This is a genomic window from Bradyrhizobium sp. (assembly GCF_016219575.1).
In the GTDB taxonomy this organism is placed as follows: domain Bacteria; phylum Pseudomonadota; class Alphaproteobacteria; order Rhizobiales; family Xanthobacteraceae; genus Bradyrhizobium.
In genome coordinates this window covers 1-56,491 of record NZ_JACRMG010000039.1, presented here as the reverse complement: position 1 = coordinate 56,491, position 56,491 = coordinate 1, and the positions used below count along the sequence as shown (strand labels likewise).

At 65.6% G+C, this 56,491-nt stretch carries 51 protein-coding genes (1 of these 51 cut by a window edge); 15 read left to right on the top strand and 36 right to left on the bottom strand.

The features are described 5' to 3' along the window. Together HZB49_RS28350 and HZB49_RS28345 are read left to right on the top strand one after the other, a co-directional pair. Positions 1-677, top strand: the 3' portion of a protein-coding gene (locus HZB49_RS28350; protein WP_291617444.1) for a DUF2336 domain-containing protein. The gene continues 406 nt to the left of window position 1, outside the view; 677 of the gene's 1,083 nt are visible here — the last part of the coding sequence; the start codon falls outside the window, past its left edge; it ends in the stop codon at positions 675-677. Positions 678-765: 88 nt separating this feature from the next. Further along, a complete protein-coding gene (locus HZB49_RS28345) occupies positions 766-1,605 on the top strand; it encodes a phytanoyl-CoA dioxygenase family protein (protein ID WP_291617443.1) in 840 nt (279 codons plus the stop codon). Positions 1,606-1,724: 119 nt separating this feature from the next. Here the strand turns inward: HZB49_RS28345 and HZB49_RS28340 are convergent, their stop codons facing one another. The 16 genes from HZB49_RS28340 to murJ form a co-directional block, all read right to left on the bottom strand. Further along, positions 1,725-2,441, bottom strand: a complete 717-nt coding sequence (locus tag HZB49_RS28340) for a tRNA (guanine(46)-N(7))-methyltransferase TrmB (protein WP_291617442.1) — start codon at positions 2,439-2,441, stop codon at positions 1,725-1,727. Then, positions 2,438-3,571, bottom strand: a complete 1,134-nt coding sequence (locus tag HZB49_RS28335) for a M20 family metallopeptidase (RefSeq protein WP_291617441.1) — start codon at positions 3,569-3,571, stop codon at positions 2,438-2,440. The genes HZB49_RS28340 and HZB49_RS28335 overlap by 4 nt, the downstream gene beginning before the upstream one ends. 167 nt (positions 3,572-3,738) lie before the next feature. Then, on the bottom strand, positions 3,739-4,164 hold the full coding sequence (locus HZB49_RS28330) for a helix-turn-helix transcriptional regulator (RefSeq protein ID WP_291617440.1): 426 nt from the start codon (positions 4,162-4,164) through the stop codon (positions 3,739-3,741). Between the two features lie 213 nt (positions 4,165-4,377). Next, the gene (gene lnt, locus HZB49_RS28325; RefSeq protein ID WP_291617439.1) at positions 4,378-5,991 is read right to left on the bottom strand and encodes an apolipoprotein N-acyltransferase; all 1,614 of its coding nucleotides are present in this window, start codon (positions 5,989-5,991) and stop codon (positions 4,378-4,380) included. Then, positions 5,988-7,109 (bottom strand): hemolysin family protein, encoded by a 1,122-nt coding sequence (locus HZB49_RS28320; RefSeq protein WP_291617438.1) that lies wholly within the window; start codon positions 7,107-7,109, stop codon positions 5,988-5,990. The genes lnt and HZB49_RS28320 overlap by 4 nt, the downstream gene beginning before the upstream one ends. A gap of 6 nt (positions 7,110-7,115) precedes the next feature. Then, entirely contained in the window at positions 7,116-7,619 is a 504-nt protein-coding gene (gene ybeY, locus HZB49_RS28315) for an rRNA maturation RNase YbeY (protein WP_291617437.1), read from the bottom strand. 65 nt (positions 7,620-7,684) lie between these two features. After that, entirely contained in the window at positions 7,685-8,740 is a 1,056-nt protein-coding gene (locus HZB49_RS28310; RefSeq protein WP_291617436.1) for a PhoH family protein, read from the bottom strand. Between the two features lie 4 nt (positions 8,741-8,744). Beyond that, entirely contained in the window at positions 8,745-10,142 is a 1,398-nt protein-coding gene (miaB, locus tag HZB49_RS28305) for a tRNA (N6-isopentenyl adenosine(37)-C2)-methylthiotransferase MiaB (RefSeq protein ID WP_291617435.1), read from the bottom strand. A gap of 54 nt (positions 10,143-10,196) precedes the next feature. Further along, complete coding sequence (locus HZB49_RS28300) at positions 10,197-10,895, bottom strand: HAD family hydrolase (protein WP_291617434.1); 699 nt, start codon at positions 10,893-10,895, stop codon at positions 10,197-10,199. Positions 10,896-10,914: 19 nt separating this feature from the next. After that, a complete protein-coding gene (locus HZB49_RS28295; RefSeq protein ID WP_291617433.1) occupies positions 10,915-11,376 on the bottom strand; it encodes a Fur family transcriptional regulator in 462 nt (153 codons plus the stop codon). 47 nt (positions 11,377-11,423) lie between these two features. Beyond that, positions 11,424-11,912 (bottom strand): ribosomal protein S18-alanine N-acetyltransferase, encoded by a 489-nt coding sequence (gene rimI, locus HZB49_RS28290; RefSeq protein ID WP_291617432.1) that lies wholly within the window; start codon positions 11,910-11,912, stop codon positions 11,424-11,426. Further along, positions 11,909-12,607 (bottom strand): tRNA (adenosine(37)-N6)-threonylcarbamoyltransferase complex dimerization subunit type 1 TsaB, encoded by a 699-nt coding sequence (gene tsaB, locus HZB49_RS28285; protein WP_291617431.1) that lies wholly within the window; start codon positions 12,605-12,607, stop codon positions 11,909-11,911. The genes rimI and tsaB overlap by 4 nt, the downstream gene beginning before the upstream one ends. Before the next feature lie 91 nt (positions 12,608-12,698). Continuing rightward, entirely contained in the window at positions 12,699-13,268 is a 570-nt protein-coding gene (locus HZB49_RS28280; protein WP_291617430.1) for a NifU family protein, read from the bottom strand. A gap of 186 nt (positions 13,269-13,454) precedes the next feature. Further along, on the bottom strand, positions 13,455-13,949 hold the full coding sequence (locus tag HZB49_RS28275) for a universal stress protein (protein WP_291617429.1): 495 nt from the start codon (positions 13,947-13,949) through the stop codon (positions 13,455-13,457). 93 nt (positions 13,950-14,042) lie between these two features. Continuing rightward, a complete protein-coding gene (trpS, locus tag HZB49_RS28270; protein ID WP_291617428.1) occupies positions 14,043-15,095 on the bottom strand; it encodes a tryptophan--tRNA ligase in 1,053 nt (350 codons plus the stop codon). A gap of 47 nt (positions 15,096-15,142) precedes the next feature. After that, positions 15,143-16,684 carry a murein biosynthesis integral membrane protein MurJ gene (gene murJ / locus HZB49_RS28265; protein WP_291617427.1) on the bottom strand — a complete coding sequence of 514 codons (1,542 nt, stop codon included), beginning with the start codon at positions 16,682-16,684 and terminating at the stop codon, positions 15,143-15,145. A gap of 118 nt (positions 16,685-16,802) precedes the next feature. Between murJ and HZB49_RS28260 the strand changes: the two genes are divergently transcribed. Continuing rightward, positions 16,803-17,804 (top strand): adenosine kinase, encoded by a 1,002-nt coding sequence (locus HZB49_RS28260; RefSeq protein WP_291617426.1) that lies wholly within the window; start codon positions 16,803-16,805, stop codon positions 17,802-17,804. A 179-nt stretch (positions 17,805-17,983) separates the two neighbouring features. On the opposite strand, the gene HZB49_RS28255 is transcribed toward HZB49_RS28260, so the two are convergent. Continuing rightward, positions 17,984-19,678: an AMP-binding protein gene (locus HZB49_RS28255; protein WP_291617425.1), complete on the bottom strand. Its 1,695-nt coding sequence runs from the start codon at positions 19,676-19,678 to the stop codon at positions 17,984-17,986. A gap of 231 nt (positions 19,679-19,909) precedes the next feature. Further along, positions 19,910-21,100, bottom strand: a complete 1,191-nt coding sequence (locus HZB49_RS28250; RefSeq protein WP_291617424.1) for a serine hydrolase domain-containing protein — start codon at positions 21,098-21,100, stop codon at positions 19,910-19,912. A gap of 359 nt (positions 21,101-21,459) precedes the next feature. Between HZB49_RS28250 and HZB49_RS28245 the strand changes: the two genes are divergently transcribed. From HZB49_RS28245 to HZB49_RS28235, 3 genes are all read left to right on the top strand, one after another. Continuing rightward, a complete protein-coding gene (locus tag HZB49_RS28245) occupies positions 21,460-21,780 on the top strand; it encodes a hypothetical protein (protein ID WP_291617423.1) in 321 nt (106 codons plus the stop codon). 195 nt (positions 21,781-21,975) lie between these two features. Next, positions 21,976-23,469, top strand: a complete 1,494-nt coding sequence (locus HZB49_RS28240) for an NAD-dependent succinate-semialdehyde dehydrogenase (protein ID WP_291617422.1) — start codon at positions 21,976-21,978, stop codon at positions 23,467-23,469. A gap of 351 nt (positions 23,470-23,820) precedes the next feature. Further along, on the top strand, positions 23,821-24,912 hold the full coding sequence (locus HZB49_RS28235; RefSeq protein WP_291617421.1) for an SbmA/BacA-like family transporter: 1,092 nt from the start codon (positions 23,821-23,823) through the stop codon (positions 24,910-24,912). Here HZB49_RS28235 and HZB49_RS28230 read toward each other — a convergent pair. The 4 genes from HZB49_RS28230 to HZB49_RS28215 all read right to left on the bottom strand — a co-directional run bounded on the left by HZB49_RS28230 (position 24,899) and on the right by HZB49_RS28215 (position 28,839). After that, entirely contained in the window at positions 24,899-25,693 is a 795-nt protein-coding gene (locus HZB49_RS28230; protein ID WP_291617420.1) for a crotonase/enoyl-CoA hydratase family protein, read from the bottom strand. The two genes, HZB49_RS28235 and HZB49_RS28230, sit on opposite strands and share 14 nt — an antisense overlap. 44 nt (positions 25,694-25,737) lie before the next feature. Further along, positions 25,738-26,778 carry an alcohol dehydrogenase catalytic domain-containing protein gene (locus tag HZB49_RS28225; RefSeq protein WP_291617419.1) on the bottom strand — a complete coding sequence of 347 codons (1,041 nt, stop codon included), beginning with the start codon at positions 26,776-26,778 and terminating at the stop codon, positions 25,738-25,740. Positions 26,779-26,970: 192 nt separating this feature from the next. Beyond that, on the bottom strand, positions 26,971-27,885 hold the full coding sequence (locus tag HZB49_RS28220; protein ID WP_291617418.1) for a phosphoribosylaminoimidazolesuccinocarboxamide synthase: 915 nt from the start codon (positions 27,883-27,885) through the stop codon (positions 26,971-26,973). Positions 27,886-27,921: 36 nt separating this feature from the next. Continuing rightward, the gene (locus tag HZB49_RS28215) at positions 27,922-28,839 is read right to left on the bottom strand and encodes a pirin family protein (RefSeq protein WP_291617417.1); all 918 of its coding nucleotides are present in this window, start codon (positions 28,837-28,839) and stop codon (positions 27,922-27,924) included. Between the two features lie 140 nt (positions 28,840-28,979). On the opposite strand from HZB49_RS28215, the gene HZB49_RS28210 reads away from it, so the two are divergent. Both HZB49_RS28210 and HZB49_RS28205 read left to right on the top strand, forming a co-directional pair. Further along, on the top strand, positions 28,980-30,035 hold the full coding sequence (locus HZB49_RS28210) for a helix-turn-helix domain-containing protein (protein ID WP_291617416.1): 1,056 nt from the start codon (positions 28,980-28,982) through the stop codon (positions 30,033-30,035). A 140-nt stretch (positions 30,036-30,175) separates the two neighbouring features. Then, entirely contained in the window at positions 30,176-31,603 is a 1,428-nt protein-coding gene (locus tag HZB49_RS28205; protein WP_291617415.1) for a serine hydrolase, read from the top strand. An 11-nt stretch (positions 31,604-31,614) separates the two neighbouring features. Here the strand turns inward: HZB49_RS28205 and HZB49_RS28200 are convergent, their stop codons facing one another. From HZB49_RS28200 to gyrB, 6 genes are all read right to left on the bottom strand, one after another. Then, positions 31,615-32,985 (bottom strand): MmgE/PrpD family protein, encoded by a 1,371-nt coding sequence (locus HZB49_RS28200; protein ID WP_291617414.1) that lies wholly within the window; start codon positions 32,983-32,985, stop codon positions 31,615-31,617. Positions 32,986-33,047: 62 nt separating this feature from the next. Further along, positions 33,048-33,701, bottom strand: a complete 654-nt coding sequence (locus tag HZB49_RS28195; protein ID WP_291617413.1) for a DsbA family protein — start codon at positions 33,699-33,701, stop codon at positions 33,048-33,050. Between the two features lie 78 nt (positions 33,702-33,779). Continuing rightward, positions 33,780-34,253, bottom strand: coding sequence for a DUF2867 domain-containing protein (locus HZB49_RS28190; protein ID WP_291617412.1), 474 nt, complete (start codon positions 34,251-34,253; stop codon positions 33,780-33,782). Beyond that, positions 34,250-35,641: an MATE family efflux transporter gene (locus tag HZB49_RS28185; RefSeq protein ID WP_291617411.1), complete on the bottom strand. Its 1,392-nt coding sequence runs from the start codon at positions 35,639-35,641 to the stop codon at positions 34,250-34,252. The genes HZB49_RS28190 and HZB49_RS28185 overlap by 4 nt, the downstream gene beginning before the upstream one ends. Before the next feature lie 61 nt (positions 35,642-35,702). Beyond that, positions 35,703-37,001, bottom strand: a complete 1,299-nt coding sequence (gene murA, locus HZB49_RS28180) for a UDP-N-acetylglucosamine 1-carboxyvinyltransferase (RefSeq protein WP_291617410.1) — start codon at positions 36,999-37,001, stop codon at positions 35,703-35,705. A 16-nt stretch (positions 37,002-37,017) separates the two neighbouring features. Then, on the bottom strand, positions 37,018-39,459 hold the full coding sequence (gene gyrB / locus HZB49_RS28175) for a DNA topoisomerase (ATP-hydrolyzing) subunit B (RefSeq protein ID WP_291617409.1): 2,442 nt from the start codon (positions 39,457-39,459) through the stop codon (positions 37,018-37,020). Positions 39,460-39,786: 327 nt separating this feature from the next. On the opposite strand from gyrB, the gene HZB49_RS28170 reads away from it, so the two are divergent. Further along, positions 39,787-41,661, top strand: a complete 1,875-nt coding sequence (locus HZB49_RS28170) for an acyltransferase family protein (protein WP_291617408.1) — start codon at positions 39,787-39,789, stop codon at positions 41,659-41,661. On the opposite strand, the gene recF is transcribed toward HZB49_RS28170, so the two are convergent. From recF to rpsT, 5 genes are all read right to left on the bottom strand, one after another. Then, complete coding sequence (gene recF / locus HZB49_RS28165) at positions 41,662-42,801, bottom strand: DNA replication/repair protein RecF (RefSeq protein ID WP_291617407.1); 1,140 nt, start codon at positions 42,799-42,801, stop codon at positions 41,662-41,664. An 83-nt stretch (positions 42,802-42,884) separates the two neighbouring features. Next, positions 42,885-43,250 (bottom strand): DUF559 domain-containing protein, encoded by a 366-nt coding sequence (locus HZB49_RS28160; RefSeq protein WP_291617492.1) that lies wholly within the window; start codon positions 43,248-43,250, stop codon positions 42,885-42,887. A gap of 61 nt (positions 43,251-43,311) precedes the next feature. Continuing rightward, positions 43,312-44,430: a DNA polymerase III subunit beta gene (gene dnaN, locus HZB49_RS28155; protein WP_291617406.1), complete on the bottom strand. Its 1,119-nt coding sequence runs from the start codon at positions 44,428-44,430 to the stop codon at positions 43,312-43,314. A gap of 227 nt (positions 44,431-44,657) precedes the next feature. Beyond that, positions 44,658-46,088, bottom strand: coding sequence for a chromosomal replication initiator protein DnaA (gene dnaA / locus HZB49_RS28150; protein WP_291617405.1), 1,431 nt, complete (start codon positions 46,086-46,088; stop codon positions 44,658-44,660). A gap of 1,203 nt (positions 46,089-47,291) precedes the next feature. Beyond that, the gene (rpsT, locus tag HZB49_RS28145) at positions 47,292-47,558 is read right to left on the bottom strand and encodes a 30S ribosomal protein S20 (RefSeq protein WP_291617404.1); all 267 of its coding nucleotides are present in this window, start codon (positions 47,556-47,558) and stop codon (positions 47,292-47,294) included. Positions 47,559-47,888: 330 nt separating this feature from the next. Between rpsT and HZB49_RS28140 the strand changes: the two genes are divergently transcribed. The 4 genes from HZB49_RS28140 to HZB49_RS28125 all read left to right on the top strand — a co-directional run bounded on the left by HZB49_RS28140 (position 47,889) and on the right by HZB49_RS28125 (position 51,021). Then, positions 47,889-48,206, top strand: coding sequence for a hypothetical protein (locus HZB49_RS28140; protein ID WP_291617403.1), 318 nt, complete (start codon positions 47,889-47,891; stop codon positions 48,204-48,206). Positions 48,207-48,317: 111 nt separating this feature from the next. Beyond that, positions 48,318-48,977 carry a peptide-methionine (S)-S-oxide reductase MsrA gene (msrA, locus tag HZB49_RS28135; RefSeq protein WP_291617402.1) on the top strand — a complete coding sequence of 220 codons (660 nt, stop codon included), beginning with the start codon at positions 48,318-48,320 and terminating at the stop codon, positions 48,975-48,977. 138 nt (positions 48,978-49,115) lie between these two features. Next, the gene (locus HZB49_RS28130) at positions 49,116-49,760 is read left to right on the top strand and encodes a polysaccharide biosynthesis/export family protein (RefSeq protein WP_291617401.1); all 645 of its coding nucleotides are present in this window, start codon (positions 49,116-49,118) and stop codon (positions 49,758-49,760) included. A 247-nt stretch (positions 49,761-50,007) separates the two neighbouring features. Beyond that, positions 50,008-51,021 carry a tripartite tricarboxylate transporter substrate binding protein gene (locus HZB49_RS28125; protein WP_291617400.1) on the top strand — a complete coding sequence of 338 codons (1,014 nt, stop codon included), beginning with the start codon at positions 50,008-50,010 and terminating at the stop codon, positions 51,019-51,021. Positions 51,022-51,171: 150 nt separating this feature from the next. Here the strand turns inward: HZB49_RS28125 and HZB49_RS28120 are convergent, their stop codons facing one another. The 3 genes from HZB49_RS28120 to HZB49_RS28110 all read right to left on the bottom strand — a co-directional run bounded on the left by HZB49_RS28120 (position 51,172) and on the right by HZB49_RS28110 (position 53,114). Continuing rightward, a complete protein-coding gene (locus HZB49_RS28120) occupies positions 51,172-51,846 on the bottom strand; it encodes a dienelactone hydrolase family protein (protein ID WP_291617399.1) in 675 nt (224 codons plus the stop codon). A 114-nt stretch (positions 51,847-51,960) separates the two neighbouring features. Further along, the gene (locus HZB49_RS28115; RefSeq protein ID WP_291617491.1) at positions 51,961-52,251 is read right to left on the bottom strand and encodes a hypothetical protein; all 291 of its coding nucleotides are present in this window, start codon (positions 52,249-52,251) and stop codon (positions 51,961-51,963) included. A gap of 74 nt (positions 52,252-52,325) precedes the next feature. Beyond that, positions 52,326-53,114 (bottom strand): alpha/beta fold hydrolase, encoded by a 789-nt coding sequence (locus HZB49_RS28110; RefSeq protein WP_291617398.1) that lies wholly within the window; start codon positions 53,112-53,114, stop codon positions 52,326-52,328. A gap of 309 nt (positions 53,115-53,423) precedes the next feature. Between HZB49_RS28110 and HZB49_RS28105 the strand changes: the two genes are divergently transcribed. Together HZB49_RS28105 and HZB49_RS28100 are read left to right on the top strand one after the other, a co-directional pair. Further along, the gene (locus HZB49_RS28105; protein ID WP_291617397.1) at positions 53,424-53,915 is read left to right on the top strand and encodes a (2Fe-2S)-binding protein; all 492 of its coding nucleotides are present in this window, start codon (positions 53,424-53,426) and stop codon (positions 53,913-53,915) included. Further along, entirely contained in the window at positions 53,912-56,206 is a 2,295-nt protein-coding gene (locus tag HZB49_RS28100; protein WP_291617396.1) for a molybdopterin cofactor-binding domain-containing protein, read from the top strand. Before HZB49_RS28105 ends, HZB49_RS28100 begins: the two co-directional genes overlap by 4 nt. The last annotated feature ends 285 nt before the right edge of the window (positions 56,207-56,491 follow it).

The following is a 56,491-nucleotide window of genomic DNA, read 5'->3' as shown; positions in this document are numbered from 1 at the left end:
CCGACGTCATCGTGCGCCGCGGCGACCGCGAGGTGGTGCGCCGCGCGGCGGGCAATTCGGGCGCTGCGTTCTCCACAACCGGCTATGCGGCGTTGATCAAGCGCGCCGGCCAGGACGGCGTGCTGACGCTCACCGTCGGCCAGCGCGACGATCTCTCCGACGACAATCTCAAGGAACTGCTCGCCGGTTCGATCGACGCCGTCCGCCGCCGGCTGCTCGAAGCGGCAAAACCCGGCAGGCAGGCCGCGATCCGGCAGGCGATGAGCGACATCTCCGGCCTGATGGTGCCGGTCGAAGGCCACCGCAATTTCGAGCCGGCGCAGCTCGCCATCCTGGCGCTGCACACTTCCGGCAGGCTCAACGAAAGCGCGCTGCTCGAATTCGCGAAGGCACACAAATACGAGGAGTCGATCGCGGCGCTCTCGGCGATGTCGGGCGTGAAGATCGCAACGCTCGACCGGCTGATCTCGGGCGACCGCTACGACCCGATCCTGATCGTGAGCAAGGTGATCGGGCTCGAATGGGCCACCGTGCGCGCGCTGATCCTGCTGCGGCTCGGCCCGAACCGCGTGGCCTCGCCGGCCGATATCGAAGGCGCCCGCGTCAATTTTGCGCGGCTGATGCCGTCCACCGCCGAGCGGGTGGTCACCTTCTGGAAGACGCGCCAGGCGGCGTAGTCCTGCAATCAGGAATTGCTCCCCAAGCCCAAAGTAGCGGGCTATGCTCCCGGCCAAGGCGCGATACAGCGCCGGCAGGGAGAATGCGATGCTGACGGAAGCAGAGGTTGAAGCGCACGCCGGTCGGATCCGCGACGACGGCTACACCGTGATCGAACGCGCCGCGAGCGCAACGCTGGTCGATGGCCTGAAGCGGGCGCTGGACCGGGTCGAGCGCGAGCACGATCTCGGTTACGCCAAAACCTCGTTCGAGGGATTCAAGACCGTTCGTATCAACAACCTCCTCACCTATGACGACATCTTCTGGGAGGTGCCGCTGCATGAGAACGTGCTGCCGGTCGTCGAGCGTGTGCTGGACCGGGAGTGCCTGTTGTCGTCGTTCTGCTCGCTGGTGCTCGGCCCCGGCCAGGAGGCGCAGCCGATCCATGAAGACACGCAGCTGATCCCGTTGCCGCGGCCGCACATCCCGATCACGCTGAATGCGATCTGGGCGCTGTCGGATTTCCGCGACGACAACGGCGCGACGCGCATCATCCCGGGCAGCCACAAATTCGATTCCTCGCCCGAATACGGCAAGGACTACGACGCCGTCACCGCGACCATGCCGGCCGGCAGCGTCATGCTGTTCGACAGCGCGCTGTGGCATGGCGGCGGCGCCAACACGTCGGACGCGCGGCGCTACGCCTTCTCCTGTGCCTATTGCTGGGGCTGGATGCGGCAGCAGGAGAACCTGCAGCTCGGCATTCCCCGCGAAACCGCCGCGCGATTCCCGCGCCGCCTGCAGGAGCTGTGCGGCTACAGCGTCTACAAGGGACAGTTCGGCCACATCGACAACCATGATCCGATCGAGCTGCTCGGCCGCGAGCGCGGCAAACGCATGGTGTGGGAAGCCACCGACGTGAAGAAGGCGCGGACGGCGGGGCAATAATCTATCCGCGTCATGGCCGGGCTTGTCCCGGCCATCCACGCCTTTGTTTCCGCACGGCTGGTAAGACGTGGATGCCCGGGACAAGCCCGGGCATGACGAGTTGATAGAGCCCGCGCCGCTTACACTCTTCTGAATCGCAAATACGCCGCCACGCGTCCCTCGCGCTCGGCCTTCCTGCCGTAGCGCGTCATGGTGTAGCCGTCCCACGGCTGCTGCCAGTCGGTCGCGCGCTCGGCGGTCCAGACGAAATCCGGCGAGCGCAACAGATGCGACAGCGTCCAGGCGCAGTAATCGTCGATGTCGCTGACGAAACGGAATTCACAGCCCGGCTTGATGACCCGCGCCATCGCGGCGACGGTAGCATCCTGCACGAAGCGGCGCTTCCAGTGCCGCCGCTTCGGCCAGGGATCGGGATGGATCAGGTCGATCCGTGCCAGCGAACGCGGCGGAGCCCAGGCCAGCAGCTCGGCCGCATCGCCGGCGAACAGGCGGATGTTGGCGATGTTGTGCGCCTCGATCTGCGCGAGGATCTTTGCCATCCCGTTCACATAGGGCTCGCAGCCGATGAAGCCGATATCGGGAAAGGCCAGCGCCTCCGCGGCCAGATGCTCGCCGCCGCCGAACCCGATCTCGAGCCTGACATCGCCGAGCGGCCGGTCGAAGATCTCGGCAAGCTGCGCCGGCGCGGGCGAGGAAATGTCCAGCGCCAGCCGCGGCAGCAGGCTTTCGATCAGGTCGGCCTGATAGGCGCGCAGCTTGTGGCCCTTGCGCCGGCCGAAGAACGAGCCTTGCCCGTGCGCATGCTCGCGGTCGGGATTGGAGGGGCGCATCATCATCGGAGCGTCTGGAAAAGCCGGTGCAGCAGCCGCGCCCGCGGCTCGATCGAGGAGATGTACATCTGCTCGTAATGGGTATGCGCGCCTTCGCCGTCGACGCCGAGCCCGTCGAGGGTTGCGGTATGGGGCGCGGTGAAATTGCCGTCGGAGCCGCCGCCGGTGGAGATGTCGACCAACTCGAAGCCGAGCTCTGCGGCCAGCCCCTTCGCGTGCTCGAACAACGCCGCGCCCGCATTGCTCTTCTCGTAGGGAGGCCGGTTCAGCTCGCCGGTCACTGTTACGCTGACGCCGTCGGTGCGCGACGTCAGGCCGAGGATTTTCGCCACCAGCTCTTCAGCATCGGCAAGCGTCCGCACCCGCAGGTCGACTTCGGCATAGGCCTCTTCGGCGACGACGTTCGGCCGCGTTCCCCCTTTGACGACGCCGACATTCACCGTAATGCCGCGTGACGAATCGTTCAGCGCGTCCAGTGCATGAATCACATTGGCGAGTTCACGGATGGCGCTGCGGCCGTCCTGCGGCCTGCTGCCGGAATGCGAGGGCACGCCCTTCAGGAACACCTCGAAGCGTCCCACCCCCTTGCGCCCCGTCACCACCCTGCCGCCGTCGCGCGCGGGCTCCGTCACCAGCACGTATTTCGCCCTTCGTCCTTCCGCCTCGATCAGCGCGCGCGAGGTCGGGCTGCCGATCTCCTCGTCGGAAACAAAGAGCTGGGTGATGCCGAGCGGCGAGCGGGCGGGATCGGCGCAGATTTGCCGGAACGCGTGATAGGCGAGGTAGGCGCCGCCCTTCATGTCGTAGATGCCGGGACCATAGGCGCGGTCGCCATCGATCTTGAACGGCAGCCGTTCGATGAAGCCCAGGGGATGCACGGTGTCGTGATGGCTGAGCACGAGAATGCCCGGCGCGTCCTGGCCCCATGCCGAACGCGCCACCAGGTGATCGCCGCAGCCATCGCGCCCGGCGATGCGTTCGACGCTCGCCGGCAGGTCGGCATAGCCTTGGGCTATCAGATCGCCGAGCCTGTCGACCTGTGCCGTCGCTTCCGTCGGCGTCTCGATCTCGACCCAGCGGCGGATGCCGTCGAGGATGTCCAAAGCGTCGAAAGGATTGCTTGTTATCGCTGCCATTGGCCGTCTTCTTTGCGAAGTCAGCCAATGTCATGCGCCAGTGGGCCGACGGGCGTCAATCCTGCCGATCCAGGGCGTTTTCAAGCGAAAGCCTGCCCCGCACTTGATGCGGGGTGGATACCGGTTCGCGTAAAGAAAACGCGCCAAATCAAAAGCCTGGGCGAATTTCAGGGATTCTGGCCGCTTTCCGCGGCTTCCCGGTCCGCGATCTGCTCGACCAGATCGACGATGCTGCGCCGGAGTTTCGAGTCGGGAATCCGCGTGAAGGCGCGCGTCAACGCAAGTCCTTCGGAAGTCGCGAGAAAATCGGCGATATAGGCGGGCGATGCGCTCTCGGCTGAAAACTCGCCATTGATCACGCCGCTCGGGCCGCCATCGAACAGGAAGGACACTGGCACCTGCAGCACTTCGGAAATCTGCTGCAACCGGCTCGCACCGACGCGGTTGGTGCCCTTTTCGTATTTCTGGATCTGCTGGAAGGTAAGGCCGAGAGCCTCGCCTAGCTTTTCCTGACTCATCCCGAGCATGATGCGGCGCATCCGCACGCGGCTGCCGACATATTTGTCAACAGGGTTCGGCGCTTTAGTCGACATTCTCCAACTCTCCTTGGGTTTTTAGCGCCGGAGATGCACCAGGTGCGTCAGGCGCGAAACCGTCACATTCTGCTCGGAGGGAAGGAGGCTTCGAACAATGAACTGACTGGTTGAATTCGGGGCGCACAATGCGAACTGACATGGCGTCCTGTCAACTGTTGGAACTTCGACGCGTTCTAAATTCCTTTCAAAATTCGGATTCTGAAATCGGCTTCAGAAATTTTGCCGCTTCGCGCGCCGGTACACGACGAAAATCAGGGCAATTGCCACCATTATCGCGGCAGGAATGTTCGAGAGCCGCGCATAAATCGTCGGCGCAATCGCAGAGGGCAGGTTGGCATCCAATACACCTTCGATGCCGAGGCCGAGTCGCGCGACGATTCGTCCCACCGGATCGATCACCGCGGAGATTCCGGTATTGGCGGCGCGCACCACCGGCAGGCCTTCCTCGATCGCGCGCAGTCGCGCCTGCTGCAAGTGCTGGTAGGGTCCGGTCGAGATACCGAACCAGCCGTCATTGGTCAGATTGATGATCCAGCCCGCGCGGTCGTCGCCTTCAGCGACTTTCCCGGGGAAAATCGCCTCGTAACAAATCAGCGGCAGCGCCCGCGGCGCATTCGGGACGTCGAGCGGGCGCCGGCGTGTGCCGGCGATGTAGCCGCCCTGCACCTTGGTGAGCTGGCTGAAGCCCAATTTTTCCATCCAATTCTGGAATGGCAGGTATTCGCCAAACGGGACCAGGTGGGTTTTGTCATAAACCGACAGCACGCTGCCGTCGTGGTCGATAACATAGATTGAATTATAGGCTCGGGTGACCGGCACTCCCGCCGGCGCATCGGCAGGCACGCGCACCGCGCCCGTGATCAGCACCGTGCCCTTCGGCAGCAGCTCTGCGATCTGCGCCATCGCGTCGGCTTCGCGGGTGAGGAAGAACGGGAATGCTGATTCGGGCCAGACCAGGATGCTGGCGTCGCGCACGCCGGTCGATTGCGGTCCCGAGGCGCGATCCGACAGCGTCAGGTATTTCTGCATCACCTCGCGCTTGGCGGAATAGTTGAATTTGACGTCCTGCTGCAGGTTGGGCTGCATGATGCGCAGCTTGACGTGCGACACCATCCTGGTCGGCAGCAGCGAAAGCCTGACCGCACCGAAAATCCCCAGCGCCAGCAGCGTCGCAAGCGCAGCCACTGGAACAATCCACGGTCTCCGCCGCGAGTTTGCCTCGATCAGCACCGCGGGGCTTGCGAAGATGGCAACAGCCAGGAACGTCATGCCCCACAGCCCGATCACGGAAGCGAACTGCGCCAGCGCCGGCGGCTCGGACAGCGCATAGCCGTAGGCGTTCCAGGGAAAACCCGTGAGCCAATGGCCGCGCAGCCATTCGCTCACCGTGAGCGCGGCCGCGAGCGCGAGAATCCGCGAGGCGTCGCTGGTCCACAGCAGCCGCGCCAGCGCGAAGCCGAGCGCCGGATAGAGCGCCAGATAGGCCGGCAGTCCCAGCACGGCGAAGGGCGACAGCCACGCGAAGGTCGGCGCATCGACGAAGAAGGCGTAGCCGGTCCAGTACAGGCCGGGCACGAAATAGCCGAAGCCGAAGCAGAAGCCGGACAACGCCGCCGCGGGCACGCCGCGCCATTTGCCGGCCGCAGCTCCATCGATCAGCCAGACCAGAACGGGAAAGGTCAGGAACAGAACGGGCCATGCATTGAACGGTGCCATGGCAAGTGCGGACAAGATGCCTGCGGCGAGCGCGATGCCGGCGCGCTTCCATCCCCAGGCGAGGATGATGGAAAGGGCGGCCGCGCGGAGTTTGTCGCTGGTCGTCACTGCGAAGCGGCTCCGTCGCCGGGGGGCGGCGGCGTTTCGCTGCCGGAGGATTGGGGCTGCTCCTGGGCGGCTTCGCGCCGGCTGCGTTCCTTGCGCGGGGCAGGGCGCTCCTTGCGCTGCGCGATGCGCAGTCGCTTGACGCGGCGCGGATCGGCATCGAGCACCTCGATCTCGAAATTGCCCGGGCCGGAAATCAGTTCGCCGCGCACCGGCAGGCGCCCGACATGGGAGACGAGAAAGCCACCCAGCGTCTCGACATCCTCGCCGGCCTCGCCGGTGACGAATTCCTCGCCGATCACGTTGCGGACGTCGTCGAGGCTGGCGCGCGCATCCGCAATGAAGGAGTTGTCGGGCTGGCGCACGATCGCCGGCGGCTCGTCGCTGTCGTGCTCGTCGTCGATCTCGCCGACCACCTGCTCGACGATATCCTCGATCGACACCAGCCCGTCGGTGCCGCCATATTCGTCGACCACGAGCGCGAGGTGGACGCGCGTGGCCTGCATCTGCGCCAGGAGGTCGATCGCCCGCATCGACGGCGGCACATAGAGCAGCTTTCGCGTGATGTTGGCTTCCGACAGCGGCAGCGCGAGGTCCACCGCGCGCAGGTCGAGCCCGGCGGGAAACGGCTTCTTGCGCCGCGCCTTGCCTGCATCGCTGACGCGCGCCCTGGCCGTCATGAAGGCGAGCAGGTCGCGGATGTGCACGATGCCTTCGGGGTCGTCGAGCGTCTCGTTGTAGACCACCAGCCGCGAATGCGCCGCGCTCTCGAACAGGCTCATCAATTCGCCGAGTGGAATGTCGCGCTTGACGGCGACGATGTCGGCGCGATGCACCATCACGTCGGCGATGCGCCTCTCATGCAAAGAGAGGATGTTGCGCAGCATGGTGCGCTCGATGACGGAGAAGCCGACGTCCCCCGGCGTCGTGGCGTCGAGCACCACTTTCAGGTCGTCGCGCACCGAGCCGGCCTTCCAGCCGAACAGGGTGCGGATCGCGCGCAGCAGCCAGTTGTCGGAGGTCGGTCGCAGCACCTCGCCGTCCTGCACCACGGCCGGCAAATTGCCGGGGTTGCGCAGGCTTTCCTGGGTCTTCTCTGGACTGGATTCGGAATCCGGCATTTCAGTTCACCCGTTCCCGCTTCCCGCATAGGGGTCGGGAATGCCGAGCTGCGACAGGATCTCGCGTTCCAGCGCCTCCATCGCCTCGGCGTCGTCGTCGTTCTCGTGGTCGTAGCCGACCAGGTGCAGGAAGCCGTGCACCGCGAGGTGGCTCAAATGATGATCGAACGGCTTGTCTTCCTCACTGGCTTCCCGCCGCGCCGTCTCATAGGCGATCGCGATGTCGCCGAGCATGCGCGGCATGTCGTCCGGTGCGTCCCCGCTCGGCTGCAACGCGGGGAAGGACAGCACGTTGGTCGGCTTGTCGATGCCGCGCCAGTTGCCGTTGAGCGTGCGGATGCCGCCGTCGTCGGTCAGCATTACCGCCAGCTCGGCATCGCCGGTGTCGGCGTCGGCGATTTCGGCGGCGGCCTCGATGGCGCGATGGATCACGGCTTCCGCGCCGGGCTCCGCCTGCCAGCAATCGGCGGTGACGAGGACTTCGGTCTGGGGAAGGACGGGGCGTGCCATCGTTCTTGGATGTTGGAGACGGCCGGAACCTGTTTGCCTCGGGTTTCCGGCGGCATTTTGTCGGGTCAAGATTTGCCGGTTGCAGGCCGTGCCGGCAATCCCTCATAGGCGGCGACGATCCGCGCCACCAGCTCGTGGCGGATGACGTCCTCGGCCGTGAATTTCACCTGCGCGATGCCTTCGACGCCGTCGAGCAGCCTGCATGCTTCCGCAAGGCCCGAGGCCTGCCCGTTCGGCAGGTCGATCTGAGAAGGATCGCCGGTGACGATCATGCGGCTGTTCTCGCCGAGGCGGGTCAAGAACATCTTCATCTGCATCGTCGTGGTGTTTTGCGCCTCGTCGAGGATGATCACGGCATTGGTCAGCGTGCGGCCGCGCATGAAGGCAAGCGGCGCGATCTCGATCTCGCCGCCTTGCAGCGCGCGCTCGACGATGCGCGCATCCATCAGGTCATAGAGCGCATCGTAGATCGGGCGCAGATAGGGATCGACTTTCTCGCGCAGGTCGCCCGGCAGGAAGCCGAGCCGTTCGCCGGCTTCCACTGCCGGCCGCGTCAGGATGATGCGATCGACCTCCTTGCGCTCGAACAGCTGCGCTGCATAGGCGACTGCGAGCCAGGTCTTGCCGGTGCCGGCGGGGCCGACGCCGAACACCAGCTCATGGCGCTTCAGCGCGCGCATGTAGGAGTCCTGCGCGGCGGTGCGCGCGCGCACCGGGCGCTTGCGCAGATTGATGGTCTCGAACTGCGACTTCGTGGTCTTGGCGTCGTATTCGAACAGCGAGCCCTGCGCGATCACGGCACGGATGGCGCCCTCGACGTCGCCCTGCGCGAGCTCGTGCCCCTGGTTGGCCTGGACATAAAGGGTCTCGAGCACGCGCCGCGCGGCATCGCAGCCGTCGCGCGATCCGGCCAGCGTGATGTGGTTGCCGCGGGAGTCCACGACCACGCCGAGCCGGCGCTCGATCAGCGCCAGGTTCTGGCCGTAGGGGCCGACCAGCGCGGAAACCGCGCGGTTCTCGTCGAAGTCGATGACGACTTGCGTCTCGGGTGGAATTTGCATGTCGCGGTCGAGTTTGCGGCTGGGAGCGAGCGAAGGCGAATCCGATGCGCTTTTTGCCAAGGGCTCAGGCTCCAGTGGTCATCCGGGATTCGGCGGGCTGCGCGGCGTAGGCCGGCGTGGCGAGGTGGCCGAGCAGGCTGTAGCGCTCGAGGCTCTCGACGTGGACGGGGAGGATCTTGCCGATGATGTCGGGCGAGGCCATCACGTGGGCGGGCTGCAGAAAAGCGGTGCGGCCGACGATCTGGCCCTCCTTGCGCGCACCCCGCTCGAACAGCACATCGACGGTCGTGCCAATCGCAGCCAGATTGAAGGCCGATTGCTGACTGTCGATCAAGTGCTGGAGGCGCTGCAATCGCTCTTCCATCTCGGCCTGTGACACCGTCTCCTGCATGTCCGCCGCCGGCGTGCCCGGCCGCGGCGAATATTTGAACGAATAGGCCGCAGCGTAACCGATTTGCGTGACAAGCGCGAGGGTGGCGGCAAAATCCTGTGCGGTTTCCCCGGGAAAGCCGACGATAAAATCCGATGAAAATGCAATGTCTTGGCGCGCGCGCCGGAAACGCTCGATGACATCCAGATATTCGGCGGCGGTATGCCTGCGGTTCATGGCCGCGAGAATGCGGTCGGAACCGGACTGCACCGGCAGGTGCACGAAGGGCATCAGCGCCGGGTTGTCGCGATGCGATTCGATCAGGCTGTCGTCGACGTCGAGCGGATGGCTGGTCGAATAGCGCAGCCGCAGCACGCCCTCGATCCCGGCGAGGTGATCCAGCAGCTTTCCGAGCGGCCAGCTTTTTCCGTCCGGCCCTTCGCCATGATAGGCATTTACGTTCTGCCCGATCAGCGTGATCTCGCGCACGCCGTTGTCGACAAGCCGCTTGACGTCGTCGACGACCTTCGCGATGGGCCGCGACACCTCGGCGCCACGCGTGTAAGGCACCACGCAGAAGGTGCAGAACTTGTCGCAGCCTTCCTGCACGGTAACGAAAGCGGAAATGCCGCGCGCCCGGATCGCATCCGGCTTGGGCGCGGGCAGGAAGCCGAACTTGTCCTCGACCGGAAACTCCGTCTCCAGCGCACGGCCGTCGCGCCTGGCGCGATCGAGCAGCTGCGGCAGATGGTGATAGCTCTGCGGGCCGACGACGATATCGACCACGGGCGCGCGGCGAATGATTTCCTCGCCCTCGGCCTGCGCCACGCAGCCGGCAACCGCAATGTTGACCTGCCGCCCGTCGCGCGCAGCCTCTTCCTTCATCGTGCGCAGCCGGCCGAGCTCGGAATAGACCTTTTCCGACGCCTTCTCGCGGATGTGGCAGGTGTTGAGGATGACGAAGTCGGCGTCCTCGGCGCTCGCGGTCTCGACGAAGCCCTCAGGCGCCAGCGTGTCCACCATGCGTTGCGCATCGTAGACATTCATCTGGCAGCCATAGGACTTTATGTGCAGCTTGCGCGGCGACGTCATGGAACCTGGTCGGGGGTAAACGGCGCCATCCGGGGCGCAGGGCTCAGATATAGCCTAACCGGCTGAAAATCCAGCGTTCAGGCCGGGCTTTTGGGCCACCTTCCCGACCAAATCGGGCAATTCCCGCATGTCTTCGAACACCAGCGCCGCTCCGGCGGCGAGCAGTTTCTCGGCGTGGCCCGGCAGGCAATGGCTGCCGCCGTGGAAACCGAGCACGGTCATGCCGGCCGCAACCGCCCCGGTGACGCCGGGAACGCTGTCCTCGATCACGAGGCATCGCTCCGGCGCCGCGCGCATTTCGTTGGCCGCATACAGGAACAAGTCCGGCGCCGGCTTGCCGCGCTTGACCTGGGTCGCCGAGAAAATGTGCGGCGAAAGCTGCTCGTAGAGCCTGGCGCATTCCAGCCCGTGGCGGATTTTTTCGGGCGTGCCGCTGGAGGCCACGCATTTCGGCAAGCCGATCGCGGCAATAGCCGCCGCGACACCGGCGATCGCCCTGAGGTCGCCGGCATAGAATTTGAGCGTGGCTTCCTTCACCTGCGCCTCGAAATCGTCCGGCAGGCTGCGCCCGATCTCGCGCTCGATCGTTTGCCGCGCCTCGCGGTCGGACACGCCGAGAAATCGCTCAAGCACCTGCGCCTCGGTGATGGGATAGCCGTGCCGCGCCAGCGTCTGCGCATGCGCGCGGCAGGAAATGACCTCGCTGTCGACCAGCACGCCGTCGCAGTCGAAAATGACGAGGTCGAAATTCACGCTCCGAGGAACCGCGCGGTCATTTCTTGTCGTCTTCGAGCGGAACGCAATACAGTTCCAGCCGGTGATCGACCAGCTTGTAGCCGAGCTTGCGGGCGATCTCGGCCTGCAGCTTCTCGATCTCTTCCGAGGTGAATTCGATCACCTTGCCGTCGCGCAGATTGATCAGATGATCGTGATGGCTGTCGCGCATCTGCTCGTAGCGGGCGCGGCCCTCGCGAAAATCGTGCCGCTCGATGATCCCTGCGTCCTCGAACAGCTTGACCGTGCGATACACCGTCGAGATCGAGATCTTGTCGTCGACCGCTACGCAGCGGCGGTACAATTCCTCGACGTCGGGGTGATCTTCCGCTTCCGCGAGCACGCGCGCGATCACACGGCGCTGCTCGGTCATGCGCATGCCGGTGGCGGAGCAGCGCGCCTCGATGCCGGATGCCTTGCCCGAGGGAGAATGCGCGGAGGAGGGTTTCAGTGCGGTCATGGTTTGGCCCTGAACGGAGATGGCGGTGGTTTGCCATCTCTTGCAGCTTACGACAAGTCGCGCCGCATCAGAAGCGCATTCAGCTGTTCCCCGCCGGCTTGCTGGTAATACCTTTCGCGGCGGCCGACCGCGGCAAAGCCCAGGCGTTCGTAAAGCCTTCGCGCCGGCTGGTTATTTTCCTCGACTTCGAGAAATATCTTGCGCGCGCCCCTCCCGGCGAGGTGGCCGAGATGGGTGAGCAGCAAGCTGCGCGAGAAGCCGCGGCCGCGATATCGCTCGTCCACGGCGATCGACAGGATCTCCGCTTCGTCGGCGGCCAGCCGCGACACCGCAAAGCCGATCACCTTGCGGCCCAGTCTCAGGCGATGCACCAGCGTGTTGCGTTCGCGCAGCATAACGTCGAATTCGCCTTCGCCCCAGCCGCGGTGAAATGAAGCGCCGTGCAATTGCGCCAAGCGCGCGGCGTCGCGGGGCGTTGCCGGCTCGACCACGGGCACCCCGCCGCCACTCCACCAGTCCGACAGCCAGCCGATCATGTGGTCTGCGCTTCCGCGGCGCGCGGCAACCGATCGGCCGGCGGCTTGGCGTCCGGCGCGCGCAGATAGAGCGGCCGCGGCGTCGCGACGGAGGGATCGACGGCAGCCGCCAGCCACGCCACCCAGACGATGTCGGGCGCGGCCTGCTGATCGACCTTGACCGGCGGGCTCGCATCCCTGGGCCAGCGCCCGGCAAGAAGATCGGCGGCATTGCCGACCAGATACGGCGCGCCGAAGCGCGAGGCCGCAAGCGCTTCTTCCATCGGCGCCACGCGCGGCGTCACCAGCGATTCGCCGTGGCCGCTGACGGCCTGCAGATAGACATGATCGTGCCGCGCATCGATGGCCGAGATGATCGGGTGCTCGCCATGCTCGCTGACATGCGGCGCGGCAAAAGCGGTTAGCGTGGTGATGCCGACCACGGGTTTGCCGGCGGCGAGCGCAATGCCGCGTGCCGCGGACAGGCCGACGCGCAACCCGGTGAAGCTGCCGGGTCCGGTGGTGGCGGCAATCCGGTCGAGCGCAGAGAATGCGACGCCGGATTGCTTCATCACCCGCGCCACCAGCGGCATTAGCGCCTCTGCGTGGCCGCGTTTCATTGCCAGCGATTCCTGCGCGATCACCTTGTCGCTGTCGGTGTCGAGGACGGCCGCAGCGCAGGCGTCGAGTGCGGTATCGATGGCTAGGATCAGCATGGGAAGAGAGCGAATGGCGAGTAGCGAATGGCGAGTGGAATATCCGAGCAGATCCCTATTCGCCACTCCCTATTCGCCATTCGCCTCCCCATCACATCGGCCGGACTTCGACCACGTCGGGGACGAAGTGGCGGAGCAGGTTCTGGATGCCGTGCTGCAGCGTCGCGGTCGAGGAGGGGCAGCCGGCGCAGGCGCCCTTCATGTTGAGGTAGACGATGCCGTCCTTGAAGCCGCGGAAGGTGATGTCGCCGCCGTCATTGGCGACCGCAGGGCGCACGCGCGTCTCGATCAGGTCCTTGATCTGCGCGACGGTTTCGGCGTCGTCCGCGTCGAAGAATTCGTCGGCTTCGTCGGACTCGTCGTCATTGGCGGCGGAGCCGTCGGCGAGCAGCGGCGCGCCGGACATGTAGTGCTCCATGATCGCGCCCAGGATCGCGGGCTTCAGGTGCTGCCAGTCGCCATCGGCCTTGGTGACGGTGACGAAGTCGGAGCCGAAGAACACGCCGGTGACGCCGGGCACCAGGAACAGGCGCGCGGCCAGCGGCGAGCGGCCGGCGGAATCGCGATTGGCAAATTCCATCGTGCCGGAATCGAGCACGATACGGCCCGGGATGAATTTCAGCGTGGCGGGATTGGGGGTGGCTTCGGTCTGGATGAACATGATTTTCTCCGGCGTCGCCGGTTCAAGGCCGGCGCGTGAGGTCTCCTTAGCAGATGGCGTCGCGCCGCGCACGGTCAAGGGTGTGGACCGGGCATTTCCGCGCTGCGTCAATGATTTAGAGCATGGTTTCGGGCCATCCGGCTTGCGCTGGCGCAAGGCGCCCGGGAACCGGCCCCGGGGGGCGGGTTACGACAGGCCGTCGATTTCGGCGTCCGTCAGGGCGCCCGAGATGATCATCAGGGGAATCGGAAACGAGCCGACCGTCTTGGCCATGGTAGTGATGATCGGGCCCGGACCCTCGGCGCCGGGGTTGGCGGCCAGCACCAGCATGGAGATGTCGTCATCCTTGTCGATGACGTCGAGGATCTGCTCGCCGGGATTGCCCTCGCGGATCACCCGTTCCGGCGTGATGGCGGCCACGCCATTGGCGCGGCCGGAGGCGCGGTCGAGCGCTTCGTTGGCGGCCTCATAGGCCTCCGCGCGCATGACTTCGGCAACCCCCAGCCATTGCTGGTTGGCATCCTCGGTCTCGATCACCCGCAGCATCACCACGCCGCCGCCGACCCGCATCGCCCAGCGCGCGGCATAGTAGACGGCGCGGTCCCATTCCGCGGAGTCGTCGACGATGACAAGGCATTTTGGCTTGTGACCCGATTCGTAAGCGTGTCGCTGACTGGTCATGCATGTCCCGGTGCTGCCAAACCGGCGCATGCTGCCACACTCGCTCCGCCCTTGGGTAGGGGGATGAAGGGTTCCGCCACCAACTAACGCCGTTCAGCGCTGGTGGATGAAGCCGACGATATCCTTGGTCTTGCGCATGGTTTCGTCGGCGATCGCGTGCGCCCGGCCCGCGCCGTCGGCGAGGATCGCATCGACATGGCCGGGATCGGCGACCAGGCGCTTCATCTCGCCGGCGATCGGCGACAATTTTGCGACGCACAGTTCGACCAGCGCGTTCTTGAAGCTGGAGAACTGCCCGCCGCCGAAATCCGTCAGCACCGTCTGCTTGGAGACGCCGGCCAGCGCCGCATAGATGCCGACGAGGTTGTCGGCTTCGGGACGGGGACCGAGACCCTTTTCTTCCGTCGGCAGCGGCTCCGGATCGGTCTTGGCCTTGCGGATCTTCTGCGCGATGAGGTCGGCATCGTCGGTGAGGTTGATGCGCGAATTGTCCGAGGCGTCCGACTTCGACATCTTCTTGGTGCCGTCGCGCAGGCTCATCACCCGCGTTGCCGGGCCCGTGATCAGCGGCTCCGGCTGCGGAAAGAACAATCCGTCATTGAAGCCCTGGCTGCGGATCGAATCGGCGAAGTCGTTGTTGAACTTCTGCGCGATGTCGCGCGAAAGCTCCAGATGCTGCTTCTGGTCCTCGCCGACCGGCACATGGGTGGCGCGGTACAAGAGGATGTCCGCCGCCATCAGCACGGGATAGTCGTAGAGTCCCACGGAAGCGTTCTCGCGGTCCTTGCCGGCCTTCTCCTTGAACTGGGTCATGCGGCTGAGCCAGCCGACGCGGGCGACGCAGTTGAAGATCCAGGCGAGCTCGGCATGGCCCGAGACCTGGCTCTGGTTGAACACGATGTGCTTCTTCGGGTCGATGCCGGCCGCGATGAACGCCGCGGTGACCTCGCGGGTGCTGCGCGCCAGTTCCGCCGGCCCGCCCCAGACTTCGACGCCTTGCGTGATCGCGTGCATGTCGACGACGCAATAGATGCAGTTGTGCGTTTCCTGCAGCTTCACGAAGTTGACGATCGCGCCGAGGTAATTGCCGAGATGCAGATTACCCGTCGGCTGGACGCCTGAAAAAACCCGTTCTGCGAACGCCATGGTTCTGGTTCCCATCTGTATTCGGGGCGTCGTTTGCCACGGGTATTTTAGCCGCGCAAGTCGCGCGGGGAGCCTTTGAGCGCGTTAACCACCTCGCGCCAGCCGGTGACGCCGAAAAGCTGCAGCAAGAGGCCGTAAAGCGTGATGCCGCCCGCGATCAGCACGGCAAGGGCAAGGGCCTGCGCAAGTCCGGCGGCAGGCAGAAACCGCAGCGCGAACCAGATCGACGCCGCCATCGCCAGCGCCGCCACGGCGATGCGCGGCAATCGCCGTCGCGCGGCCGCATCGAGCGCAAATCCAAATCGGGTGGCGCCCTCGCGCAGCAGCGACAACGCGCTGCTCCAGGCTCCCAGCGCAATGCCGGCGGCAATGCCTTCCACGCCGAAGAAATGGCCGAAGAGGAAGGCGGTCGCGAGCGCAAACACGATGCCCTTGAGCACGGAGACCAGCGGCGTCGCCGTGTTGTCTCGCGCGTAGAAGGCCGGCGCCAAGGCTTTGAACAGCACCTGTGCCGGCAAGCCCAGCGCCAGCCATACCAGCGCCCGCGCGGTGGCAGCGGTGTCACTGGCGGCAAACGCGCCATGCTCGAACAACAGCCGCACGATCGGCTCGGCCAGCACGATCAGTCCCAGCGTTGCCGGCAGTGCCAACCCTGCGGCCAGTTCGAGCGCGCGCGATTCCGCATGCGCCACGGCGGCCGTATCGCCGGCCTGCACGGCGCGCGACAATTCGCTCACCAGCACCGTGCCCATGGCGACGCCGACGAGGCCGAGCGGCAGCTCGATCAGGCGGCCCGCGAAATACAGCCACGACACGGCCGCCGGCGAGGACGAGGCGATGATCGCGCCCGCAATCATCAGGAGCTGCGGCCCGCTGCTCGCGATCATGCCGGGGATCGCCCTGGCAAGGAAGCCGCGCATCTCGGCATCGAAGGCCACGCGCAAGGGCGTGGCGGCCTTCTCGCCCTGGCGCAGCATCAGCATCGACAATTGCAGGAGCCCCGCGAGGCCGACGACAGCAGCAAGGATCAGCGCCGCGCGCGCCGCATCCTGCCGCCACGACAGCAGCACGGCGATTGCCGCAATCAGCGCGATGTTGAACAGCAGCGGCGAGAACGCGGTCAGCGCAAAGCGCCCTTGCGCATTCATCACGGCCATCAGCACGGTCACCGGACCGGCAAAGGCGAGATAGGGCAGCATCAGCCGGGCGTCGGCCACCGCCATGGCGAGCGTCTCGCTGCCGGCAAATCCGGGCGCCAGCGCCGCGATGACCAGCGGCATGCCGAGCGCGATCAGCGCGGTGGCCGCGACCAGGGCCGCGCTCACGGTGCCGAGCAGCTTTCCGGCGAACGCGGCTGCAGCCGCCGCGCCTTCCGTCTCGCGCAGCCGCAGCCAGGCCGGCACCAGCGCCGCATTCAGCGCGCCCTCGGTCAGGAGCCGCCGCACCACATTGACGAGCTGGAACGCGACCAGGAAGGCGTCCGCCACGGGACCGGCGCCCAAGAGCGCCGCGACCATGGAATCGCGCAGGAAACCCAGCAGCCGCGAGGCCAGCGTGCCCGAGGAGACCGTGAGGAAGGAGCGGATCATGGCCTGCTTATAACAGCGTCGCTTGCTGGCGCCCCGGCTAACGTGATAGGCCGCAGCACCTTTCCAACGCCGATTTGCGCCTGCGCGTATCGGTGTTTTCCCCGACAGGATCTCTGCAATGGCTGACGCAAAATACGACGTGCTCGGGATCGGTAACGCGATCTTCGACGTGCTGGTGCGTACCGACGAGAAGTTTCTCGCCGACCACGGCATGACCAAGGGCGGCATGGCGCTGATCGACGAGGCCCGCGCAGCCGCGATCTACCGCGACATGGGACCGGCCACGGAAATGTCGGGCGGCTCGGCCGCCAACACCATCGTCGGCATCGCCAATCTCGGCGCGCGCGCCGCCTATGTCGGCAAGGTCAAGGACGACCAGATCGGAAAACTCTACAGCCACGACATCCGCGCCGCCGGCGTCGCCTATGAGACGAAGCCCGCTGCCAACGGCCCCGCCACCGGCTGCTCCTACATCCTGGTGACGCCCGACGGCGAGCGCACCATGAACACCTATCTCGGCGCCGCGCAGGATCTCACCCCCGCCGACATCGATCCCGCGCAGATCGAGGCGGCGCGCATCGTCTATCTCGAGGGCTATCTCTGGGATCCCGCGAGCGCCAAGGAAGCCTTCGTGAAGGCCGCCACCATCGCGCATGGCGCGGGACGGCAGGTCGCGCTGACGCTGTCGGATGCCTTCTGCGTCGACCGCTACCGTGACGAGTTCCTGGAGCTGATGCGCAAGGGCACCGTCGACCTGATCTTCGCCAACGAGTCCGAGCTGCATTCGCTCTACCAGACCTCGGACTTCGACACCGCGCTGAAACAGCTCGGCGCCGACACGAAGCTCGGCGTCGTCACCCGCAGCGAAAAGGGCTGCGTGGTTACCTCGAAAGACGGCGTCGTCGCCGTGCCGGCCTTCCCGATCAAGGAAATGGTCGACACCACCGGCGCCGGCGATCTCTTTGCCGCGGGCTTCCTGTTCGGGCTGGTGCGCAATGCGGGCCTGCACAAGGCCGGCCGCCTCGGTGCGCTCGCCGCCGCCGAGGTGATCCAGCATATCGGCGCCCGGCCGATGGTCTCGCTCAGGGAGCTCGCGGAGCAGCACGGGCTGCCGGTGTAGGTTGCCGCCACGCGCGCCGCTGCACCCCTTGTGGGAGAGGGTGGCGCAATCGAGCGTCAGCGAGATGAAGCCGGGTGAGGGGTATCCGCGGAGACAGACCCCTCATCCGTCGCGCATCTGTCGATGCGCGCCACCTTCTCCCACAAGAGGAGAAGGGAAGGGACACCAGCAGCGTCCGTTCAAGCGGTCTTCGCCGCCTTCAGCCCGAGCCGCGCTTCGACCGCGTCGCGCATCATGAATTTCTGGATCTTGCCGGTCACGGTCATCGGAAACTCGTCGACGAATTCGACATAGCGCGGGATCTTGTTGTGCGCGATCTGCCCCTGGCAGAACGCGCGGATCTCTTCCGCCGTGAGGGTCTCGCCCGGTCGCGTCCTGATCCAGGCGCACAGCTCCTCGCCGTAGCGGTCATCGGCCACGCCGAAGATCTGCACGTCCTGGATCTTCGGGTGGCGATAGAGGAATTCCTCGATCTCGCGCGGATAGAGGTTTTCGCCGCCGCGGATCACCATGTCCTTGATGCGGCCGACGATATTGCAATAGCCCTCGCTGTCGATGACGGCGAGATCGCCGGTGTGCATCCAGCCGGCGGCGTCGAGCACGTCCGCGGTCTTCTCGCGCTCGTCCCAATAGCCCAGCATGATGCTGTAGCCGCGGGTGCAGAGCTCGCCGCGCTCGCCGCGCGGCACGATCTTGCCGTCGAGATCGACGACCTTGACCTCGACATGGGGATGGATGCGCCCGACCGTGGAAACACGGCGCTGCAGCGGATCGTCCACCGCGCTCTGGAAGCTCACCGGGCTCGTCTCGGTCATGCCGTAGGCGATCGTCACCTCGCCCATGTTCATCTCGTTGTTGACGCGCTTCATCACTTCCACCGGGCAGGGCGCCCCCGCCATGATGCCGGTGCGCAGCGATTTCAGGTCGAAGCGCGCAAACTGGGGATGGTCGAGCTCGGCGATGAACATGGTCGGCACGCCGTAGAGCGCCGTGCACTTCTCCTGCTCGATCGTCTGCAGCGTGATCAGGGGATCGAAGCCTTCGCCGGGATAGACCATGGCGGCGCCGAGGGTGACGGCGGCGAGATTGCCCATCACCATGCCGAAGCAGTGATACAGCGGCACCGGGATGCAGATGCGGTCGCGCTCGGTCAGGCGCATCGCGCGCCCTACGAAATAGCCGTTGTTGAGGATGTTGTGGTGGGTCAGCGTCACGCCCTTGGGCGAGCCCGTCGTGCCGCTGGTGAACTGGATGTTGACGGGATCGTCGAACTGCAACGCCTTGCCGAGTGCGGCAAGCTGGTCGCGGTGCCGTGCGCCGCCCATGCCGGCCACTTCGTCGAAGGCAAGCGCGCCGGGACAGAGCGGCCCGCCGATCTGGATCACCGCGCGAAGGTTCGGCAGCTTCGCGGCGCGCAGGTTGCCGGGCTGCGATGCCGCCAGCTCCGGCAGCAGTGTGTTGAGCATTTCCATGTAGTTGCTGGTCTTGAAGGCGGTTGCCGCCACGATCGCCGAGCATCCGACCTTGGCGAGCGCGAATTCAAGCTCGCTCAGGCGATAGGCGGGGTTGATGGTGACGAGGATCAGCCCGGCGCGGGCGGCCGCGAACTGCGTCAGCGTCCATTCCGGGCGGTTGAGCGACCAGATGCCGATCCGCGCCCCGCGCTCCAGCCCGAGCGCGAGGAAGCCGGCGGCGAGCGCATCGACGCGCTCGGCGAACTCTTTCCATGTCCAGCGCACGCCATGACTCGGCGAGACCAGCGCCTCCCGGTCGCCCCAGCGCTGCACCGCCTTGTCCAGGCTATCGCCGATGGTGTCGCCGAGCAGCGGCGCATCGGAGATGCCGCAAACATAACTGTTGGCTGTATCTGGCACGGTCGTTTCTCCCTGCGTCGAGGCGCGGGAAACATTATACCTCATGTTTGATCGGAGTCCCGGCGCCATCTGCTTACCTCGCCCCGCTCGCGGGGAGAGGTCGAAATTCGCGGAAGCGAATTTCGGGTGAGGGGGGAGCATCCGCAAAGCCGGTATCCGAAGTACCGCCGATGCCGCACTGCCCCTCACCCTACCCTCTCCCCGCGAAAGAGTGGGGAGAGGGAAAACGGCTCACGCCGCCTTCTGGCCGCTGCCGGCACCGAGCCCGGCGTAGATGCCGCGCTCGAATCCGGCAAAGGCTTCCAGGCAAATCCTGTCCGCGAACGGCAACAGCTGCATCAGGATCACGCCGGACACGTTGCGCGCCGGATCGATCCAGAAATAGGTGTTGGCCAGCCCCGCCCAGGCAAGGCTTCCGGCGCTGCGGCCTTCCGGCGTCTTGGCGGTGTTGATCAGGAAGCTCAGCCCCCATTTCTTCGACATGCCCGGATAGAGATCGACGTCGTTGGTGTAGATCGGCATCGCCGTCGTCAGCTTGCCGACTTCGAGCGCGCCGATGTTGTTCTGGCTCATCAGCGCCACCGTCTCGGGCTTCAGCACCTGGTTGCCGTTGCCCTTGCCCTTGCCAAGGATCATCTGGGTGAACTTGATGTAGTCGGCGGCCGTGCCATAGAGCCCGCCGCCGCCCATGTGAAATTCGGGATTCTGCTCGAGCTCGAACGGAATCGGTCCCAGCCCTTCCGGGGCGCGTGCATGCATGCCGACCAGCCGCTTGCGCATGGAATCATTGATCTTGAAGGCGGTGTCGTTCATGCCGAGCGGCCCGAGCAGATGGTCGCGCAGATAGGCGTCGAGCTTCTTGCCGCTGGCGGCTTCAATCGCCTTGCCGACGAAATCAATGTTGGTGCCGTAGTCCCAGCGCGTGCCCGGATCGTGCGCGAGCGGCGTTTTCAGTGCGGCGTTCTGGCAGGTGGTGATTCCGGGAGTGCCGGTCTTCTCCAGATATGTCGCCTTGTCGCCGTTCCACAGCTCGTAGGCGAAGCCCGCGGTGTGGGTCATCAACTGGCGCAGCGTGATCGCGCCCTTGGCGGGACGCAGTTTCGGATTGCCCGCGGCGTCGAAACCTTCCAGCACTTGCGGCGCGGCGAGATCGGGCAGCAACTTGCCGATCGGCTCGTCGAGCGAGAGCTTGCCCTGCTCGACCAGCTGCATGCCGGCGGCGGTCGTGATCGCCTTGGTCATCGAGGCGATCCAGAACACGCTGTCGGCGGTCATCGCGTCGTCCTTGCCGAGGTCGCGCTTGCCGAACGCGCCCTGGTAGATGGTCTCGCTTCCGGTGGCCGCCATCGCGACGACCCCGGGGATTTCCCTGGCGTCGCATTTCTGGCGCAACAGCTGGTCGATCTCAGACTTGGTCTGCATGGGGTCGCCTCCGCTGGATTATTGTTTTGGAGAGCCGCGATCCTCTTCCTCCGCCTGTGGTCCGGCAAGCGCGCGGTAAGTCGGGCGCCGCAAGGTCGCGATTTCGTGATCGTGCACGGCGCCGCAGGTCGGCTATGCGGCGCAGCGCGGCGAATCTGCAACACTTCGCCACAATTAGCGGTGGACGGGTTGCAAGATCGGTGACCGCCCGTCTGCGAAGCGTTATCGTTTGCATGGGCTGAAACCGTGCCCGCGTTTGTTGCGTAAAGTATTCAGATTGCAGCGCAAATGGCACCGAGGCGCGACCGCCCGGCGCAGGCGGCTGGCGACGACAAGAAATTTCGTTACAGGGGTAGGCCATGATTTCGAAGTGGAGCGAATGGAAGCGGTATCCGCGGCCCGGCCGCGGCGAGAATATCGAAGCCCCGATCACGCCGGGCATCTACGAAGTCCGCATCGCCGGCTCCGGCGCGCTGCATTCCTTTGACGCGGTCGAGAATGTTGCGGTGGCGCTCGCCATGCTGCAGGTCGGCTCGCGCTCCTGGTTCGGGCGCCGCGACCCCGCCTCGTCCCCCGACCTCGAATACCGCACCTGCGCCACCGCGACGCGCGCCGCCGCCAAGGCCGCCGCCGAGCGCATGATCGGCCGCCGCGAAACCTATATGAGCGGCGCGGCCTGATATGAGCCGTCGTTCCGGGGCTCGCGAAGCGAGAACCCGGAACCTCGAGATTCCGGGTTCGATGCTGCGCATCGCCTCGGAATGACAGCGAAATTCAAGAACGGCTTGAACGGCCGCCTTGTGGCGGCCGATGCGCTGCCGCCCGTTTGCGCCTATACTCGGATCAACCTTCAAGAAAATCCGAGGAGCACGCCCATGACCCCGACCGCCGCCGCCCGCGCCCAGACCTCCGCCCCCTCACTGCGCGACCGGTTGAAGGACCCCTCGCTTCTGAAAGACCGCTGCTACATCGACGGCGCCTGGGTCGGCACGCCGTCGCGGCCGGTCACCAATCCCGTCAACGGCGTCGAGCTCGCCAAGGTGCCGGTCATGAGCACGGCGGAAGCGACGCAGGCCGTGGAAGCCGCCGAACGCGCCTTTCCGGCGTGGGCGAAGCTCACCGCCAAGCAACGCTCAAATATCCTGCGAAAGTGGTTCGAGCTGATCGCCGCCAACCGCGAGGACCTCGCGCTGATCCTCACCTCCGAGCAGGGCAAGCCGCTGGCGGAAGCGCTCGGCGAGGTCGATATCGGCGGCGCCTATGTCGAGTTCTTTGCCGAGGAAGCCCGCCGCGTCTATGGCGAGACCATCCCGACCCAGCGGCCGGACGCGCGCCTGCTCGCGATCAAGCAGCCGATCGGCGTCTGCGGCGCGATCACGCCGTGGAATTTCCCCTGCTCGATGATCACGCGAAAGGTGTCGCCCGCACTCGCCGCCGGCTGCACCGTGGTGCTGAAGCCCGCCAACGAGACGCCGCTGACGGCGCTGGCGCTGGTCGCGCTGGCCGAAAAGGCCGGCGTGCCCAAGGGCGTGTTCAACATCCTCACCGGCAATTCTTCCGCCATCGGCAAGGTCCTGTGCGAGCATCCCGCCGTGCGCTTCGTCGGCTTCACCGGCTCCACCGAAGTGGGAAAGATCCTCTATCAGCAGGCCTCCGTCGGCGTGAAGAAGCTCGGGCTCGAACTAGGCGGCAACGCGCCGTTCGTGGTGTTCGACGATGCCGACATCGATGCCGCTGTCGAAGGCGCCATCGTCTCGAAGTACCGAAACATGGGCCAGACCTGCGTCTGCGCCAACCGCCTCTATGCCCAGGATAAGGTCTACGACGAGTTCGTGGAAAAGCTGTCGAAGAAAGTTTCGGCGATGAAGATCGGCGACGGCACGGAGCAAGGCGTGGTGCAGGGTCCGCTGATCAACATGGACGCCGTCGACAAGGTCGAGAAGCACATTGCCGATGCCGTGAAGGGCGGCGCGAAGATCGTCACCGGCGGCAAGCGCCATGCACTCGGCGGCAGCTTCTTCGAGCCGACGGTGCTTTCGAACGTGAAGCCCGACGCGCTGGTCGCGCATGAAGAAACCTTCGGCCCGCTCGCGCCGGTGTTCCGCTTCAAGGACGAAGCCGAAGTGATCGCGATGTGCAACAACTCGCCGTTCGGTCTCGCCTCCTACTTCTACTCCCGCGACCTCGGCCGCGTCTGGCGCGTGGCGGAGGCGCTGGAGTCCGGCATGGTCGGCGTCAACACCGGCCTCATCACCACCGAAGTCGCTCCCTTCGGCGGCGTCAAGGAATCGGGCCTCGGCCGCGAAGGCTCGCATCACGGCATGGAAGAATATGTCGAGATCAAATACGTGATGATGGCGGGGATGTAGCACTTCTTACCTTCTCCCCTTGTGAGAGAAGGTGGCGCGCGAAGCGCGACGGATGAGGGGTCTCTATCCTCGAATACGAGTGTCTCGGTAGGCACTCATCTGCGGAAGCAAACCCCTCACCCCGCTTCGCTGCGCGAAGCGACCCTCTCCCACAACGAGGGGAGAGGGTGAGGGCGACAGCCTCTCCCCGAACTCCCGCAAGTCGCGGCGCTCATTTCTTTGCATCGCGCCCTGATGCTGCACCGCCGCTGCTTGACGCAGGTCAAGCCCGCGTTGACGCGGGCCACATATCCTTTAACCTGATCGGAATTCGGCCGCCGGCAGCGGGCGACGACGCGGCAAAGCCCAGGAATGTTGAGAAGAACCTATCTTGCGCCGGGCGAGCGGGAGCTTCTGCTCCGCTTCTGGCGGAGCGCTTCCGGGTTTTGGCGCGGCCGCCGCTCGTGGAAGACGTGGTTGATCGCGGCGGCGCTGATCGCCACCGTACTGCTGCAATTGTTGACCCAGTACCGCATCAACTTCTGGAACCGCGACTTCTTCGACGCCATCGGCCGCCGCGACGAAGCGGGGCTGTGGACCCAGGCCGGGCGCTTCGTGCCGTTGGCCCTCGCCAGCCTGTCGCTTGCGGTGTTCTCGGTTTGGGGCCGCATGACCATGCAGCGCAACTGGCGCGAATGGCTGAGCAACCATCTCTACGACTATTGGCTCAGCAACGAGCGTCAGGTCAGGCTGAAATTCGCGGTCACCGATCATCAGGCCCCTGAATTCCGGATTGCCGAGGATGCCCGGATCGCCACCGATCTTCCTGTCGACCTGGTGCTCGGATTGGTCTCATCCCTGCTCACCCTCGTCACCTTCATCGGTGTGCTCTGGTCGGTGGGCGACGGGTTGCAGCTCAGTTTCAACGGCACGACCGTGACCATTCCCGGCTATCTCGTCATCGCCGTCATCCTCTATTCCATCCTGTTGTCGCTCGCGATGTGGCTGATCGGACGGCACCTGACGCAGGTCATGGAGGATTACAAGCGCACCGAGGCGGAGCTGCGCTCGATCGGCACGCACCTGCGCGAGAGCGGCGAGGGCACCGCCTTGCCGGATGAACGCAAGGATGGACGCCAGTCGATCGGCGCGGCGTTGAAGGCGGTGATCGAGGTCTGGGTTGCGTATTGCTGGCAGCTGATGCGCATAACCGTGGTCAGCCACACCAATACCCTGGTCACGCCGATCATCGGCCTCCTGCTGTGCATGCCGAAATATCTCGCCGGCGGCATGTCGCTCGGCGAAGTGGTGCAGGCCGCGGCCGCCTTCGTCGTGGTGCAGTCCGCGTTCAACTGGTTCACCGACAACTACGCCAAGCTGGCGGAGTGGGCCGCCTCCGCCAACCGCGTGGCGTCGCTGCTGCTGGCGCTGGACGAGATCGATACGGGGCCTAATCCTGGCTGAACGCGCCGTGACGACCGATGCCGGAGGCGAAGCGCGCAGCGCCCGACAGCGTCTCGCCGGAGGCGATCACTTCCAGCCCGCCGCGCATTTCGTTGACGATCGCCTCTTCCTCGCTGAGGTCCCATTGCCGCAGCGCCGACAGCCGGTCGGCGCGCATGCAGGCCTGCGGAAAACGCGCGATCTCCTGCGCCAGCGCGATTGCATGCGCGCAGGCCTCGCCTCGGCCGACCACGCGGTTGGCGAGCCCCATGCGCAGCGCCTCCTGCGCGCCGACGGGGCGGCCGGTGAGGATCAGGTCGATCGCCTGCGAGTGCCCGATCAGCCGCGGCAGCCGGATGGTGCCGAGATCGATCAGCGGCACGCCGAACCGGCGGCAGAAGATTCCGAAGGTCGCATCCTCCGCCACCACGCGCATGTCGGCCCATAGCGCGAGCTCCATGCCGCCGGCCACCGCAAAGCCCTCGACTGCCGCGATCACGGGCTTCGACAGCCGCAGCCGGCTCGGCCCCATCGGCGCGATGCTGTCGAAGCCGCCGAGCTCGCGCTTCTTCTCGGGATCGCCCGCGGCGACCTTCTTGAGATCGGCACCGGCGCAGAAATAGCCGCCGGTGCCGGTGAACACGGCGACGGAAGCATCCTTGTCGGCATCGAAGGCGAGGAAGGCGTCATAGAGTTTTCGCGCGGTGGCGCCGTCCACGGCGTTGCGGCAATGCGGACGGTTGATGGAGATGATCGTCACCGCGCCCTCGCGATCGACGAGGACGGAGTTTTCTTCGGACATTGAGCGCCTCCCTTGCGTTTCCGGCGCCAGCCTAGCTTCGTCGGCTATTCAACGCCATCGCGAACGAAGGCCACGCGGATGGTGGGATCGCCGATCGCCTCATGGGCGTCCTCGAAGCGGACGCGGCGGGTGATGACGCGCTCGGGATGAAAATGCCCGCGTTCGACATGGCCGACGCATTCCGGAAGCTCGGCGCGCACGTTGACTCGGCTGACGCGGAAGGTGATGCCGACGCCGTACATGTGGCGCAGCGGCACCGGCGTGGTGTGGGTGAAATCGCCATACATGCGCTGGCAGATGCCGTTCGGTTCCGCAGAGTGGAATGCAAGCTGGATGGAAGCATCTGTCGCCGCGGCATCGATCACGATCGGAAAGCGCCCGATCGGGTCCATCGTGAGCCCCTTCGGCGCTTCATGCACTTCCGCGCCGAGCGACTTCGCCTTGGCCAGCCGCTGCGGGTCGTCGTCGACATAGACGACACGCCGCGCACCGCGGCTGACCGCGGCCTGCACCGCGAACATCGACAGCGATTGCCCGGAGCCGCCGATCACCAGCACCTCTTCGCCCGGCCGCTGCTTCAGCCAGTTGGCCACCGCGCTGAAGCCATCGGTCGCGCCGTCGGCGAGGCCGGCGGTCTGCGACAGCGCATGCCCCCTCGGCTGCCGCACCAGCATGTGGTCGGCGAAGGGCACGCGGATGAGGTCGGAAAGCGCGCCGCCATATTCGATGCCGCATACCGGCTTCAGCCCGTAGGACGAGCGGAACGGCACGCTGGTACAGGCATTGGTGTGGCCGCGCCGGCAGGAAGCGCATTCGCCGCAGCTGATCTGGAACGGCACGATGACGAGATCGCCGGGCACGAAATTCCTCACGGCGTCGCCGACATCGACCACGCGCCCCGCGGTCTCATGCCCGAGCGCGAACGGGCCGGGCAGGCCGGACCGGCCGCCGGCAATCGTGAGGTCAAGGTCGCACCGCGTCACCGCCAGCGGCGCCACGATGGCGTCGCGGCTGTCCTGCAGCTTCGGCTCGGGGACGTCCCACCATTCGATCCTTGTGCCGCCGACATAGGTGAGCTGACGCATGCTGGTGTCTCCGTTGCGCGCGGGACACTGCAGAAGCCGGCGGAGGCGGACAAATGGTTTGTGCTCATGTCGGGTGAAAGGGATTCACCTGGCTGTCGTCCCGGCCAAGCGGGGCGCCGATCTACTTTGCATGGGGTTGTTTTCGCGATTTTGTGTCGAGGCCCAGCGGTGCACCGCCGCATAGCCTGTGCCTCAAACCTTCAACTCGCTCCCCGTGACGCGCCGGTACGCTTCCAGATACCGCTTGCTCGTCGCCTCCACCACGCTCGCCGGCAGTTTTGGCGCGGGCGCCTCGCCGTTCCAGCGGCCGGCGCGGCGCTCGGCATCGAGGTAGTCGCGCAGCGGCTGCTTGTCGAAGCTCGGCTGCGGCTGGCCGGGCTTGTAGCTGTCCACCGCCCAGAAGCGCGACGAGTCGGGCGTCATCACCTCGTCGATCAGGATGATGCGTCCGTCGCCGTCGCGGCCGAACTCGAACTTGGTGTCGGCGATGATGATGCCGTGATCGCGCGCGATCCTCTCGCCGAGCGTATAGATGGTGCGCGCCATCTGCTCGAGCTTGTGCGCAACCTCGTCGCCGACGATCTCGCGCACGCGGGAAACCGTGATGTTCTCGTCATGGCCGGTCTCCGCCTTGGTCGCAGGGCTGAAGATCGCGGGCTCGAGCTTTGCGCTTTCGGTAAGGCCGGCCGGCAGCTTTTCGCCGGCGAGCGTGCCCTGTGCTGCATATTCCTTCCAGGCCGAGCCGGAGATGTAGCCGCGGATCACGCATTCGATCGGAAACACCGTGGTGCGCTTGCACAGCATGGCGCGGCCCAGAATGTCGGCGCGGTGGTTTGTCAGCGCCGGCACTTCCGCGATGATGGCATCCGCATCGGCGCTGATCATGTGATGCGGCACGATGCTCTCGAGCCGCTTGAACCACCACGCGCTGATCTGGGTCAGCACCGCGCCCTTCATCGGGATGGTCTCGGCCATCACCACGTCGAAGGCGCTGATGCGGTCGGTGGTGAGCAGCAGCACGCGGTCCTCGCCGACGGCATAGATGTCGCGCACCTTGCCGCGCCCGATCCGGGGCAAGGGCAGATCGCTGGCGAGCATGGCGTTCATGAAGACCTCTCCTCAAACCGGAGGGGAGGGATTAGCTCATTCCGGCAGCGGAATGAACTCATGTTCCTGCGGAACGGCGGCAAAACGCCCGGTTTTCCAGTCCTGTTTGGCTTGTTCGATGCGCTCCTTGCTGGAGGAAACGAAATTCCACCAGATATGCCGCGGTCCCTCCAGCGCGTCGCCGCCCAGGAACATCATGCGTGTCGGCCTGGTGGTCTTCACCGTGATGCGGTCGCCGGGCCGGAAGATCAGGAGCCGCGGGCCTTCGTAGCGCTCGTTCGCGATCTCGACCTCGCCGTCGACGACGTAGATCGCGCGCTCCTCGTGATCGGGATCGAGCGGCACCTGAGCGCCGGCCTGCGCCGTCACTTCCGTGTAGAACCACGGCGAGACCATGCTCACCGGCGAGGCCGCGCCGAACGAGGAGCCCGCGATGATGCGCGCGGTGAAGCCGCTCGCCGTCACTGTCGGCAGGCTCTCGGCGGCGTAATGCTGGAACGAGGGCGCGATTTCCTCCGATCCCTTCGGCAGCGCGATCCAGCTCTGCAGGCCCAGCATCTTCTGCCCGTCGCGACGCTGCACGTCCGGCGTGCGCTCGGAATGCGCGATGCCGCGGCCGGCGGTCATCAAATTCATCGCGCCGGGCTGGATCTCCTGGATGTTGCCCTCGCTGTCGCGGTGCATGATCGAGCCGTCGAAGAGGTAGGTGACGGTGGCAAGCCCGATATGCGGATGCGGCCGCACGTCCATGCCCTTGCCGGCCATGAACTGCACCGGTCCGAAATGATCGAAGAAGATGAAGGGACCGACCATCTGCCGCCTGCCATGCGGCAGCGCGCGGCGCACGGCAAAGCCGTCTCCGAGGTCGCGGGTGCGCGGCACGATGACGAGGTCGAGCGCGTCGCAGGTTTTGGGATCGCCGAGCACAGGATCGTTGGAGGGAAGCCAGCTCATGGGGATACTCCGTTACTATTCTTGGCGATCATACGCTTCCTGTCGTCGCGGCCAAGCGACCGTCCGTCGCAATAAATTGATGTGCGGTGCAGACTGCACTAGGATTCGAAACCAACAGCGTTCATGGTTCAATAATCTAGATGTCTCTTGCCGCCCTTGACCTTGCCCTGCGCGCCGCTGTTGTCGCGATGTTGCTGGTGCTCGCCGCCACGCTGTTCCGCGATTTTCGCCATGTCGTGGCAGGCCGTCTCGCTGTGGCCCTCGCGCTGGGATCGGCCGCCCATGCGGCTACCTACGCGATCGGAAATCCTGCACCCGCGACGCCATGGCAAGCGCCTGTCATCGCGCTGTCGACCGGCAACATCGTGGTATTCTGGCTGTTCACGCGCGCGCTGTTCGACGATTCCTTTGGGCTGCGCTGGTGGCATGCGGCGACATGGCTGGCTGTCGTCGCGTTCAGCTTCGCCAATTGCGCGTTTCTCGCGCCTTCGTCCGGCGGTGCGCGGCTCTCCGTCATCGCGATCAACCTGCTGGTGCTCGGTTTTATCGCGCTCGCGGTCGTGCAGACCGTAGCATCGTGGTCGGCCGACCTGGTCGAGGAGCGCCGTCGCGTGCGCGTCTTTATCGTAGTCGCGGCCGCACTCTATGGCGGCCTCAATGCGATCCTGCACCTGGCGATTTCAGGCGCCAATGCCGCCGGGATCGCCAATGCCGCTAATGGCGCGTTGCTCGCCGGCGTCGTCGCCGCGATCTGCCTGGCGATGCTGCGCGTCGGCGGCGCGGAGTTGTTCGCAGCCGCGCCGGTCGCGGCCGAACCTTCGCCGCAACCCGATACGAGCGCAGCCGATCAAAAACTCCTCGACGCCCTGATGCGGCTGATGGCGGACGAGCGGATCTATCGCCACGACAATGTCAGCATCGGCGCGCTGGCGACCAAACTCTCCATTCCCGAATACCGGCTGCGGCGGCTGATCAACCAGAAGCTCGGCTATCGCAATTTCAATGTGTTCCTGAACAACCACCGCATCGAGGAAGCCAAGGCGGCGCTGGCCGATCCCGCGCAGGCCGAAGTGCCGGTCATCACCATTGCGATGGATGCGGGCTTTGCCTCGCTCGGACCCTTCAACCGCGCCTTCAAGGCGACGACCGGGTTGACGCCGACCGAGTATCGCCGCCGGCGGGGGATCGCGGCCTGATCGCTATTTCATTGTAATTTCTGGACAAATTCAGAATCGGCAAGACGTTTGCAGAATTTGGCGAGCCGCGTTCCAAATCCGGCGAGCAGGCGAGCCCGACATCAGGCTCTTGGGGGCGACCCTCAAGCAGGAAGCCCCTCATGACCCGCAAGAAGCTGTTCCTCATCCTCGTTGCCTCCACCGCGCTGAGCGCGCTGGCGCTGTCGGCCGCACGTGCCCGCGACATGCCGAAGGTGGCGACCGGTTTCGTCGCCAACGTGATCTGCACGGAAACCTTCGTTTCCGGCCTCGATCCGGAGCGCGTGTTCGCCGAGACCACATCCGCGATGCCGGGCGTCGGCCTGATCACCTGGGCGCTCGACTATCGCGTCGACCGCGCACGCAGGGATGTGACGGTGACGTTGTTCGGGATCGGCAAGAGCCACGCCGTCTATCGCGGCGAAGGGCTCGGCTGCTATCTCGATCATGGCGGCACTGTTGCCGACATTTCGCTACCGGCGATGGACGTGAAGCCGTTGCTCCCGGAGATCGCAGGCGCCTCCGTCGTGGTGCCGCAATCGCCGCCGCTCGCCGCCGCGCTCGATCGCGCCTTTGCCGAGCCGGACAAGTCGACGCCGCGCAACACCCGCGCCATCGTGGTGCTAAAGGACGGCCGCGTCATCGCCGAGCGCTATGCCGATGGCGTCGGCATCGACACGCCGTTGCTCGGCTTCTCCGCCACCAAATCGGTGATGTCGGCGCTCGCGGGCATCATGGTGCGCAAGGGCGCGCTGAAGCTGCACGAGCCGGCGCCGATTGCCGCCTGGCAAGGCGCCGACGACCCGCGGCGCGCGGTCACGCTCGATCATTTGCTGCGCCACACCGCGGGGCTCGCGCTCGGCAGTTCGCTCTCGGCTTCGCTTGCGTCGGCGCTCGAGCCGGTCAACCGCATGAAGTTCATGGAGAACGACATGGCGGCCTATGCCGAGGGCATGCGGCTTGAGACCGCGCCGGGAGCTGCGTGGAATTACCATGACGGCAATACTGTCATCCTCGCGCACCTGATCCGCCAGGCCGCGGGCGGCAGCGCTGAAGACATGATGCGGCTTGCGCGGCAGGAACTGTTCGGCCCGCTCGGCATGCGCCACGTCGCGCTCGAATTCGACGCGGCGGGCAATGCGGAGGGATCGAGCCAGCTGCTCGCCAGCGCGCGCGACTGGGCGCGTTTCGGCCAGCTCTACCTCAATGACGGCGTCGCCGGGGGCAAGCGCATCCTGCCCGAAGGCTGGGTGAAATATTCGGCGCAGCCTACGCCGGGCGCCTGGGTAGGCCAGGGCGCCGGCTTCTGGACCAATCTCGGCGACAGCTTTGGCGCGAGCTACCGCGTCGAACGCGGCATGCCGCGCGATGCCTTCTTCGCCAAGGGCACCATCGGGCAATGGGTTGTCATCGTGCCCTCGGAGAAGCTGGTCATCGTCCGGCTCGGCCGCTCGCCGAACTGGCCGCCCGAGGCCGACGGCGTGTTCCAGCTGGTCAGCGACGTGATCGCAGCGACGAGCGGCCACGCCAAACTGGCGGGAGGCAATTGAAACGGCTGCGGCTACTGCCGGCCGAGCTGGGTGGCCTTCTCGACGCGGTCCAACCGCTCCAGCGACAGGATCGCATCCGCCAGCTGGTCGGCGCGACCGTTCAGCACGGGGCGGGCCAGCGTCAGGAATTTCTGCTGCATGGCGCGGGCATCCGGGAAAGTGGCCGGCTCGCCGGAGGGATCGGCGTAGAGCCGCTCGTGCACGCCGTCGTCGGTGGTGATGGAGACCCGCGCGCCGAATGGATGGGTACGGCCAGCCTCCAGCCGGTCGTCCTGCACCACGTCGAACTTGTCGGCGAGTGCATCGACGGCCGCATCTCCCAGCCGGCTGTAATCGTCCCAACCGAACGAGCCCTGGTCGAGCGCCACTGCGCCGGTGAAGAACATCGAGAACTGGCCGCCGACGATCGATTTCGGATGCCGCTTGGTGGCGGCATCGCCCGTCAGCGTGATGCCGTTGCGGTGCAGGCCGATCTCGACCCGCCTGATCTGGTCGGGCGTCAGATTGTGCTCGCGCCGCATGGCGATCAGCGCATCGAGCGCCGCATGGGTGTAGCGGCAGCTCGGATACGGCTTCACGCCAATCTTCATGGTCTCGTAGACCTTGCCGAGGCCGGCGGTCGCCTTGTCCGGATGGGCGTCGTCGCTGTAGCCGACCAGCAGGCCGTGCTTGCCTTCGACTGATTCAGTCGAGCCGATGAATTCGTTGCGCGCCAGTGTCGCCGCGATCACGCCGTTCATCGCGGCGGCGCCGACCTGGTAGCGCTTGTTCCAGGCGCCGTTGACCAGGAACTGCAGCGACCCCGCCGCCTGGCTGCCGGCAACGCCGAAGGCGGAGATGATCTGCTGCTTCGACAGCCCGAACAATTTGGCGGCCGCCGCAGCGGAACCGTAGGTGCCCGCCGTCGCCGTCGGATGAAAGCCGCGCGCATAATGCGAGGTCGGGTCGAGCGCGTTGCCGAGGCGGCAGCACACTTCGTAGCCGGCGACGATCGCGGTCAGCACGTCGCGGCCGGAGGCGCCGACCATCTCGCCGACCGCGAACGCGGCCGGCACGACCGGCGCGCTCGGGTGCAGCGAGGAATCCGCATGGGTGTCGTCGAAGTCGAGCGAATGGCCGAGCGCGCCGTTGAGCAGCGCCGCCACCGCCGGCGTCCAGGTCCTGGTGTCGCCGAACACGGTGGACTCGCCCCTGGTATCGAGCCTGAGCGCTTCCAGCGTCTTCAGCAGTGACGGCGTCGATTCCGCTTCGCTGCGCGCACGGATGGCGCTGCCGAGGAAATCGAGCGTCAGCACCTTGGCGCGCTCCAGCACCTCCGGCGGAATGTCCGCAAATTTCAGGTCGGCGACATAACCGGCGAGGGTTGCGGTTTCATTGGCCATGGCGTTGCCTCGGTTATTCCTTGTCGGGGATTTGGTACGGCCGGCATTTTCTGCCGTCAACATCACTTCCTGCGGGTCAGACCCTTGCTTTCCATGCGCCAGACCAGGAGATCGATGCGGTCCTGGCCGAAGAACGGTTCGTTCTCGAACACGAAGGTCGGCACGCCCCAATGGCCGGAACTGGCGTGATCCTGCTCGTTGCCGGCGATGATCTTCTCGTAGCGGTCGGGATCGGCCGATATCGCGGCGTCCATGGCCGCGAGGTCGAAGCCGGCCGCGGCGGCTGCCCTGGCGAGATGATCGCCCTCGGGCCAGCCGGCGACGCTGCCGTCCCACAGCACCTTTGCGATCGCGTAGGTGAAGGGTAGCGACTTGCCCTCGATCTGCGCAGCGGCGCCGAGCCGCGTCAGGCGATGGATGTAGGGCTGGTGCGCGGCGACTTCGAGCGTCGTCATGTCCTGCACGATCGGGTCGGGCCGGGGAAAGCGGAACGGGATGTTCTCGTGTTGGGCGACGCGGCTGGCGTCGAGCACGACATAGCGCGCGAATTTCGGGTTGGTCTTCTTGAAGAAGCCGGGCTCGCGCACCGCCAGCGGATAGACCGGCCGCAGGTTCACCGCGAGATCGTAGCCCGCGACGAGTTGCATCGTGCCGGGCAGCGCGAGGTAGCTGTAGGGGCTGCGGAAGGAATAGAAGAGATCGACGGACAGGGTCATGACACATCCCGGCTCTGGCTTGAGGCAACAAAGCACGGGCGCGGAAGTCCGTCTATCGACGCGCGAGAGTGGTTTCTCTCAGGCGGCAACCTGCCGCAGCATGGCGCGGACCACCAGCCGGTGGAACGGCATGATGATCGTGAGATAAGTCCGCCCCAGCCAGTTGTGCGTCAACACCAGGGTGGTTGCGGTGATGCTCTGCCTTTGGCCCGACGTCGCGACATCGACCACGACGCGGAAATCGAGATGCTTGTCGTTGAAGCCTGCGACCAGCCGCTCGGGCGTCTCGCTGACCACGGGAAAAATCCCGATGATGTCGCTTGGCGGACGCCGGTCCTCGCCCGATGTCTTCAGGCCGAACGGCGCGACCATGAGATTGCGCAGCACCAGCAGGGCGTCCACCCAGCGCGGCGCGCGTGCCATCATGCGTTCCGCGGCCTGACGTGCGTCGAGATGCTCACCGTCAAGCTCGAGACGGTAGGCATCCATGAATTGCGCGCCCGCGAGCAGCGTGGCTGGATCGATCTGCGGTGCGACCTCTGCGACCGTCATGCGCCCAACCTGTTCGCCAGTCGCCGGAAGCGCAGGATCAAGGCCGCGGCGTACACGGCAGTCCCGCAGGACAGGCCGATCCAGACGCCGACCGCGCCGAGACTGGTCTTGAACCCGAGCACGCAGGCCAGCGTGAATCCGATCAGCCAGTAGCTGACGACCGCCAGCAGCAGCGGCACGCGGGTATCGCTGAGACCACGAAGCGCACCGGCCACGATGGTCTGGATGGCGTCGGTGATGAAATAGGTGGCGCCGACCAGGAGCAGCGCGGCCGTCAGCTCGATCGCGCCGTGAGTCGTCGCGCTGCCGAAGAACAATGCTGCGATACCGAAGCGCCAGAAGATCACGGCGATGGTAAGGGCTGCGGCAAGCGCGATGCCGAGCCACAGCGCGGTGAAGCCGGCCCGTCTCACCGCGTCGGCATGGCGGCGGCCGAACGCATGCCCGACCCGGACGGTGGCGGCCATGCCGATGCCGAGCGGGACCATGAACAGGATCGCGGTGACTTGCAGCGCCACCTGATGCGCGGCGAGTGCGGCGGTGCTGATCAGGCCCATCAGCAACGCAGCCGACGAAAACAGGCCATACTCCATCAGCAGGGACAGCGAGATCGGCGCACCGATCGCCAACAGCTGGCGCAGCAGCGGCCAGTCGATGCGCCAGAGCCGAGCCAGGATGTGATACTTGCGGAATGGCCGCCGCCACATCACGAAGCACAGGCCTGCAACGAACGTGGCGATATTGACGATGGTGGTGGCGAGCCCCGCGCCGAATAGTCCGAGTTCGGGCAATCCCCATTTGCCGTACAGCAGCAGGTAGACCAGAAGCGCGTTGGCAGGCACCGCCGCAAGCGTGATCCACAATATGGGCTCCGGCCGGTTGACCGCACCCATGAAGCTGCGGATGGTGATGAACCACAGCGCCGGCGCGATGCCCCAGGCCAGCCCGAACAGATATTGCTGGCCGAGACGGGCGGATTCAGGGGCCTGGCCGAGTGCGACGAGGATCTGCTCGCCGCGCAGCGGCAGGATCAGGGTCGGGATCGACACCAGCAGCGCCGCCCACAGGCCGGTGCGCACGGCGCGCCGCACCTGGCGCGGGTCTCGCGCGCCAAACGCCTGCGCGGCAAGCGGCGCGACGGCCGAGACGAGGCCCAGGCCGAAGGTGAAGCTGATGAAGAACACGGTGTGGCCGAGCGCCGCCGCGGCCACCGCCTCGTCGCCGAGCCGGCCGATGAAGGCGAGATCGGTCGTCATCATCGCGATCTGGCCGAGCTGCGTCAGCGCCATCGGCGCGGCGAGGCGGATCGTCTCGGTCAGCTCGGCCGCGAGATGATTTTCCGGCGTTGCCGTAACCGGCGCGCGCGCGATCTTGTCGATGGAAGTCATGGAGCGAAACTGGCAGTTATGCTGGTCGAAATATTGGCCGGGGGGTGCGCAGAGAAGAGATTTATCCGTGCGCCCGCTCCGGCACCCGGGTAATCCTGGCGCCGAGCGCGTTGAGGCGCTCCTCGATGCGCTCGTAGCCGCGCTCGATCTGGTCGGCATTGTTGATGGTCGAGGTGCCCTCGGCGCAGACCGCGGCGAGCAGCATGGCCATGCCGGCGCGGATGTCGGGCGAGGTCATCACCGAGCCGCGCAGCCGGCTGGGACCGGCGACGATTGCGCGATGCGGGTCGCACAGCACGATGCGCCCGCCCATCGCGATCAGCTTGTCGACGAAGAACATCCGCGATTCGAACATCTTCTCGAACATCAGGATCACGCCGTCGCATTGCGTGGCGGTGACGATCGCGATCGACATCAGGTCGGCCGGGAAGGCCGGCCAGGGCTGGTCCTCGAGCTTCGGCACGTGGCCGCCGAAATCGTCGTGGATCTTCATGGTCTGGCCCGAGGGCACGATGAGGTCGTCGTCCTCGACGCCGCAGACGATGCCGAGCCGTTCGAACCCCATGCGGATCGAGCGCAGGTGCTCGACCCCGGCGCGCGCGATGCGCAGCGGCGAGCGCGTCACCGCGGCAAGTCCGATCAGCGAGCCGACCTCGATATGGTCGGGGCCGATGGTGTGCTGCGCCGGACCCAGCGTCGATCCGCCCTCGATCACCATGGTGTTGGTGCCGATGCCGTCGATCCTGGCGCCGAGCTTGACCAGGAAATGCGCGAGATCCTGCACATGCGGCTCGGAGGCCGCATTGCGCAGATAGGTGGTCCCGCGCGCGGCGACGGCGGCGACCAGCGCGTTCTCGGTCGCGGTCACGCTGGGCTCGTCGAGGAAGACGTCGGCGCCCTTCAGCCGCGAGGCGCGGAATTCCAGCCGATGCGTCGCCGTCACCGTGGCGCCGAGCTGCTCGAAGGCGAGGAAGTGCGTGTCCAGCCGCCGGCGGCCGATCACGTCGCCGCCGGGCGGCGGCAGCGCCACCTCGCCGCAGCGGGCAAGCAGCGGGCCTGCCAGCAGGATCGAGGCGCGGATGCGCGCGCACAGTTCGGGGTCGAGATCGGCGGCGCGGATTTCTTTGGCGTGGATGACGAGCGTGTTGCGCGCCTTCCATTCGGCGGAGGCCCCGACCGAGCGAACCAGCTCGACCAGCGTCTCGGTGTCGCGGATGCGCGGCACATTGTCGAGCGTGACGGGGTGCTCGGTAAGCAGGGCAGCTGCGATGATCGGCAGCGCCGAGTTTTTGTTGCCGGAAGGCTCGATCGTACCGGAGAGGCGCTGGCCGCCCTCGACAATATACTGGATGGGCGGCACGGCTGTTTCCTAACCCCTACACATCGACATTGGCGCTCAACGAATTATCCTGAATGAATTCGCGGCGCGGTTCAACCACGTCGCCCATCAGCTTGGTGAAGATGTCGTCGGCCTCGTCGACCTCCTTGACCTTCACCTGCAGCAGCGAGCGCTCATTGGTGTCGAGCGTGGTCTCCCAGAGCTGCTCCGGGTTCATCTCGCCCAGCCCCTTGTAGCGCTGCAGCGCGACGCCCTTGCGACCGGCGTCAGTGACCGCCTCGAACAGGCCGACCGGGCCGTGAATGGCGGTCTCGCTGTCCTTGCGGCGCAGCAGGCCGGGTCTCGGATAGGCCTCCTGCAGTTTGGCGGCATATTCGTCCAGCTTGCGCGCATCCGCCGAGCCCAGCAGGGCGTCGTCGATGATGGCGACCTCCTTTACGCCGCGCACGGTGCGCTCGAAGAAGAAGCCTTCGCCTTCGGTGAAGCGTCCGCTCCAGCCGCGTTCGACCTCTTCGGCCAGCGCGTCGAGGCGCTTGGCGATGTAATCGGCGGCCGCATTCGCGGTGGCGATGTCGCCGGTGATCTTGGGCGAGAGCACGCCTGCGATGGCGGCCTGCTCGACCACCTTGCGGTTATAGCGGCTGTGCAGGCTGCGCAGCACGTTGCGCATCACGCGGGCATCTTCCACCAGCGCACGCAGGTCGCGGCCGCCTCGCTCCTCGCCGGAGGCGAGCTTGAACACGCAATCGTCGAGCCCGGTATCGATCAGATAGTCCTCCAGCGCCCGCTCGTCCTTCAGGTACTGCTCGGACTTGCCGCGCGTCACCTTGTAGAGCGGCGGCTGCGCGATATAGAGGTAGCCGCCTTCGATCAGCGACGGCATCTGGCGGAAGAAGAACGTCAGCAGCAGCGTGCGGATATGCGCGCCGTCGACGTCGGCGTCGGTCATCAGGATGATCTTGTGGTAGCGCAGCTTCGAGAGGTCGAAGTCCTCGCGGCCGATGCCAGTGCCGAGCGCCGTGATCAGCGTGCCGATCTGCTCGGAGCTCAGCATCTTGTCGAAACGCGCGCGCTCGACATTGAGGATCTTGCCGCGCAGCGGCAGCACGGCCTGGAATTCGCGGTTGCGGCCCTGCTTGGCGCTGCCGCCGGCCGAGTCGCCCTCGACGATGAACAGTTCCGACTTGGCGGGATCCTTTTCCTGGCAGTCGGCGAGCTTGCCGGGCAGCGAGGCGTAGTCGAGCGCGCCCTTGCGCCGGGTCAGCTCGCGCGCCTTTCGCGCGGCCTCTCGCGCGGCCGCGGCTTCCACCACCTTGCCGACGATGGTCCTGGCTTCGGCCGGATGTTCCTCGAACCAGGCGGCCAGCGCTTCGTTGATGACGTTCTCGACCACAGGACGCACTTCCGAGGACACCAGCTTGTCCTTGGTCTGCGACGAGAACTTGGGGTCCGGCACCTTCACCGACAGCACGGCCGTGAGGCCTTCGCGGCAATCGTCGCCGGTCAGCGCGACCTTGTCGCGCTTGGCGTTGGCCTCGGCGTAGCTGGTGACCTGGCGGGTCAGCGCGCCGCGGAAGCCGGCGAGATGGGTGCCGCCGTCGCGCTGCGGAATGTTGTTGGTGAAGCACAGCACGTTCTCATGGTAGCTGTCGTTCCACCACAGCGCCGCCTCGACGCCGATGCCGTTCATCTCGGTGCGCACCATGATCGGTGCGGGCACGATCGCCTTCTTGTTGCGGTCGAGATACTTCACGAATTCCTCGACGCCGCCGTCGTAGCGCATCTCCTCGCGCTTCTCGACCGCGTGGCGCTGGTCGGACAACAGGATGTTGACGCCGGAATTGAGGAAGGCGAGCTCGCGCAGGCGGTGCTCCAGCGTCGCGAAATCGTACTCGACGTTGGAGAAGGTTTCCTTGGAGGCGAGGAACGTCACCTCGGTGCCGCGCTTGCCCTTGGCATCGCCGACCACCTTCAGCGGCGCAGTCGCGTCGCCATGGGCGAATTCGATGAAGTGCTCCTTGCCGTCGCGCCAGACGCGGAGCTGCAGCTTGCTCGACAGCGCGTTGACGACGGAAACGCCGACGCCGTGCAGGCCGCCGGAAACCTTGTAGGAATTCTGGTCGAATTTGCCGCCGGCATGGAGCTGGGTCATGATGACCTCGGCCGCCGAGACGCCTTCGCCCTTGTGGATGTCGACGGGAATGCCGCGGCCGTCGTCGCGCACGGTGACGGAATTGTCGGCGTTGAGGATGACCTCCACCGCCGTCGCATGTCCGGCCAGCGCCTCGTCGATGGCGTTGTCGACGACTTCGTAGACCATGTGGTGCAGGCCGCTGCCGTCGTCGGTGTCGCCGATATACATGCCCGGCCGCTTGCGCACGGCATCGAGGCCCTTCAACACCCGGATCGATTCCGCGCCATATTCAACGGGAATGGAATGCTCGGTGTCGGCGACGGATTGCCGGGCAGGTTCTGTCATGTGAGGCCTTGAGGAAATGTCCCGAATCAGCTGCGCAATACGAGGCGCTGAATCCTGCTATTTGTGCCACGAAAGAGGCGTTGCGCCTAGCGCAAAGTCTCGGTCAACAAGTTATTGAATAAATAGGTCTTTTTGCCGCTGTTTCAAGCCCGCCAAAGGCCGATTCCGGGAGCCCAGGAAAGGTCGATTCGGCGTCCGATTCCGCGCCTCCGGGAGGCCTGTTCCGAAGGACTGTTTTCGCCTGCAAATTGCAGCGCGCCCAAGACCTGCTAGAGAACCTTCCGGGCATCGCCGCATGCCGTCTGTCGCAATCGGGATTGGCTGTCGTTGTCGCTGCCCTCGTCAAAATACCGGCCGGATGTCGATGGCCTGCGCGCCATTGCGGTGATGCTGGTGCTGAACTTTCACGCCTTCTCAGGCGTGATGCCCGGCGGCTTTGTCGGCGTCGACGTCTTCTTCGTCATTTCCGGCTTCCTGATCACCGGCATCATCGCACGCGAGCTGGAGCAGGGGCAGTTCAGCCTGCTGACCTTCTATGTCAGGCGTATCCGCCGCATCTTTCCGGCGCTGCTCGTCGTGCTCGCCGCCTCGCTGGTGCTGGGCTGGGTGTTCATGCTGCCGGCATTCTATGCGCGGCTTGGTCTCGATGTGTTTGCCAGCGCCGGGTTTCTCGCCAATATCGCGCTGCTGCTGCAATCCGGATATTTCGACCTCGAGTCTGCCCGCAAGCCGCTGCTGCATCTGTGGTCGCTCGGCATCGAGGAACAGTTCTATCTCGCCTGGCCGCTGATCCTGATGCTCGCGGCGCGCCGGAAGATGTCGATCGTCACGGTCGCTGCGGTGCTGGGGATCGCTTCCTTCGTCCTCAACGTGGCGCTGATCGGCTCCAAGCCGGTCGCGGCGTTCTACCTGCCGTTCACCCGCGCCTTCGAATTGCTGCTGGGCGCGGTGCTCGCCTGCAGCTGGGATCGCGTCGACCAGGGACGGCGCGCCAGCGATATCAGGGCCTGGACGGGCGCGGCGATGATCGCGGCATCGGCCGCCTTGCTCGACGGCCACAGCGCCTTTCCGGGCTGGTGGGCGATTTTGCCGGTAGCGGGCACGGCGCTGCTGGTGTCGGCGCCCGAGGCCTGGATTTGCCGGGCGGTGCTGGCGAGCCCGCCCTTGGTCTGGATCGGCCTGATCAGCTACCCGCTCTATCTCTGGCACTGGCCGCTGCTCGTGTTCGGCGCCACCATCAAGTTCCAGCCGCTGACATTGACGGAGCGCGAGCTGGTGCTGCTGCTGAGCACGGTTCTCGCCTGGGCGACCTATGCCTTCATCGAAAAGCCGATCCGATTCGGCGCGCCGGCCCCGCGCAAGCTATGGGCGTTGTGTGCCGGCATGGCGCTCGTCGGCATCGCCGGCGGCGTCGTGGCGCTGGGGCGCGGCTTCGACTTCCGCCTGCCGGCGGAAATCCGCGCGGTCGCCGCGCCGGGCCGCTCGCCGGACATGCGGTATCAGGAGTGCCTGCTCGACCTTGCCGAGAAGACCGATTACGCCGCCGATTGCGCCGAGCCTGGCCGCCGGCCGCTGTTGCTGGTGTGGGGCGATTCCACCGCGGGCGCACTGATGCACGGCCTGCGCAAGGCTCAGCAGACGCGTAATTTTGCCATCGCCCAGTTCACCGCCGGCTCCTGCCTTCCGGCGCTCAATGCCGATATTCCCGGCAACCCCAATTGTCGCCCCAACAACGACAGGGTGCTTGGACTGGTGCGGGAGCTGAAGCCCGACATCGTGCTGCTGCACGGAACGTGGGAGCGGCATCTCGACAATGTTGCGGAAAGCGTGACGGCGCTGAAGCAGGCCGGCGCCCGCGTCGTCGTGCTGGGGCCGGTGCCGTTCTGGCGGCGCGGGCTGCAGAACGAAGTCCTGCGCCACTACATGCTGCATCAAACCCTGGTTCCGGCGCGACTTGCCGGAGCCGCCGCGTCCGACGCCGGGTATGACGATGTGCTGCGCAAGCGGCTGACGCCGCTGGGTGCGGAAATCATCTCGGTGCGGGAAGTGCTGTGCAATGCCGAGGGGTGCCTGACGCGGCTGGGCGACTCGGCTGCCGATATAGTCGCGATCGACCAGGTGCACCTCTCAGAGAAGGGATCGGAGTTTCTGATCGGCGCGATCATCGACCGCGTGCTGACGCCGCCGCCCGGGCAGAAATAATCAGGTCCGACGCGCGATCTGTCCGGATTCGACGTCGAAGATTTCGCCCGATGCGCCGAGGCCGGCGAAGGCGGCGGGATCGGCGCCGGTCATCCAGACCTGCGCGCCGAGCTTTGCCAATTCGTCGAACAGCGCCTTGCGCCGATTCGGATCGAGATGGGCGACGACCTCGTCGAGCAGCAGCAGCGGCACGATGCCGGTCATCTCGGCTACCAGGCTGGCATGCGCCAGCACCAGCCCGATCAGCAGCGCCTTCTGCTCGCCGGTCGAGGCATCGCGCGCCGGCATGTTTTTCGGCGCGTAGACCACTTGCAGGTCGGTGAGATGCGGGCCGTCCAGCGTGCGCCCGGCTGCGGCGTCGCGCGCGCGGCTGGTGCGCAGGATTTCGCGGTAGCGGTCTTCCACCGAGGTTGCGGGCTCGCTGGCGAGCGCGTTTTCCATCCAGCCGTCGAGCGCGATCCCGGCGGACGGGAAGGGCGAGGCGGCGCCGCGCGAGCGCAGCATTTCGGCGAGCTTCGTCAGGGTCTGGCTGCGCGTGGCGGCGACGGCGACCGCAAGCTCGGCCGTCTCGCGCTCGATGGCGCCGCACCAGTGGTCGTCGTAATTGCGCACTTCCAGCAGGCGGTTGCGCGAGCGCAGCGATCGCTCCAGTGCCGAGACGCGGCTGGAATGCTCGCTGTCGATGGCCAGCACCAGGCGGTCGAAGAAGCGCCGCCGCTCGGAGGCCGCGCCCAGGAACAGCCCGTCCATCGCCGGCGTCAGCCACACCATGCGCAGATGATCGCCGAAGGCGGTGGCCGAGCCGACCGGCTCGCGATCGATGCGGCAGCGGCGCGCCGTGCCGTTGGCCTCGCCATGCGGCGCATCGATGCCGGTGCCGAGGGTTGCGAGACCCAGCGCGCCCTCGATCTCGGCGGAGACCGCCCAGGAGCCGTCACCCTGGTTGTCGGCCACATCCTCCAGCGTCGCGCGGCGCAACCCCCGGCCGGGCGAAAGGAACGAGATCGCTTCCAGGCAATTGGTCTTGCCCGCGCCGTTCGGCCCGACCAGCGCCACCACATCGCCGCGCGCAGCAATCGTCGCCGCACGGTAATTGCGGAAATGCGTCAGCGACAGGCGGTGGATGCGGGAGGGGGTCATTTAGTGAGGAGCGCACTGTTCACCCTCTCCCCTTGTGGGAGAGGGTGGCGCCTCACGAAGTGAGGCGACGGGTGAGGGGTATCTCACGGCTCGGCGAGCTTTGCGAGGATGTCCTCCAGGACGGCATTGCGGCGCTGTAGCACATCATTGTTCCAGTAGCGTGCAATTTGAAATCCTTCGGCCGCGAGTTTCGCGTCCCTGACTGCATCTCGCTCAGACGAAGCGTGCTGGCTCCCATCGATTTCGACCACGAGGTATTTCTCGAAGCAGACGAAGTCGAGAATGTAGTTTTGAAATGGAACTTGTCTGCGAAACTTGACATGGCCCAGACGACGATCGCGCAACAGCCGCCACATCGCGGCTTCTGCATCTGTCGGCTCCCGACGCATCCTCTTGGCGAACCCGCGGATGCGCTCGTCGGTTGGCCGATGGCGCGGTGTTTGCGGCACGAACCCCTCACCCGGCGCCTTCGGCGCCACCCTCTCCCACAAGGGGAGAGGGTACTTTGGATCACACCCGCATCGGCATCAGGACGTAGAGCGCGCCCTTGTTGTCGCGGTCCTGAACCAGCGTCGGCGAGCCGGGATCGGCGAGCTTCAGCACCGCGACCTCGCCCTCGATCTGGGCGGCGATGTCGAGGAGGTAGCGCGAGTTGAAACCGATATCGAGCGGATCGGAGGCGTACTCGACCTCGAGCTCTTCGGTGGCGGAACCTGAGTCCGGATTGGTCACCGACAGCACCAGCTTGCCGGCGGACAGCGCCAGCTTCACGGCGCGGCCGCGTTCGCTGGAGATGGTGGAGACGCGGTCGACGGCGGCCTCGAAGTCCTTCTTGTCGACCACCAGTTCCTTGTCGTTGTTCTGCGGAATGACGCGGCCGTAGTCCGGGAAGGTGCCGTCGATCAGTTTCGAGGTCAGCACCACATGGCCGATGGTGAAGCGGATCTTGCCCTGCGACAGCTCGATGCCGACTTCGGCCTCGGTGTCCTCGATCAGGCGCTGCACCTCGCCGACCGTCTTGCGCGGCACGATCACGCCGGGCATGCCGGATGCGCCCTTGGGCAAGGGGAGGTCGATCTGCGCCAGCCGATGGCCGTCGGTGGCGACGCCGCGCAGGGTCTGCGCCTTGGCGGAGCCTGCGGTGTGCAGATAGATGCCGTTGAGATAATAGCGCGTCTCTTCGGTCGAGATCGCAAACTGCGAGCGGTCGATCAGCCGCTTGAGATCGGCGGCGGGAAGCGTGAACGAATGCGTCATGTCGCTCGCCGCCAGATCCGGGAAATCGCTCTCCGGCAGCGTCTGAAGCGTGAAGCGCGAGCGGCCGGCGCGGATCGCCATCACCGAGCGATCGCCGTCGCCCTCCAGCACGATCTGGGAGCCGTCGGGCAGCTTGCGCACGATGTCGTAGAACATGTGCGCCGGCACCGTGGTGGACCCGCTGCTTCCGCTTTCCGCCGGCAGCGTCTCCGTCACCTCGAGGTCGAGGTCGGTCGCCTTCAGCGACAGCTTGGCGCTCTCGGCGCGGACCAGCACGTTGCCGAGGATCGGGATGGTGTTGCGGCGTTCGACCACGCGATGCACGTGGCCCAGCGATTTCAGGAGCTGCGCACGCTCGACGGTAACCTTCATAGCAATATCCGCCCGATCCCTGAGATGGAAAAGCCGGGCGGCCGGCAGGCGCGCCGCGGCGTTTGAGACCCGAAAAGCCCGGTCAACTGCAGATTTGACCAAACCCCCGAGGGGACCGCAAGTTGGCGCGGAAGGGCCGCAAGTTCAAGGGAAAGACGCGCGGTTTTCCGTGTTTTACAGCGGATTTGCGGCCCTCCCCGGGGTGACGGGGAGGGGCCGGAACGGGGTCATTCCTGCAGCTGGCGCTTCAACGATTCGACCTCGTCGGACAAGGCCGTGTCCCTGGCGACCAATGCCTCGATCTTGCGCACCGCGTGCAGCACCGTGGTGTGGTCGCGGCCGCCGAACCGCCGGCCGATTTCGGGCAGCGATCGCAGCGTCAGCGTCTTGGCGAGGTACATCGCGACCTGCCGCGGGCGGACCACGTTGGCGGTGCGCCGCGAGGACAAGAGATCCGAGCGGCTGACATTATATTGCCGCGCCACCACACGCTGGATGTCCTCGATCTTGATCCGCTTCGGTTCCTGCGGGCGGATCAGGTCGCGCACCTCGCGCTCGGCCATTTCCAGCGTCACCGGCTGGCTGTTGAGCTTGGAGTGCGCCAGCAGGCGGTTGATCGCGCCTTCGAGATCGCGGCCGTTATGGGTGATGGTGCGGGCCAGATAGTCCAGCACCTGGTCGGGCACGTCGAAGCTCGCATGATGGGCGCGGGCTGCGGCGACGCGCGACTTCAGAATGCCGAGCCGCAGTTCCTCGCCGAGCGAGCCCATCTCCACCACGAGACCGCCCGCCAGCCGCGAGCGCACGCGGTCGTCCAGGCTCTCCAGATCGGACGGCGGACGGTCGGCTGCGATCACCACCTGGCGGCCGGCATCGATCAGCGCGTTCAGGGTGTGGCAGAACTCGGCCTGCGTCGACTTGCCCTGCAGGAACTGCAGGTCGTCGATGACAAGTACATCGATGCCGCGCAGCGCTTCCTTGAAGGCCAGCGCCGTCTGCGTCTTCAGCGCGGCGACGAAGCCGTACATGAATTTTTCCGCGGTGAGGTAGAGCACCTTGCGCTCGCCCGCCGCATTGCCGGCCCAGGTCACCGCCTGCAACAGATGCGTCTTGCCCAGGCCAACGCCGGCATGGATGTAGAGCGGGTTGAACATCACCGCATCGCCGCGGCGCCCTTCGGCGACCTGACGCGCGGCGGCATGCGCCAGCGTGTTGGACCGGCCGACGACGAAGCTTGCAAAGGTCAGGCGCGGATCGAGCGGCGAGCCGCCGAGCGCGTCATGGCTGGCGGAAACCGGGGCGGTCGCAACCGCACGCAGTTCCTGCATCGGTCGCGCATCGTTCCGCTCGGGACGGCGTGCCTCGACCGGGGCCGCTGCCTCCTTGGCAGGCGTCGCGCAGCGCATCGCCGAGCGCACCGTGAGGTCGATGCGATGCACTTCCGGCATCTCTGCCTGCCAGGCCGACAGCACGCGCTCGGCATAATGAGCCTGGATCCAGCTCTTCAGGAACCGCGTCGGCACCGACAGGTGCACGCTTTCATCCTGCACGCCTTCGAGATCCATGCGCGCAAACCAGCTGGTGTAGACGTCCTCGCCAACGCTCGTCCGCAACCTGCCCTTCACCCGCGACCAGCGATCCTGTTCTGTATTTGTCATTGCCGAAAACTTTTCTCAAAGAGGAATACCGTGTTGTGAAATCGCCGTGCACGTTTGATGCCGCACGGCGTGACCTCGAGCAGAAATCGACTTCTTCAGGGCATAGATCGGCCGTGCGGCGAAAATGCCGCCAAGCTCAATCATCCACTGAAAAGAAAAGTCGCTTCGCGAGGTCAGCGCGTACTCGACGGTCTCCCCGGAGCAGGCACGTGGAACTGGGCAGATTCGGAGCCGGAGTTCGCAAATACGGATTCATGGGAAAAATGCATTTGGTTCAATGCCGCGCGGATTCCGTAAAGCATGCTGCCTCCCCCTCTCGCCGCGATACCTCGCGGCGAGTCATTCATGTCGCCAGTGATTCCGACTTCAGTTCGCCGCTGCCGATGTCCGGCGCCGCTACGCCGCGTACCTCAGTCCGTTCGCTTCAACCCGCCTGCAGGCTCCGCTTTCCCGTCTCCGCCTTGGTCCGGTGCCCGTCTCCCCCATTGGAAGCGCATGTAGCGCTCGGGGAAATTTGGACACAGGACAGCCGTTCTCATATTGCTATGAGTTACGAACCCAGCATCGCTTGGAAAGCGTCGCTACGCGCACACCGCCGCCGATTTGCACGTCCGTTCAGAGTTCTCAAACCGCGCTGGTCTGGAAAACCGCTGAACGCCGCGAGCGATTTAATAACTACACCATGGTGCAATTCTGACAATCACGGAATTTCACGGGGGTCGTGACTCTTGGCGACTGTTGCAACGCTGCACGCGCGGATCGCGAAACCAAGAGTTTGAAAGAGCGTGCAGATTCGCGCATGTGACAAATCAGGCAGCACCCGCAAAAAATTTTCGCAAAATTTTCACGTTCACCGCTTCGCAAGGCGGTTTTCAAAATGAGTGCGAACGCTATGTGGATAAGTAATTAGCGAGACGGCGCTTTTCGCGATTAAATTTTCGGGTAACCCGTGCCGCGCCGTCGGCTTGCCGTCGCAAGTTAGCCCTGTGGGACGCGGCCTTCTCGCAGTTGCGCAAAAACGCGCCGCGCTTTTCCGGGGAACTCGCAAAAATACGGGAGCTCCAAAGAAATATGTTGTGTTTGACTATGACACGCGTTGTCGCGACCAGCAATTAAGAACGTCGAACGGCGCATCGCAAAAAGAAAAGGCCCGGTGAACCGGGCCTTTGACGAATTTCTCTTTTTGTCAGTTCTGATGCCGGCTCACTTGCCGAGCTTCGCGATCTGATGCGTCAGGCGCGAAACCTTGCGGTTCGCGTTGTTGCGGTGAATGATGTTCTTCTGAGCCGCCTTCATCAGTTCCGGCTCGGCGCGCTTCATCGCCGTGACCGCCGCGTTGCGGTCGCCGCTCTTGATCGCCTCCTCGACGGAACGCACCGCGGTGCGCAGCTTGGTCCGGCGCGCCTTGTTGACGACGGTGCGGCGGGCAATCTTGCGGGTCGCCTTCTTGGCGGAAGTGGTATTGGCCATCTCTTCAAAATTCCTTCGACAGGTACCGACCGCGGCTGGCCGGGCTCGGCTATCGCCCCGGCGCTCCAATCTCGCAATCGACGCTGATATGTGTTCCGGTGTTCTCCAGGGCGCGACGCCGCTCAAAGAACAGCGGCGGCGGGATTGCGCCCGCCGCCATTGGCCGGTCTTATAGAGGGCGTACCGGCAAGCGTCAACGCTTTCCGGGCCCGAAGTGGGTCTTTGGATGCCGTCCGGGGTGGGCGATAAGGTGCTGAAGAGGTTGAATTTCTCAGGGCCCCCCGGTATTGGCTGACGGCATTTCAGGGGCGCGCGCAATTGGGGTGATACATGATCCGCAGTTTCTTCCGACTGATCGGGCTGTTGCTGCTGGCCGGCGGATTCATCTTCGTGGTCTATGACGGCGCCCGCTGGGTCGCCGACCAAAACCTGAGGTTCACCCGGTTCGGCCAGTTCTGGAACGACGTCCACCAATCCAGCCAGCAGGCTTTTCGGGTCTGGATCGAAGGTCACGCGCCCTGGCTCTGGAACAGCGTGGTCAAGGTGGTGCTGGATCAGCCGGTCTTTGCCGTCATGGGCGTCCTTGGCATCCTGCTGATGATCCTGTTCCGCCCGCGGAAACCCCTGATCGGCTATTCCCGGGACTGATAGCTTGCCGTCGTAACGGGACTGCCAAGGCTTGCGTAAAGACATATATTGGATGTCACGCGGCCTGGGCCGTCTGCCGCCTCGGCCGAAAGTCCCGCCTGGAGGTAGTCCATGTTTTTCATGCGCAAGACCACCGCGCTGCCGAGCGCGTCCGAAGCTTTGCCGGGCCGCGCCACGCCGATCCCGACCGCCACGCGCCATTTCGTCAACGGGAGCGCGCTGCAGCCGCCCTATCCTGAAGGCCTCGAACAGGCGGTGTTCGGGCTCGGCTGTTTCTGGGGCGCGGAGCGAAAATTCTGGGAGATCGGCGAGGGCATCTTCGCCACCGCGGTCGGCTATGCCGGCGGCCATACGCCGAACCCGACCTATGAAGAGGTCTGCTCGGGCCGCACCGGCCACACCGAAGTCGTGCTCGTGGTGTACGACCCCAAGAAGGTCTCCTACGAGAAATTGCTGAAGACGTTCTGGGAAAATCACAACCCGACGCAGGGCATGCGCCAGGGCAACGACGTCGGCACGCAATATCGCTCCGCGATCTACACCTTCGGGCAAGCGCAGAAGAAAGCCGCCGACGCCTCGAAGGCGACGTACCAGAAGGCGCTGGCGGCCAAGGGCCTTGGCGGGATCACCACCGAGATCGGGGCCTCGGGCCCGTTCTATTTCGCCGAGGACTATCATCAGCAATATCTCGCCAAGAACCCGGCGGGCTATTGCGGCCTCGGCGGCACCGGCGTGTCCTGCCCGATCGGCGTCGGCGTCAACGCGGCCTGATCTGCTCCTTCGCCTCTCCCCGCCCTTGTCCTGCCGAAGCCTTGACGAAGGCGGATGCGGGGCGGGGGAGCCCATCCACCATTTGTTAACCATAACGGGTGCAAAACTGGAGCCGTCTCGCTTTGAGGGATGGCTCCGGTGCGGGTTGCGCGCGCGTTTCGTCTGCCGATCATCGCCGCCATGACCGCGCTTGCGCTGTCGGGCTGCATGCGCAGGACTGCGCCCGTTGCCGTGAGCCCCCAGGGAAGCCTCGACACTATCGCCTATGCCGGGCCCGCGCCTGTTCCGGTCGCCTATGCGGCGCCCGCACCTGTGCCTTACGACGTGCCCTATCATCTCGATGCCGGCGACAAGCTGCGCGTCGTGGTCTACGGCCAGGAAGGCCTCACCAACACCTATTCGATCAGCGCCGGCGGCACCATCACGATGCCCTTGATCGGTGCCGTGCCTGCGCGCGGCCGCACGCCACAAGGCCTCGCCGCCGACATCGCCGCGCGCCTGCGCAACGGCTTTATCCGCGAGCCGTCGGTCGCAGTCGAGGTCGAGTCCTATCGTCCCTTCTTCATCCTCGGCGAAGTGCAGGCGCCCGGCCAGTATCCCTACGTGCCCAACATGACCGCCGAGAGCGCGGTGGCAATCGCCGGCGGCTTCTCGCCGCGCGCACGCAAGGACCGTGTCACGATCACGCACACCGATGCCGCCGGCACCTCGCGCAGCATTGCGCCGCCGGGCACGCCAATCAGTCCCGGCGATACCGTGCTCGTCGGCGAGCGCTGGTTCTAGAACCGCCCGCCACCCGATCGCAGCAGGCGCCGACTTGCGTCAACGCGCTACGAGGCGCGCGCCCGTCGCAGCTCCAACAGCCGTTAGTTATCGCATACCGTTGCATTCGCTGCGGTGAATCAGCGCAAGCAACCCCCTATGCGCGATGCGATGTTCCGGTCGAGGACCCGGCGGAGTAAGAGGGCATCCAGATCAATCGAGGCGCGCCGGTTTTGTCGGCCAAGTGCCTGCAATCTGGAGCAATACCATGAACGACTATTTCCCTGCTCGCATTGCGAGTGTGGCGACCGCGGCAGCCATTCTGGCATCGGTCGCCGCAACGGCCCTGTCTGCGTCCTCGCAGCCCGCATCGGCGCAAGCCGACTCCTATCCCAGCCGGCGCATCACCTTCGTCGTGCCGTATCCTGCCGGCGGCGCCACCGACGTTTCGGCCCGCCTGCTCGCCAACAAGCTGTCGGAAGCCTGGAAGCAGCCGGTCATCGTGGAGAACAAGTCCGGCGCCGGTGGCGTAGTCGGCAATGACTACGTCGCCAAGGCCCAGCCCGACGGCTACACCGTCCTGATCGCGATCACCCAGATCATCCAGGCACCGAGCCTCGTTGCCACTCTGCCCTATGACGTCTTCAAGGATCTCGCGCCGGTCACCCAGGTCGCACTGTCGACCATCGTCCTGACGGTGCCCGAGCAGCAGCCGATCAAGTCCGTCAAGGAGCTGATCGATCTGGCCAAGGCCAATCCCGGCAAGCTGCCCTATGGCTCATTCGGCAACGCCACGACATCGCATCTCTACGGCGAGCTTCTAAAGAAGAAGGCCGGCATTGACATGACCCACGTGCCCTACCGTGGAGCGGCGCCGCTGCTGAACGACCTGCTCGGCAACACCGTGACGGCGGCCTTTCTCGACCTGACCACGGCCGGCCCCCAGATCAAGGCCGGCAAGATCAGGGCGCTGGCGATCGGCGGCGAAAAGCGCCGCACGCACATGCCTGATGTGCCGACGCTCGCCGAGCTCGGCTTCTCCGGCTTCGAGGCCGAAGGCTGGGTCGGCGTGTTCGTGCCTGCCGGCACGCCCAAGAACATCGTACAAAAGCTTTCCGCGGAGCTTGCCCGCATCATCGCTTCGCCCGAAGGCGTTGCCGGGCTCGAGGCCGTCAGCCTGATGCCGGTCGGCGGAACGGCGGAAACATTCGAGTCCGTCCTGCGCCGCGATCACGCGCGATGGGCCGACGTCGTCAAGGCCGTCGGCGTCAAGGGCGAGTGAGAGCTCTCTCCTCCGTCATTCCGGGACGCGCCACTTGGCGCGGGCCCGGAATCCATACTCCCGATGGTGGCTATGGATTCTCAGATGCGCAATTGCGCATCATAGCTCGTGCTTCGCACGCCCCGGAATGACGAGAGGAGAGAATCTCGCCTATTTCTTCATATACTTGGCAAAGAACGCCAGGCTGCGCGGCCAGGCGATGTCGGCGCTGGCCTTGTCGTAACTGGCGCGCTCGTCGCAGTGAAAGCCGTGCTGCGCGCCGGGATAGATGAAGACCTCGACCTCGGGCCGCTTCGACTTGATGGTCTCGACGTCGGTCAGCGGAATGCCGGCGTCCTTCTCGCCGAAATGCAGTTGCGTCGGCACCTTCGGCTTGTCGTCGGCAAAGCGGACGACGGCGCCGCCGTAATAACCGACCGCTGCCGAAAGGCCGTTTAGTTTGGTCGCCGCGGCATAGGCGATGCTGCCGCCCAGGCAAAAGCCGACGATGCCGACCGCGCCGACATTCTTCACCGCATCGATGGCCGCCTGCGTGTCGCGCAGCATCGCCGGCCAGTCGGGATTGGCGATGAACTTGCGAGCATTGGCGATTTCATCGGGCGTATAGCCGCACTGGAAGTTCGGCTGGGTGCGATCGAAGATCGAGGGCGCGATCGCGACATAGCCTTCGGCCGCGAGCCGATCGCAAACCGAGCGGATGTGGTGATTGACGCCGAAAATCTCCTGGATCACGACGATGGCGCCCTTCGGCGCGCCCTTGGGATCGGCGCGGTAGGCGCCGGGTTTGAAACCATCCGATGCTGTCAAAGTGAGGTCTTGTCCCACGGGTCATCCATCCTTGGTTCGGGTTGTTGATCCTGAGCGGAAGAGGGCAGGCGGCCATCTTTGTCTTGAGCATGATCTTGTCCGAAAACCGGTTCCCACTTTTCGGGATCATGCTCACTGCCACATCCAGTTATGGCCCCAGTCGCCCTTCCAGCCGGCGAGCCTGCCCTTGCGGAATTGCAGATAGAGCCGGTCGCGCTTGGGGAACAGGCCGCTGCCGCCATAGCCGCGGAAAGCCAGGAAAATCTCGTCGCCCGGAAGGCCGCGGACATAGCTGAGGGGAACGCCGAGCGCGAAGGCGGCTTCGTCGGCGGTCATGCCGTGGGCGAGGGGAATGTTGTTCGACAGCGTCGCGGTGAAGGGCGGCGGGTAGGGGCCGCCGAGCGGCGGCAGTCCCTGCGCCAAGGCCGGTGAAAAGGCCGGTGACAAGGCCGGAGAGGTGGCCGCAGCCAGCAGCAGGGACGCGACGAAAAATGGCTTCACGATGCCGCCCTCTGCGCCTGCCTGCCGTCGAGCCGGTCGAGGAACGTCAGCACCGCGTCATTGAAAGCCTTGGGCTGATCGATGTTGGCGGCGTGGCCGGCGGCCGGGATCACCACCTTTTCCGCGCCCGCAATCTTCGCCGCCATGTAGTCGGAGGCGGCCAGGAACGGCGTATCGTCGGCGCCGACCACGACCAGCGAAGGCACCTTGATGGCCGGCAGGGTCTCCATCACGCTGGCGTCGCGCTGGGTCAGCATGCCGCGCGCCGCCTTGGCGAGCCCGGATGCGTCGCGATGGCTGACGCTGGCGCGCTCGGCGCTGAGCGACTTCAGCACGGCAAGGCCCTCGCGGTCGAAGCGCTCCGCCGTCTCATGCGCGCGCTTGTTCCAGGCATCGCGGGCATCGTCCTTCTTGAAGCCCGGGCCGGTATCGATGATCAGCAGCGCGCGTACCCGCTCGGGATGGCTGCGATAGAAGGCCAGCGACATGTAGCCGCCGAGCGACAGGCCTCCGACGATCGCCTTGTCGGCGCCGACCGCATCGAGCAGCGCGGCGATGTCGGCCACCGTCAGCGCTTCGCTGTAGGCCGCCGCATCCGCCGGGTAGTCGGACTGGCCGTGGCCGCGCATGTCCCAGAGCACGAGCTTGTAGTGCCGCGAAAGCGCCGCGATCTGGCCTTGCCACATGGCCGATGTCGACGAGTAGCCATGGGTCAGGATCAGCGGTGGGCCGCTGCCATGAACCTCGTAATGGATGTTCACCCCGTCGCGGTTGAGCCTGGGCATTGCGCTTCCTCGTCTTTTGCGTTGTCCGGCAGCTTAGCGCCTTCCGGGCCGGAATGAGAAATGCAGAAATGAGGGATGGTGCCCACGTTATGGGAACTCGATCGACAGCGCTGCGGCCAATCCTTTCCGCAACGCACAAGCTGACGACGGGAATCAAATTCTCCTTCGATCAATTCCAAATTGCATTGCCTCGAAACACGATCGGTGTCATGCTGCGCGCCGCTCGGCCGCTTACCCGGTGGGCCGCCAGCGATCCCGAACAGTGAGGAGCCGCCGTAAGCGGCCTCGTACACCGGAAGGGGAGAGGAAATGCCCAACCTGAATATCAACGGACGGAATGTGTCCGTCGAAGCGGACAATGATACGCCGCTGCTTTGGGTCATCCGCGAGCAATTGCAGATGACCGGCACGAAGTTCGGCTGCGGCGCAGGTCTGTGCGGCGCTTGCACGGTTCATGTCAACGGCGAGGCCGTGCGCTCCTGCCAGACGCTGGTCGGCGATGCCGTCGGCAAGAAGGTCACCACCATCGAAGGCCTTGCCGCCAAGAGCGATCATCCGCTGCAGAAGGCCTGGATCGCCGAGCAGGTGCCGCAATGCGGCTACTGCCAGTCCGGGCAGATCATGCAGGCGGCCGCGCTGCTTGCGAAGAATTCCAATCCGACCCGGGAAGAAGTGGTCGCGCACATGGACGGCAATCTCTGCCGCTGCATGACCTATTCGCGGATCCAGAAGGCGATCATGCGCGCCGCCGCCGACATGCGCACGGCGTCCAACTCCGGCAGCGAGCGGAGGCCCACATGAACAAGCACGTCAAACCCGCGGCGGGCGTATCCGCCGATCTGAGCCGCCGCTCCTTCCTCGTCGGCACGTCAGCCGCCGCAGGACTGGCGCTCGGCTATTCCGCCGTGCCTGGCCTGCTCGGGGCCGATTCCGCGCTCGCCGCACCCGCGAATTTCGATCCCAGCGTCTGGTATTCCATCTCGCCGGACGGGCTCGTCACCGTGACCTGCGGCAAGGCCGACATGGGTCAGCACATCGCCTCCACCATGGCGCAGATCGTCTGCGAAGAGCTCGGCGCCAGCTGGAAGGACATGCGGGTGCAACTCGCCTCCAACGATCCGAAGTTCAACGACCCCGTGCTGGGGGCGCAGATCACCGGCGGCAGCTGGTCGACCATGATGAACTTCGATGCGATGAGCCGTGCCGGCGCCGCCGGGCGGATCGCGCTGACCGAAGCCGCAGCCGGCTCCTTGGGAGTGCCGGCGGGCGAACTCGTGGTGCGCAATTCCACGGTCTCGCATCCGAAGTCGAAGAAGTCGATGAGCTTCGCCGACATCGTCAAGAGCGGCAAGGCGACCAAGACGTTCACGCCGGACGAATTGAAGGCGCTCAAGCTGAAGACCCCGGATCAGTACACGCTGATCGGCGTCTCGGTGCCACAGCTCGACATCCCCTCCAAGAGCAACGGCACGGCCAAGTTCGGCATCGACGTCATGCTGCCGGGCATGGTCTACGGCAAGGTCATCACCCCGCCGGTGCGCTTCGGCGCCACCGTGAAATCGGTCGACGACAGCGCCGCCAAGAAGGTGCCGGGCTTCATCACGGCGGTGACGCTCGACGACAAGACCGGCAGCACCAGCGGTTGGGTGGTGGCGGTCGCCAATACCTATGCCAATGCCGCGAAGGCGGCGGCCGCGTTGAAGATAACCTATGACAACGGCCCGCATGCCAAGGTGTCGAGCGACACGTTGCTCGCCGAGGCCAAGCGGCTGCAGGGTCTGGATGACTCCGGCTTCTTCTTCGTCAAGGACGGCGACACCGCGGCGGCGTTCCCGACCGCGGCGAAGGTGCTGGAGGCGGAATACACCACCAACATCAACATCCACGCGCCGATGGAGCCGATGAACGCCACGGCGGAGTTCCAGAAGGACATCCTGCACATCTATTCCGGCAACCAGTTCGCAACGCGCTCCGGCGCGATTGCCGCCGGTGCCGCCGGGATCGATCCGAAATTCGTGGTGATGCACCAGATGTGGCTGGGCGGCGGCTTCGGCCGGCGTCTCGACGCCGACATGATGGTGCCGGCCGTGCAGGCGGCGAAAGCCGTCGGCAAGCCGGTCAAGGTGATCTACTCGCGCGAAAACGACATGACCATGGATTATTCGCGCCCGCTCACCTATCAGAAAGTGAAGGCCGGCCTCGACGCCGACGGCAAGCTGATCGCGCTCAACCACGACGTGGTCAGTGCCTGGCCGACCAAGCGCTGGGGCATCCCCGACTTCCTGACGCCCGCGGTCGACAAGAAGGGCGCGCTCGACGGGTTCACCGTCAACGGCGCGGACTTCTTCTACTCCGTGCCCAACCACAACGTCCGCGCCATCCTCAACGAGCTGGCGCAGAACGCGACGCCCTCCGGCCAGTTGCGGTCGGTGGCGCCAGGCTGGACGTTCTGGGCGGTCGAAAGCATGATCGACGAACTCGCCGATGCCGCGGGCAAGGATCCGGCGCAGTTCCGGATCGCGCTGCTCGACGGCAAGGGCAAGAACGACGGCGGCGCGCAACGCCTGCGCAACACGCTGCTCGCGGCGATGGGCATGGCGGGCTACGGCAGCACCAAATTGCCGAAGGGCGAGGGCATGGGCGTTGCCTGCGTGTCGTCGCAGGAGCGGGCGACTGCGAGCTGGACCGCCTGCGTCGCCCATGTCGCGGTGGCGCCGTCGGGCGAGGTCAAGGTCAAGAAGCTGACGGTTGCCACCGACGTCGGCATGCAGGTGCACCCCGACAACATCCGTGCCCAGGTCGAGGGCGCGGCGTTGTGGGGCCTTTCGCTCGCCATGTATGAAAGGGCGACGCTGAAGGATGGCGGCATTGAGCAGACCAACTTCGACACCTACAAGCCGCTGCGCATGAGCCAGGTGCCGGAAGTGGCCGTCAACGTCATCGCTAACGGCGACAAGCCGACCGGCGTCGGCGAGCCGGCGGTCACGGTGGTTGCGCCTGCGCTCGGCAACGCGATCTTCAACGCCTGCGGCGCCCGCGTGCGCGCGCTGCCGATCACGACGGCGGCGGTGAAGGCGGCGATGAAGGCCTAAAGCGCGTTTCGCCTTCGCAAGACGATAGGGATCCGCCGGAGATTTTCTCCGGCGGATTTTTTTTGGCCGCCTGCCGCGCCGTCGTCACCCGCGAAAGCGGGTGATCCAGTATTCCAGAGGCGCTTCTGATTGATCGAGGGGCCGCGGCGTACTGGGCGGATTCAACCGGTCGTCGCAACACTTCAGCCAAGGAGGTTGCGATGAATGGATACAGACAAGATTCGGACCGGAGTGCGCGACCGCCAGGCCGGCTTCCGAAGGGACAGCGAGAGAATTGCAGACGGT

What these genes read in the sequence shown, in the direction of transcription:
- HZB49_RS28190 (WP_291617412.1), bottom strand. Translation starts at nt 34,253, where the DNA reads ATGACGGTCGCAGAGGTCGCACCGCAGATCGATCCAGCCACGCTGCTC.
- dnaA (WP_291617405.1), bottom strand. Translation starts at nt 46,088, where the DNA reads ATGACAAATACAGAACAGGATCGCTGGTCGCGGGTGAAGGGCAGGTTG.
- HZB49_RS28125 (WP_291617400.1), top strand. Translation starts at nt 50,008, where the DNA reads ATGAACGACTATTTCCCTGCTCGCATTGCGAGTGTGGCGACCGCGGCA.
- HZB49_RS28340 (WP_291617442.1), bottom strand. Translation starts at nt 2,441, where the DNA reads ATGATGATGCGCCCCTCCAATCCCGACCGCGAGCATGCGCACGGGCAA.
- HZB49_RS28330 (WP_291617440.1), bottom strand. Translation starts at nt 4,164, where the DNA reads ATGTCGACTAAAGCGCCGAACCCTGTTGACAAATATGTCGGCAGCCGC.
- HZB49_RS28220 (WP_291617418.1), bottom strand. Translation starts at nt 27,885, where the DNA reads ATGAACGCCATGCTCGCCAGCGATCTGCCCTTGCCCCGGATCGGGCGC.
- murJ (WP_291617427.1), bottom strand. Translation starts at nt 16,684, where the DNA reads ATGATCCGCTCCTTCCTCACGGTCTCCTCGGGCACGCTGGCCTCGCGG.
- trpS (WP_291617428.1), bottom strand. Translation starts at nt 15,095, where the DNA reads ATGGCGTTCGCAGAACGGGTTTTTTCAGGCGTCCAGCCGACGGGTAAT.
- HZB49_RS28275 (WP_291617429.1), bottom strand. Translation starts at nt 13,949, where the DNA reads ATGACCAGTCAGCGACACGCTTACGAATCGGGTCACAAGCCAAAATGC.
- HZB49_RS28200 (WP_291617414.1), bottom strand. Translation starts at nt 32,985, where the DNA reads ATGGCCAATGAAACCGCAACCCTCGCCGGTTATGTCGCCGACCTGAAA.
- dnaN (WP_291617406.1), bottom strand. Translation starts at nt 44,430, where the DNA reads ATGAAGGTTACCGTCGAGCGTGCGCAGCTCCTGAAATCGCTGGGCCAC.
- HZB49_RS28225 (WP_291617419.1), bottom strand. Translation starts at nt 26,778, where the DNA reads ATGCGTCAGCTCACCTATGTCGGCGGCACAAGGATCGAATGGTGGGAC.
- HZB49_RS28210 (WP_291617416.1), top strand. Translation starts at nt 28,980, where the DNA reads ATGTCTCTTGCCGCCCTTGACCTTGCCCTGCGCGCCGCTGTTGTCGCG.
- HZB49_RS28185 (WP_291617411.1), bottom strand. Translation starts at nt 35,641, where the DNA reads ATGACTTCCATCGACAAGATCGCGCGCGCGCCGGTTACGGCAACGCCG.
- HZB49_RS28240 (WP_291617422.1), top strand. Translation starts at nt 21,976, where the DNA reads ATGACCCCGACCGCCGCCGCCCGCGCCCAGACCTCCGCCCCCTCACTG.
- ybeY (WP_291617437.1), bottom strand. Translation starts at nt 7,619, where the DNA reads ATGGCACGCCCCGTCCTTCCCCAGACCGAAGTCCTCGTCACCGCCGAT.
- HZB49_RS28230 (WP_291617420.1), bottom strand. Translation starts at nt 25,693, where the DNA reads ATGTCCGAAGAAAACTCCGTCCTCGTCGATCGCGAGGGCGCGGTGACG.
- rpsT (WP_291617404.1), bottom strand. Translation starts at nt 47,558, where the DNA reads ATGGCCAATACCACTTCCGCCAAGAAGGCGACCCGCAAGATTGCCCGC.
- HZB49_RS28250 (WP_291617424.1), bottom strand. Translation starts at nt 21,100, where the DNA reads ATGCAGACCAAGTCTGAGATCGACCAGCTGTTGCGCCAGAAATGCGAC.
- HZB49_RS28335 (WP_291617441.1), bottom strand. Translation starts at nt 3,571, where the DNA reads ATGGCAGCGATAACAAGCAATCCTTTCGACGCTTTGGACATCCTCGAC.
- HZB49_RS28345 (WP_291617443.1), top strand. Translation starts at nt 766, where the DNA reads ATGCTGACGGAAGCAGAGGTTGAAGCGCACGCCGGTCGGATCCGCGAC.
- miaB (WP_291617435.1), bottom strand. Translation starts at nt 10,142, where the DNA reads ATGACGTCGCCGCGCAAGCTGCACATAAAGTCCTATGGCTGCCAGATG.
- gyrB (WP_291617409.1), bottom strand. Translation starts at nt 39,459, where the DNA reads ATGACAGAACCTGCCCGGCAATCCGTCGCCGACACCGAGCATTCCATT.
- tsaB (WP_291617431.1), bottom strand. Translation starts at nt 12,607, where the DNA reads ATGCTGATCCTAGCCATCGATACCGCACTCGACGCCTGCGCTGCGGCC.
- HZB49_RS28260 (WP_291617426.1), top strand. Translation starts at nt 16,803, where the DNA reads ATGGCTGACGCAAAATACGACGTGCTCGGGATCGGTAACGCGATCTTC.
- recF (WP_291617407.1), bottom strand. Translation starts at nt 42,801, where the DNA reads ATGACCCCCTCCCGCATCCACCGCCTGTCGCTGACGCATTTCCGCAAT.
- HZB49_RS28100 (WP_291617396.1), top strand. Translation starts at nt 53,912, where the DNA reads ATGAACAAGCACGTCAAACCCGCGGCGGGCGTATCCGCCGATCTGAGC.
- HZB49_RS28205 (WP_291617415.1), top strand. Translation starts at nt 30,176, where the DNA reads ATGACCCGCAAGAAGCTGTTCCTCATCCTCGTTGCCTCCACCGCGCTG.
- HZB49_RS28235 (WP_291617421.1), top strand. Translation starts at nt 23,821, where the DNA reads ATGTTGAGAAGAACCTATCTTGCGCCGGGCGAGCGGGAGCTTCTGCTC.
- rimI (WP_291617432.1), bottom strand. Translation starts at nt 11,912, where the DNA reads ATGATCGGCTGGCTGTCGGACTGGTGGAGTGGCGGCGGGGTGCCCGTG.
- HZB49_RS28245 (WP_291617423.1), top strand. Translation starts at nt 21,460, where the DNA reads ATGATTTCGAAGTGGAGCGAATGGAAGCGGTATCCGCGGCCCGGCCGC.
- msrA (WP_291617402.1), top strand. Translation starts at nt 48,318, where the DNA reads ATGTTTTTCATGCGCAAGACCACCGCGCTGCCGAGCGCGTCCGAAGCT.
- HZB49_RS28105 (WP_291617397.1), top strand. Translation starts at nt 53,424, where the DNA reads ATGCCCAACCTGAATATCAACGGACGGAATGTGTCCGTCGAAGCGGAC.
- HZB49_RS28215 (WP_291617417.1), bottom strand. Translation starts at nt 28,839, where the DNA reads ATGAGCTGGCTTCCCTCCAACGATCCTGTGCTCGGCGATCCCAAAACC.
- HZB49_RS28195 (WP_291617413.1), bottom strand. Translation starts at nt 33,701, where the DNA reads ATGACCCTGTCCGTCGATCTCTTCTATTCCTTCCGCAGCCCCTACAGC.
- HZB49_RS28110 (WP_291617398.1), bottom strand. Translation starts at nt 53,114, where the DNA reads ATGCCCAGGCTCAACCGCGACGGGGTGAACATCCATTACGAGGTTCAT.
- HZB49_RS28320 (WP_291617438.1), bottom strand. Translation starts at nt 7,109, where the DNA reads ATGCCGGATTCCGAATCCAGTCCAGAGAAGACCCAGGAAAGCCTGCGC.
- HZB49_RS28295 (WP_291617433.1), bottom strand. Translation starts at nt 11,376, where the DNA reads ATGACCGCACTGAAACCCTCCTCCGCGCATTCTCCCTCGGGCAAGGCA.
- HZB49_RS28140 (WP_291617403.1), top strand. Translation starts at nt 47,889, where the DNA reads ATGATCCGCAGTTTCTTCCGACTGATCGGGCTGTTGCTGCTGGCCGGC.
- HZB49_RS28280 (WP_291617430.1), bottom strand. Translation starts at nt 13,268, where the DNA reads ATGTTCATCCAGACCGAAGCCACCCCCAATCCCGCCACGCTGAAATTC.